Source organism: Nocardia inohanensis NBRC 100128, from assembly GCF_001612945.1.
In the GTDB taxonomy this organism is placed as follows: Bacteria; Actinomycetota; Actinomycetes; order Mycobacteriales; family Mycobacteriaceae; genus Nocardia; species Nocardia inohanensis.
Genome location: NZ_BDBK01000002.1, coordinates 1,036,279 through 1,093,949, shown reverse-complemented (window position 1 = coordinate 1,093,949; position 57,671 = coordinate 1,036,279). Strand labels below are relative to the sequence as shown.

Below are 57,671 nucleotides of genomic sequence, written 5' to 3'. Positions count from 1 at the left end.
GTGAACAACCCGTCCGCTCCCAGCGCCGCCAGCTCGGCCGCCCGCGCGACCACTCGATCCGGCCGCGCGTCCAGCTGGAGATCCACCTTCATGCTCATCCGTCCTCCCGGCGCGTGTCCCGCCCACCCAAACACCACGCCGGCCCGGAAATCCGCCGCCGGTTCCATCCAGTGAAACCAGCCCATCCGCCGCCCGGGTCGCCTCGATACCGTTGCCCAGGGAGGTCTTTCGCCATGCACAGTGCAGTGACAGCGACCCGGTCGTCGATGATCGAACGCATGACGGAGGTGCTCGACGCCTTCGCCACCGGCCCCGACCGCCGCACCCTCCGGCCGCGGCCTGCACCCCCGCCGCATCGCCCCGCTCGTATCAGCGGCCGCCCGCCGCATCGGCACCCGTCTCGACCCCTGAAGCCAAGACTGCGCCCCGGATCACCCCGCCGTCCGAGTGACGACGAAGACCCGGCGGAAGGGGAGCCAGGTGGTGCCGTCCGGCTGCCGGGGATACTCGGCGCGGAGCAGCGGGGCGAGCTCGGCGCGGAATTCGGTCCAGTCGGCATCCTCGAGGACGTCGCGGACGGGGGTGAGGGCGGTGCCGGTTACCCATTCGAGCACGGGGTCGGGGCCGGTCAGGCGCTGGAGATAGGTTGTCTCCCAGGCATCCACGACGCATCCCGCCGCGGTGAGCAGCTGGGCGTATCCGGCCGGGTCGAGGATCGCGCGGGGCTCCAGCAGCTGGGCCGAGGCCAGGTCCGTCCGCCAGCGGTCGGCGGCGGCCAGCGCGCGGATCGCCCGATGGGACGGCGCGTCGAAATTGCCGGGGACCTGGAACGCCAGCCAGGCTCCGGCCGGCAGCTCGCGCACCCATTTCGCCAGCAGCTCTTGATGATCGGGCACCCATTGCAGGACCGCGTTGGCCACCACCACATCGGTGTCCGCCGCCGGCCGCCAATCCCGCACATCCTCGAGCTCGGCGTCGATGCCCCGTTCCCGTGCGGCGGCGACCATCTCGGGTGAGGAGTCGGTGGCCTCGAGCTCGGCCCCGGGCCAGCGGTCGGCGAGCGTCTCGGTGAGATTGCCGGGCCCGCAGCCCAGATCCACCACCCGCCGCGGCCGGTCGGCCCGCACCCGGTCGATCAGGTCGAAGAAGGGCCGCGCCCGGTGATCATCGAAGGCCAGGTATTGCTTCGGATCCCACATGGGTGTCAACGCTAGTCACTCGGGCCGCCCGCCGCCGCGACCAGCAGCGGCTCCAATTCGGCGGCGACCTGGTCGAGGGGTTGCAGGGAACGCTCGACCCGGCACAGCACGATCGCGCCTTCGATCGCCGAAAGCGACAGGGTGGCAAGGCTTTGCGCGCGGGCGGCGGGAACGCCGGACGCGGTGAGCGAGGCGACGAGGGCGGCGCGCCAGCGGGCGATGACGGCGGCGACCCCGGGGTGCAGGGCGCGATCGTCGTCGGTGCCGCCGACCGCGACCGCGACGGCCGGGCAGACCGCCTGGAAGTCCGCGCCTTGCAGCAGTTTTCGCCAGAATTCGACGAGCCGGTGCATGGTCTGGGCGGGAGCGCCCGGCTGTTCGATGATGGCGGCGATGGCATCGGCGGCCAATTCCAGGCTCTCGCTCAGCAATTGCCGGCGGCCACCGGGAAAGTGGTGGTACACCGACCCGCGCGGCGCACCGGTGCGCGCCAGCATCGCATCGATGGTGACGCCCGCCGAACCGCGTTCGCGCAGCAGCTCCACACCGCCGAGCAGCATCTTGCGTTTGGTCGCACCGCGCTCCGCCACGGCTACGCCTCTGCTTCCAGCGCCGCCTTCACGGCAGCGAGATTGGCCCGCATATTGCGTTCCCACTCGACCAGGCGATTGGCGACGATGCGGGCCTCTTTCTCGGGCATGGCGGTGATGGCCGCGTTCAGGCCCGAGGGTCCCGGGCCCATCCGGCCCCACTGCCGCACGATCACCCCGGAGCTGGCCGGATCGAGCTCGAATCCCCAGGTGGCGCTGACGCCTTCGGGCCCCTGCACCGCCCACACCCAGCGCCGCTCCGGCTCCACCTCGATCACCTCGCACACGGTGCTCCAAGCGCCCAGGGCGTCATGCCGATTGGTGCCCCGGAAGCGCGCGCCGACCGCGACCCGGTCCGAGTCGCCGACCCACTCCACCGCGGCCAGTTCCTCGGAGACCCGGGACGGCAGCGTGATGTCGGTGACCAGCGCCCACGCCTGCGCGGCGGTGCAGGCGACGCGTTCGGAGACTTCGACGGTCGGTTGATCGCGATAACGCACGGTGAAACCTTTCGGGGTTCCCAACAACGGTTTCTATGATCTATAACATAGTCCATGGTCGCATCGGATTCCGCACGAAAACCGCTGCAAGTCGGCGTCGCCATCGAACCCCGCCTGCCCGGCGCGGCGGATTTCGCGATGGAGGCCGAGCAACTCGGCGTCGCCTCGCTGTGGGTACCGGAGGTGTGGGGTTACGACGCTCTCACCGGTCTCGCCTACCTGGCCGCCAAGACCACCTCGATCGGCCTGGGCACCTTCGTCGTGCAGCTGGGCTCACGCTCCCCCGCGCTGCTGGCCACCTCGGCATTGAGCTTGCAGGAGCTCTCCGGTGGGCGGTTCCGGCTCGGCATCGGCGTCTCCGGGCCGCGGGTGATGGAGGGCTGGCACGGCGTGCGGTTCCGCAAGCCGGTGGCCACCACTCGCGAAACCATCGAGATCCTGCGATTGATCGGTCGCGGCGAACCGCTCGAATACGACGGCGAGGTCTACACGCTGCCGCTGCCCGACAGTGCCGGACGTGCGTTGCGACCGCTGGTCGCGCCGCGTGAGGTGCCGGTCTACGTAGCCGCGATGGGCCCGGCGAACCTGCGCCTCACCGGTGCGGCCGCGGACGGCTGGCTGGGCAATGCCTTCGTTCCCGAGGCCGCCGGGGTGTTCCTGGACCCGCTGCGCGAGGGCGCGGAATCGGCCGGGCGCAGTCTCGCCGACCTGGATCTGGTCGCACCGGTGGCCGTCGAGTTCGCCGAGGACGAAGCCGATGCGGCGCAACGGGTACGCCGCCACGCCGAGGGCTACGCGTTCACCATCGGGGCGATGGGCGCCGCCGGTCGCAACTTCTACAACGAGGCTTTCACCCGGCTCGGCTACGGACCCGCGGTGGAGCGGGTGGCCGAGCTCTGGGCGTCCGGCAATCGCGAGGAGGCCCGGCGGGCGGTGCCGCTCGAGCTCGGCAGCCACACCAATCTGGTCGGTACGGAAGAGGCCATCGCGAGCCGGATCGAGGGATACCGGGCCGCCGGGATCTCGACTTTGCTGGCGAAGCTGGAGACGCCGTTCGAGGAGCAGTTGATCACGCTGCGCCGGCTGCTCGATCTGATTCACGGCTGAGCGGTTTGCTGGAAATACGAAAATGGCCCCGGAACATTGGTTCCGGGGCCACTTCGTTAGTAGCGGGGACAGGATTTGAACCTGCGACCTCTGGGTTATGAGCCCAGCGAGCTACCGAGCTGCTCCACCCCGCGTCGGTGAACACAACATTACACACGGGTTGGAGAGGGAACCAAATCGGCTGGTCAGACGCTGTTCTCGGCGGTGTGACGAGATGTCCGGCCGCGATCATGGTCGATCCGGCCAGCCGATGAAAATGTGAATCAGAGGCACTTCACGCGCGCGTCGACCAAAAATCCGCGCGAAAACGTGACTGGTGCCACATTTTCACAGTGAGTTGGATCACATCACGGGGGTATAACAGACCGTTCGGATTACGCAATTCCAGCATAGCCAACCTGCATCAACGGCGTTTTTATCATCATTCGCTTCATGCAATTCTGAAGTTATCAAGACGTGATCTGCCGAGATCCAGTCGTTATCGTCTGAAGCGGCCCGGATCAAACCTGTGATGGGCTCCGACTCGAACCGCTGCACGCCGGCAACCCTGCCCCGCGGTCGAGTACCCCGAGTCCTGGGGGCAGGGACCGGCAGCGAATGCCGAGGTCAGCGGGCACAGGGAGGGACATCGCTATGAAACAGAACCGGAAGATCAACACCCGCGTCCTCGGCCTCGCCGCCGTGACCGGCGCCCTTGTTGCCGTCCCGTTCGGCTTCTCCGCAACCGCTTCCGCCGCTCCGGCCCACGACTGGGACGGCGTCGCCCAGTGTGAGAGCGGCGGCAACTGGGGTATCAACACCGGCAACGGCTACTACGGCGGCCTGCAATTCTCGCAGAGCACCTGGGCCGCTAACGGCGGCACCGGCACCGCCAGCACCGCCAGCAAGGCCGAGCAGATCCGCGTGGCCGAGAACGTGCTCGCCACCCAGGGCGTCGGAGCCTGGCCGGTCTGCGGCCAGTACCTGCGCGCGGGCGCCTCCGAGCCCGAGCCGCAGCCCGAACCCGTCGCTCCCGCCCCGGTCGAGGTGACCGACCGGCAGGCCATGATCGAGCAGGCCAAGAACGTCGCCGGCGATCTCGCCGGCCAGCTCGGCGTCCAGGACCAGTACCAGTCCGTTCTCACCCAGAACGCGGCGCTCATCGAGTCCTGGGGTCGCTGACCCGAAAACTCCTTCCCCATACCGGAAGTAGCGAAAGGCGCTGCCGTCAATGTCGACGGCAGCGCCTTTGGTTCATCCGAACCCGCTCAGGCCGCGGCGAACTCGGTGCGATGCGCCCGCACCCAGTCCCGGAAGTCGCGCGCCGGGCGTCCGGTGATCAGCTCCACCTCCGGATGCACGACCGAGGTGAAGGACTCCAGCGCGGTGGCGCGCAAAGCCATGATGGCCGCGGCCATTTCGGGTTCCACGCCGTAGGACAGCAGCGACTCGCGGGCCGCCTCCGGGGTGGTCTCGACAAAGCGCAGCGGACGGCCGAGCACCGCCGCCAGGATCTCGGTCTGCTCCCCCGGCGAAAGTGCGCGCGGACCACTCAGCGGATAGATCCGCCCCGCGTGCCCCGGCTCGGTCAGCACTCGCACCGCGACGGCGGCGATATCGTCCGGATCGACCACCGCGATGCGGCCCTGCCCGAACGGCGCGCGCACGGTCCCGTCGCCGCGGATACTGCCGGCCCAGTGCAGAGCATTGGACATGAAACCCAAGGGCCGCAATATCGTCCACGGCACCCCGCAGCCGCGCACCGCCACCTCACCATCGCGATGCCAGCGCGGAATCGGATCCGAGGCGGTGGCGTCACCTGCGCGCCCGGAGGACAACTTCACGATGTGCCGCACGCCCGCGGCCGCCGCCGCTGTCGCGACATTCGCGTCGTACTCGGCGAGGTGAGGTCCGGACGAGAGCAGGAACACCTGCTCCACCCCGTCGAGTGCGGCGGCGACATCGGCGGGCTCGCCGAGATCACCCGGCACGATCTCGACGCCCTCGGGCAGGTTCGCGGGCCGGCGGGCCAGCGCTCGGATCGGCGCACCCTGTTCGAGCAGCCGATCGATCACGGCGCGGCCGACGGTCCCGGTTGCCCCGGTCACGAGAATCATTGGTACTCCTCTGGATCGGTATTCCTACCGACCAGCCTGCGATCAGCGCGCGAACCTGACCATCTTCCGGAGGAAAGCCGCGTCAATCCTCCAACGAGGCGGGTCTTTCCGGAGCTTTCCGACAGAAAAGGGCACGGCGGCAAAGGGTTCCGGAAACGACGAAGGCGCTGCCGCCCCGGGGGACGGCAGCGCCTTCGCGCGATCGGATGCGGTTAGCCGCCGGACTTGCTGTAGGCGTCCACTGCCGCCTGCAACTGTTCGAGAGCCTTGCCCAGTTGACCGAGGTCACCGGACTTCTGAGCGGCGTTCACCGCTTTGAGGGCGTCGTCGAGTTGCTTGACGGCGGCGTCCCGGCCGGTGCTGGCCGGCGGGGTGGTGCCTTGGTTCGGTGGCGCGGTGCCCTGATTGGCCGGGGGCTGGGTTTGCTGACCCGGTTGATTGGTTGCGGCACTACCGGTTCCGGGGAGCACTTTGTTGAGCGCCTCCTCGACCGTCGAGCCGTAGCCGACCTTGTCGCGATAGCTGGCCAGGACCTTCACCAGCTGCGGGAAGGACGGGGCGTTGGTGCCGGCGGTATTGCGCTCCAGATACCAGGGTTCGATATAGAGGATGCCGCCGTCGCCGACCGGCAGCGTCAGCAGGTTGCCGTATTTGATCTTGTTGACATTGCCGCCGGTCAACAGGTTCCGGTCCCTGGACACTTCATCGTTGGTCGTCATCGAGGTCTGGGTCTGGCCCGGGCCCGGCGTCTGTGAATCAGCGGGCAGCTTCAACACCGTCAACTTGCCGTAGTTGTCCGGATCGGAATGCGCCTGGATGTAGGCGGACAGGAAGTTCCGCTTGTAACCGACCATGACGCTGGTCAGGGTGAACGCGGACCTGCCGGACTTGGGATCACCGATCAGCTGGTAGTACGGCGGCTGATGGGCGCCCGCGGCCGCACCCTCCTGGGTCGGATCATTGGGCACCGACCAGAAGGCGTTGTTGGTGAAGAACTCTCGCGGATCGTCCACGTGGTACTTGGCCAGCATCTCGCGCTGCACCTTGAACAGATCCTCGGGGTAGCGGAAGTGCGCCCGCAGATCCGGGCTGATGGCGCTCTCCGGCTGCACCGCGTTCGGGAACACGCCCATCCACGCCTTCAGCACCGGATCGGTCTGATCCACCTGGTACAGCTTGACGGTGCCGTCGTAGGCATCGACGGTCGCCTTCACCGAGTTGCGGATGTAGGAGACCTCCTTGCGCGGCACCAGCCGGCCGGTGGTCTGGTCGATGCTGTCCTCGACCACGCCGTCCAGCGAGGTGCGCTGAGCGTACGGGTAGCTGTCGAGGGTGGTGTAGGCGTCGACGATCCAGACGATCTTCTTGTCCACCACGGCCGGATAGACATCGCCGTCGGCGGTCAGCCAGGGTGCCACCTGCGAGACGCGCTCGCGCGGATTGCGATTGAAGATGATCTTCGAATCCGAGCCGATGGCCCCCGAGAACAGGATGTTGCGCTCGGCGTACTTGGCCGCGAAGGCGAACCGGTTGAACCAATTGCCCAGCGACACACCGCCCGCACCGGTGTAGGTGTACTGCTGGTTGTCCCCGTCCGGCCGGTCGTACTCGCGCGGGGGCTGGCCATTCGCGCCGACGATGGCGTAATCGGACTCGCCCTTGGAGATCAGCTCACCGAAGTAGATGCGCGGATTGTCGACCGGGATGGCCTGCTTGTCCTTGGGCGTGAACAGGTCACTGACCGTGGACAGATCGCCGACATTGAACACCGGGTAGCCGTAGCCGCCGCCGGAGTCGCTGCCCGCCGCCGCCTGCGCGGCCTGAGTGTCCTTGGGCGGGGCCACATTCACCCGATTGGCCGGGGAGGCGACGAAACCGTTGCCGTGCGTGTACACGGTGTGCTGGTTGATCCAGTCCTTCTGGTTGTCGGCCAGGTTCTGCGGCTGGAGTTCACGCGCCGCCACCACGTAGTCGCCGATCTCGCCGTTCACCGTGTAGCGGTCGATGTCCAGCGGATCGGGGAAGCCGTAGAAGTTCTGGAGCTGCTGATTGCGCTGAATGAAGGTGGGCGTCAGCAGGTTCGGATCCAGCAGCCGGATGTTCTTGATGGTCTGCTGGTCGGCCGTCACCGTCGACGGATCCTTGGTGGCCACGCCCGGATAGTCCACATAGGTCACCTTGTCGGAGGTGATCCCGTAGGCGTCCCGGGTCGCGGCGATATTGCGCTCGATATAGGTGGTTTCCTTGGTGGCCGCGTTCGGGCGCACCGAGAACTGCTCCACCAGCAGCGGCCAGACCGCGCCGACCAGCACCGAGGACAGCACCAGCAGCACCGCCGCCATGGCCGGAATCCGCAAGTCGCGCAGCACGATCCCGGCGAAGAAGGCGATGGCGCAGATCACCGCGATGGAGAGCAGGATCAGCTTGGCGGGCAGCACCGCGTTGATATCGGTGTAGGAGCCACCGGTGAAGGTCGGCTCCTTACGCGTACTCGACAGCAGCGCGTACCGGTCGAACCAGTACGCGATCGCCTTGAGCAGCACGAACAGTCCCGCCAGCACCGCCAGCTGGATGCGCGCCGAATTGCTCAGCGTGCCCTCGCGCCCGGCCAGCCGCAGCCCGCCGAACACGTAGTGCGTCACCAGGTTCGCGAAGAAGGCGATCACCACGGCGACGAACAGCCAGTTCAGCACCATGCGGTAGAACGGCAGATCGAAGGCGTAGAAGCCGACGTCGATATTGAACTGCGGATCCTTCACGCCGAAAGAGCCGCCGTGCAGGAACATCTGCACCGTGACCCAGCTCGACTGCGCCACCAGCCCCGACAGCACGCCGATCAGCAGCGGGATGCCGAGACCGAACAGGCGCAGCCGGCTCATCACCGTGGTGCGGTAGCGGGCGATCGGATCGCCGGGACCGCTGGCCGGCACGAAGACCGGACGCGAGCGGTACGCCAGCAGCAGCGCCACCCAGATGATGGCCGCCACCACCCCGGTGACGATCACGAACAACAGGATCCGGGTCAGCAGGACCGTGTGGTAGACACCGCGGAAACCCACCTCCCCGAACCAGAGCCAATTCGTATAGGCGTCGGTGAGCCGAGGCCCGACCAGTAACAGAGCCGCCAAGGCCAAGGCCGTCACCAACAGCACACGGCTGCGTCGCGACAACGAAGGTAAGCCGGTCGGGGGGCGCATGCCCACGATGCCACTCTCCCAGGGTCCGGCGACGCCCGCGCCGGGAAGAGACCGGCCGGTGCGCCGCAGTCCGATGATGAGTTCGGTCCCACGGGACCGTTCGCGCCCCACTCTACGTAAAACGCCCGGAATTAGAGCCCAGGGAGGGGGAACTCTCCGGCCGCGGCCCTCCGCGCAGGGCCGCGGCAAGCGGGACTGGGCACGATGCGAGGATTGTCGGGTGAACCCTGAGCAGTGGGCGGCGTCGGCCCTGTACCGGTGTATCCGCGAAGTCGCGGAGTATGTGGACGGTGAAGGCTGGGAACGAGCGCCGCAGATGTTTGCGCTGGTACCGACGGCCGACCTGGTCGCGGCCGAGCCTTCGCTGCTGGATCAGCTCGACGCCGAGAACGCCCTGACTCCCATTGCGCAGGAACCGTTCCCGGACGATGTCGCGGTGGACCGGCACGCCATGGAGGAGTACCTGGCGACCACCAGCTGGCCGCCTTCGGTCGAGGGTTGTGTTCTCGTACAGCAGATCGTGGTGCTGCCGCCGACCGCCGAACAATCGCTCGACGATGCCATCGCGCCGCTGCTCGCCGATGACGACGCGGCGGACCGCGCCGGGCGTCAAGCCGCGGCCGAGCACCCGGAACGCCGGGACGCGCGCCTGTTCGCGGGCGTGCTGCGGGACGGGACTTCGCTGTCGCTGCTTCAGGTTCGGCCGACCGAGGACGAGGAAGATCCCTTCGGCGATCTCGAACTGCGCACCGCCCCGAACCTGGCGCCCAATCTCGTCGAGGCCCTCAAGCAGACCCTGGAGAACGATCCGGACGAGTTCGCCTGAGCCGAGGGGAGGGTTATCCGCAGCTGGGAGTGTCTTTTCCGGCGTTGATGTCCTCCAGCGATTGCACTGCGCCCGCGAGGTTTTCGACCTTGACCAGGCGCAGCCCGTCGGGAGTGCGCTGCACGGCCTCGTTGCAGTTGGCGGCCGGGACCATGAAGGTCTCGGCGCCGGCTTCGCGCGCGGCGATCATCTTGTACTGGATGCCGCCGATCGGGCCGACCTTGCCCTCCGGGTCGATGGTCCCGGTGCCCGCCACGAACTTGCCGCCCGACAGCTCACCGGGGGTCAGCTTGTCGATCAGGGCCAGGGTGAACATGAGTCCGGCTGACGGACCGCCGATTTCGGCCAGGTTGAAATCCACCTGGATGGGCCCGCTGGCGAACTCGCCCGGCGCGATGCCCAGGTAGCCCTTGTTCGCGTCCTCCGGCTTGGGCGCGAGGGTGAGCTCCGCGGTCTGCTCCGCTCCGTCGCGCTTGAACACCACCGGGATGGTGGTGCCCGGCTTCACGGTCGACACCGCCGCCACCACATCCTTGGCCGTCGCGATCGGCTTGCCGTCCACGCTCACCAATTCGTCGCCCTTGCGCAGCACATCCTTGGCGGGTCCGTCGTCGAGCACCGCGCGCACCTTCACCACGGTCGGCATTTTCAGATAGCGCAGGGCCGCGAGTTCGGCATTGTCTTCGGAATCCTTGAACTCCTGCTGATTGTTCTTGTCGATCTGGTCACGCGACACACCGGTCGGATACACCTCGGCGCGCGGCACCAGTCCGTGATCGCCATCCAGCCACAGTCCGAATGCCTCGAAGATATTCAGCCCGTCGCGAACGGAGACGGTCGTCATATTCAGATTTCCGGTGGTCGGATCGACCGCCGCATTCTGCACTTCGACGACCTGTTTTCCCTCTACCGACCCCAGCGTATTGAACGTCGGCCCAGGTCCGAGCGCCACGAACGGGATGGTGACGACGCTGCCCGCGATACCGAGCGCGAGAATCGGGATCAGGGCGGCGAGCAGGGTGAATATCCGACGGTTCACGCGGCCAAGGGTACTGGTGCGGCGGCCGAATGCCGCGTTCCGCTCGGCGGTTCGCCCACTTCCGGGCTCCAGTACCGTGGTGGGTATGAGTGACTTTCCGTTCGGATTCTCGAATCGCGACGACGACCCGGAGCGCAAGCCCGGTGATGGGTCGGGCGGTTCCGGTGCGAACAACCCGTTCGGATTCGGGGTCGGCGGTCCGGGCGGGGCGGGCGGATTCGATCCGTCGCAACTCGGTCAAATGCTCAGCCAGCTCGGCGCCATGTTCAGCACCATGGGGCAACCGGGTGCCGCCGCGAGCGGCCCGGTCAATTACGACATCGCGAAGCGGCTGGCGCGCCAGCAGCTCGGCGCGAGCGTCACTCCCCTGACCTCCGGTTCGCGCAGCGCCGTCACCGATGCCGCGCACCTGGCGGAATTGTGGCTGGATCCGGCGACCACCTTCCCGGCGGGCGCCACCAAGACCACCGCGTGGACCGCCAACGACTGGATCGAGGAGACGCTGCCGACTTGGAAGCGGCTCTGTGATCCGGTGGCCGAACAGGTTTCGGGCATGTGGACCGCCACGCTTCCCGCCGAGGCCAAGGAGTTCGCGGCCCCGATGTTCGGAATGCTGGGCCAGATGGGCGGACTCGCCTTCGGCTCGCAGCTCGGCTCGGCGCTGGGACAGCTCGCCAAGGAGGTGCTGACCTCCACCGATATCGGCCTGCCGCTCGGCCCGGCCGGTACCGCGGCGCTGCTGCCCACGGCCATCGCGGAATTCAGCGAGGGACTGGAGCAGCCGGAGAGCGAGATCCTGGTGTACCTGGCCGCGCGGGAGGCCGCGCATCAGCGGTTGTTCGCGCATGTGCCGTGGCTGCGCCAGCAGGTGCTGGGCGCGGTCGAGGATTACGCGCGCGGCATCAAGATGGACTTCTCGGCGATCGAGCAGGCCGCGGCCGGGCTGGATCCGATGCAGCTGGCGGCGGATCCGTCCAAGCTGGAGGAGCTGCTCGCGCAGGGCACCTTCGAGCCGCAGACCACGCCCGAGCAGAAGGCGGCGCTGGAACGGCTGGAGACCCTGCTCGCGCTGATCGAGGGCTGGGTCGAGACCGTGGTCACCGACGCGGTCTCCGATCGGCTGCCCGGAGCGGGCGCGCTGGCCGAGACGCTGCGCCGCCGGCGTGCCACCGGCGGTCCGGCCGAGCAGACCTTCGCGACGCTGGTCGGTCTGGAACTGCGGCCGCGCAAGGTGCGCGAGGCCGCGGCGCTGTGGCGGCGGCTCACCACCGATGCCGGGGTGGAGAAGCGGGACGGCGTCTGGGCGCACCCCGACCTGCTGCCCGATTCGGCGGATCTGGATTCGCCGGCCGGGTTCATCGATTCGGTACTGGGCGGCGGGACAGCGGCTTTCGACGATCCGATGGCGCAGTTGGCCGAGACGCTCGAGAAGGAGCGGCTCGCCAAGGAGGGCGGGGCGGGGTCCAAGAGCGACGCCAAGCCCGAGAGCGAGGCGCGGGCCAAGGAAGAGACGAAGCCCGAAGGCGAGGCGCGGTCCAAGGACGACGCGAAGTCCGAAGGCGGGGCGAAGTCCGAAGGCGGGGCGAAGTCCGAAGACGACGCGAAAGCTGAGGACGACACCGACAAGCCCGGCGAAGCGGGCGGTTCAGCTTCCTGAACTTGTGGATAACCCGCGAAAGCGCTGATGAACAAGCGTTTTCGCGGGTTTTTCCGTATTCGGGGCGGTCCATGCTTTCGGTATGACCAAGCTGGCCGGAACCCGCGGACCGATACTGCATCCTCGAATCACCGTGCTGCGGCGGCCCGATGGGGCCGTCCAGCTGGGCTGGGGTCCGGGGGCGGCCGTAATCCTGCGCCCGCCGGGACCGCCGGACGCCGGGCACGCCTTCGTGCGGCTGCTCGACGGGATGCACACCGCGCCGGAAATCCTCTGGCAGGCACACACATTGGGGCTCGAGGTCGAGGCCGCCCGGACCCTGCTGGACGGGTTGGACGCGGCGGGACTGCTGGCGCACGAGCAACCGCGGGCCCGGCTGCGGCGGGTGAGCGTGTACGGGCGCGGGCCACTCGCGGACCGGATGCTCGACGGTCTGCGGCGAATGGGGCTGCGGCCCCGCCATATTCGCGAATACCCGCTCGACTGCCCGGAACCGGACCGGCCCGATCTGGCGGTGCTGACCGATGCGCTGATGCCGGAACCCGGACTGGTCCGGGATCTGATGCGCGAGCGGGTCCCGCACTTGCAACTCCGCATTCGCGACGGCCACGGCGTGATCGGACCGCTCGTGCTGCCGGGCGAGACGAGTTGCCTGCGCTGCGCGGACCTGCACCGCTGCGATCGCGATGCCGACTGGCCGCATCTGGCCGCGCAACTGCTGGGCCGCGTCGGCTACGCCTCGCTCGCGGACCTGGCCGCCACGACCGCCGTGGCGCTCAAGGAGATCGAGACGATCGCTTACAGCGAAGGCGACTACGCACCGGCGACGCTGAATACCACTCTGGAACTGGATCTCGAATCTCATCGTCTCGAGCACCGGCCCTGGAGCCCGCACCCGCGCTGCGACTACTGCGCGCAGGGCGATTCGCGGTCCGCCCCGGTCCCGGAATCGCGCAATGATAGCCACGGAGCGGGAATGTGACGGATACCACTAGGGTCGATGACCCGCGAGAACGCCCAATTACCATGGCACTCCGTCTGAGACATCGGCATGATGGGGACGTGTCAGAGATTGTGAGCCGGCGCTCCACCCGCAATGCCAAGTTGGCCAAGATTCCACTCGGCATCGCCGGACGAGCGGCCGTGGGATTCGGTCGCAAACTGGCCGGGGGCGACAAAAAAGAGATCAATGCCGAACTCAACCAGAAGGCCGCCGAGCAGTTGTTCGCGGTGCTCGGTGAGCTCAAGGGCGGGGCCATGAAGTTCGGTCAGGCGCTCTCGGTGATGGAGGCCGCCGTACCGGAGGAGTTCGGCGAGCACTACCGCGAGGCGCTGACCAAATTGCAGGCCGCCGCACCGCCCATGCCCGCCGCCGCGGTGCACCGGCAGCTCGATCAGCAGCTGGGAACCGGCTGGCGGCAACGCTTCCGGCACTTCGACGACGCCCCGACCGCTTCGGCGAGTATCGGGCAGGTGCACAAGGCCGAATGGTCCGATGGACGCATCGTCGCGGTGAAGGTGCAGTACCCGGGTGCGGACGAAGCCCTGCGCGCGGATCTGAAGACCTTGAACCGCATGGCCTCGGTGATCAGTTCGGTGATTCCGGGCCAGGATGTGAAGCCGGTGCTCGCCGAGATCAGCGAGCGCACCGAGGAGGAACTCGACTACCGCATCGAGGCCGGGCATCAGCGGCAGTTCGCCAAGGCCTTCGACGGGCATCCGCGTTTCCTGGTGCCGAAGGTGGTGGCCAGCGCGCCCAAGGTGATCGTCACCGAATGGCTGGACAGCGTCGGCTCGGTGGCCTCGGTCATCAAGCAGGGCCAGGAGGATCCGGAAGGCACCCTGGAACTGCGCAACCGCGTCGCCACGCTGATGGGTGAATTCCATTTCAGCTCACCGGCTATCGCGGGCCTGCTGCACGCCGACCCGCACCCCGGCAACTTCATGGTCCTCGCGGACGGCCGCCTCGCCGTCATCGACTACGGCGCCTGCGCCCCGCTGCCGAACGGTTTCCCGCCCATCCTCGGCCAGATGGTGGCGCTGGAGGTCGAGCAGCGCTACGACGAACTGGTCGAGCTCATGTACGCCAACGGTTGGGTCATCCCCGGCAAGAAGGTGACGCACGAGGAGATCCAGAACTACCTGCGCCCCTTCACCGATCCCATCAAGGACGAGACCTTCCACTTCACCCGCAAGTGGATGCAGCGCGTCGCCGGCAAGGCCACCGACATCTCCAACACCGACATGATGAAAACCGCTCGCGCCCTGCAACTTCCGGCCGAACACATCATGATCTTCCGCGTCCTCGGCGGTTCCGTCGGCATCTGCGCCCAGCTCGACGCCGAAGTCCCCTTCATGAAACTCATGGAGGACTGGGTCCCCGGCTACAAGGAATACCGCACCGCTAGCTAACCGACGAGCAACCCGCAGCCCGCCAGGGTTCGGGGAACGAGTCCCCGGGAAACCACGAGAGTTCCCCCGCCCCAAGGGGTTCGGGGGTGAATCCCTGAGAGCCACGAGAGTCCCCCCGCCCCAGGGGGTTCGGGGGCGAAGCCCCTGAGAGCCACGAGAGTTCCCCCATCTCAGGGGGTTCGGGGGCGCAGCCCCTGAGAGCTACGCGAGTTGTCTTACAACGCAAAACGACCCGCTTACCGAGTGGTAAGCGGGTCGTATGCGTGCTATGCCCCCCGATGCGGGGCGGCTCATGCCACCGCGATCTTGCGCGGGCGGCCACGCGGGCGCTTGCGGGCGATCACGACACCCTGGTCGAAGATCTCACCGCCCCAAACACCCCACGGCTCGGCACGATCCAACGCGGCGGACAGGCAGCCCTTCTGGATCGGGCAGCTGGCGCACAGCGCCTTCGCCTCTTCCAACTGGGCGGGGGCCTCGGCGAACCACAGGTCCGGGTTGCCGGCTCGGCAAGGCAGGGTCATGGTGACTCCCCGGCGAACGCGGGTAGTGGGGGCCACGGTGTTGCGGCATGTCACGCGGTCACGGATAACCGTGGTAGACACGTCGTTCTCCTTCAGCTCGTGCAGCGGTCTTTTTCTTGTGGGAGACGCTGTGGTTGTCTTCCGCGAAACCGGTGCCGGTGGCTGAGGTGCCGATAAAACTATGGCCACGGTTTCGCTTCGAGGCGATCCGTGGCCAGGAGGTCTGGGAGGTTGTCCCTACCTGAGTCGACTTCGGTGTCGGCTCTTGATCACGGTCGCTGAGTTGGTACGGGGGCGGGCTGCCAGCAGATGGGCCGGCTCGAAGGCTCCGGCTTCTTCTGCTACGACGGCACCGGTGCTCGCATACGCGAACGCCGGCTGCCAGCCACCCATGGGCTTGTCCTGCTTGGTAATGACAATCGCCTGGTCGGCTTGGACTTTGCTTGCAAAGTTCTGAAGACCAAGATCGCCACTCACGCGGGACAGACGGATCCCCTGAAGGGAGAGGATGCGTCCGGAGGCGGAATCGACGGACGTGGCGAATGCCGAATTGACATCGCAGACGCGAGCGCCGTTCAACCCGAAGTTCACGGTGCTGTTCATCGTTCTGCCTCCTTCCTGTCTCAATGCCGATGTGATGCCTGTGCGCGCCCGGGGAGACCCCGGGTGCATGTGAACCACCCTAGGTAGTCGTACGGATGCGCACAACCTATTTTTGACCAGCGGTTTTATGGTCTTGCGCACGAGCCGCCGTACCCGCATGCTCGCCTGCGGCCACTAGGACGAATCGCGCAGGCGCGATTTGACGATGGCCAGCACGTCCGCGCCGTAGGTCTGTAGCTTCTTCGCGCCGATGCCGGGAATGGCGACCAGTGCGCGGTCGTCGGTGGGTCGCTGTTCGGCGATGGCCGTCAAAGTGGTGTCGCTGAAGACCACGAAATGCGGCAGCGAGAGTTCGTCGGCCTTGTCCTTGCGCCATTCCTGGAGCGCGCCGAGCAGTTCCTGATCGACATCGGAGGGGCAGCGCGAGCAGCGGCCGAGCATGGTCGCGGCGGTGGTGAGCAGCGGACGGCCGCAGACCCGGCAGCCGGGCAGCACGCGTTTGGGACCGCGCCGCTCGGTGGTGTGCGGGGCGATGCGCGAGGCGGGTGAATCGTCGGGGACCAGGCCGATCAGGAAGCGGGAGCGACGGCGCACCTTGCGGCCGCCGGCGGAACGCGCCAGCGCCCAGGACAAATGGAGGTGTTCGCGGGCGCGGGTGACGCCGACGTAGAGCAGGCGGCGTTCCTCTTCCAGGGCCGCCTCGTCGGAAACCGTTGCGTCCGGGCCGAGTACGTGCTGAATCGGCATGGTGCCGTCGGCGAGGCCGACCAGGTACACCGCATCCCATTCCAGACCCTTGGCGGCGTGCAGCGAGGCCAGGGTGACGCCCTGCACGGTCGGTGGATGCCGGGATTCGGCGCGCCCCGCCAGCTCGCGCAGCAGGCCGGTCAGGTCCATTTCCGGATCCTGTTCGGACACTTCCTCGGTCAGCTCCACCAGCGCCACCAGGGCGTTCCAGCGTTCGCGGGCCTGGACGCCGACGGGCTCCTCCTTGGTGAGGCCGAGGCCGGCCAGCGCCGCGCGCACCAGGGTGACCAGGTTCGCGCCGCGGGCGTCGGGCAGGTCGTCGCGGGCGGCGGTCTTGCGCAACGCCTGGATCGCCTGCCGCACGTCGGGGCGGTTGAAGAAGCCTTCGCCGCCGCGCACCTGGTACGGGATGCCGGCCTCGGTGAGGGCCTGCTCGTACACCTCGGATTGCGCGTTGATGCGGTAGAGCACCGCGATTTCGGCTGCGGGAACGCCCTTTTCGAGCAGTTTCGAGATCGACTTGGCGACGGCGGCGGCTTCGGCGGGTTCGTCGTCGTACTCGGCGAACACCGGTTCCGGGCCGTCTGGGCGCTGGCCGATCAATTGCAGCCGGGTGCCCGCGATGCGGCCGCGCGCCGCGCCGATCACCCGGTTGGCGAGGGAGACCACCTGCGGGGTGGAGCGGTAGTCGCGTTCCAGCCGGACCACCGTGGCTTCGGGGAAGCGGCGCGAAAAGTCCAGCAGATAGGTCGGACTCGCGCCCGTGAACGAGTAGATGGTCTGGTTGGCGTCACCGACCACGGTCAGATCGTCGCGATCGCCGAGCCAGGCGTCGAGCACCCGCTGCTGGAGCGGCGTGACGTCCTGGTACTCGTCCACCACGAAACACCGGTAGCGGCCGCGGAACTCCTCGGACACCGAGGTGTAGTCCTCGAGCGCGGCCGCGGTGTGCAGCAGCAGGTCGTCGAAGTCGAGCAGCAGTCCGTCGGGTGTGTTCTTCAGCGATTCGTATCCGGAGTACACCGCGGCCACCTTGGCCGCGTCGTACGGTGCGTCGCGATGCAGCCGCGCCACCGCCGCGGCGTAGTCCTCGGGCGCGATGAGCGAGCCCTTGGCCCATTCGATCTCGCTGGTCAGATCCCGCAGGCTGTCGGTATCGGTCGACAACCCCACACCGCGCGCGGCCTGCGCCACGATCGGGAACTTGCCGTCGATCAACCGCCATGGCACCTCGCCGATGATCTGCGGCCAGAAGTACCGCAGCTGCCGCAGCGCCGCCGCGTGAAAGGTGCGCGCCTGCACCTGTCCCGCGTCGCCGCTCAACCCCAGCCCCCGCAACCGATTCCGCAGCTCTCCCGCCGCCCGCGCGGTGAAGGTCACCGCCAGCACCTGATCGGCCCGCACATGCCCGGCCGACACCAGATGCCCGATGCGATGGGTGATCGTCCGCGTCTTGCCCGTCCCCGCCCCGGCCAGCACGCATACCGGTCCCCGCGGCGCACGCACCGCCGCGGCCTGCTCGGCATCGAGCTCGTCGAGCCGAAGCGTGGAGGTCGTCGCGGCAGTCACGCGCACCATCATGACAGCCCGGTCCGACAGGCAGGACCGCCTCCCCGCAACTTCGGTGGGCAAGCCGCGAGCCGTCGACCGCCACGCATCCGCCCCGCGGGAAGGCCGGGGAACGATTCTGCGACCTGCGACTCGGGTCTGTCACCCGGCGAACAGCCGGGGGCCGGGTTAGCGTGCCCGTCGTGACGAACGAGACGGCCGAGGGCAGCGCTACGCACGAGCGGCATGCGAGCTGGATCGAGTTGTTCTTCGATCTGGTCGCGGTGGCGGGGATCGGGCAGTTGACGCATCTGCTGCATCGGGGCCCGAGGCTGAGCGACTTCGGCTTGTATGTGGTGCTCTACCTTGCCTTTTGGATGGTGTGGGCGTGTATCACGCTGTACGGGAACATCAGCCGGGGGCAGGCGCGGGTGGGGTTGATGCTGGCGGCCATGCTCGGGTTCGGGGTGATGGCGGCGGCGGTGGCCGGGATCCCCGATCGGCATGCCACCACGTTCGCGGCGGTCTATGTGATCGTGCGGATCGGGTCGGCGCAGGCGTTCGGGCGCGGGCGGTTCGTGGTGGATTGGCCGACTGTGCAGGTCACGGCCGGCATCTTCCCGTGGATCGCTTCGCTGTGGGTGGGTGAGCCCGGCAAGTACTGGCTGTGGGTGGCCGGGCTGGCGCTGGATCTGTGGATCATGTTCGCGGTCAGCGGTGAACGAATGCTGGCCGGGGCGCGCGATCAGTTCGACCGGCGGCTCGCGAAGCTGCGCGAGTCGCCGCGCTTCGACGAGGGCCGGGTGCCGGAATTCCAAGCGCTGCATGCCGATCCGGCGCATCTCGGGGAACGCCTGGGCTTGTACGTGATCATCGTGCTGGGCGAGGGCGTGATCGCGGTCATCGGCGCGGTGGGCGGGGTGCGCTGGAATGCCACCGTGCTCGGACTGGGTTTCGCGGCCTTCGTGATCCTGGCCGGACTGTGGGCGCTGACCCTGCTCTACGGGTTCATCCCGCGTCTGATGACCGAACACGTCGTGCCGGGCGCCGTGCCGTGGCAGCGCATCATGCTCACGCACTGCGCCATCACCGGCGCGCTGGCCACCCTGGCGGCCGGACTCGGGCTGGCCATCGACCATGCCCAAGGGCATTTGACCACCGGCATCGCCTGGTCGCTGTGCGGTGGCGCGGCAGCCTATTTCGCGATCTCGGCGGTGAGCGCGCTGCGCAGCGGCGTGAGCTGGCGCTGGGCCCTGGCTTGGCCGGTCCCGTGCGCGTTGCTGGCCTTGGGCTTGGGCGCGATCGGTCCGCATCTCACCGCATTGCCCCTGGTCTGCGGTGTCGCGGTGCTGGTGCTCTGGCCGCTGCTCTGGGAGACCTGGGCCGCGCGCAAGTGGGGCCGGGACTCAGGCGCGGTCGCGAAGCCGGCGTAGGTCGGCGGTGAAGCGCGGCGTCCCGGCCGCCAGCGGTGCGAAGAATTCGCGATCACAGGCTTCGACGACCTTGATCGCCCGATTGACCAGCGCCGCACCGGTTTCGGTGGGCACCAGCGACTTGGCGCGCCGATCGGTGGGGTGATCGCGCCGCTCGATCAGCCCCTTCTGCTCCAGTGCGCGCAGCACCTGCGAGGTCATCATCGGATCGGTGGCGGCGTGCTCGGCCAGTTCGCGCTGCATGACCGGTTCGCCGCCGGAGCGCCCGGTATGCCAGGTCAGCGAGGCGAGCAGCACGAACTGCACATGGGTGAGATCGAAGGGTGCGAGCGCCGCCCGCTGCGCGGCCTGCCAGCGATTGGTCACCTGCCAGAGCAACAGCCCGGGGCTCTCGTCGGCGTGCTCGAAATCGGTGTGCAGTCCCTGCTTCTCATCGCGCGCCGTCACCGCCCGACCATAGCGCGGGAGATGACCTCGAAATCGTGGGCGGTGAGCTCGACCAGACCGCGCCGCAGCACGATGCCCCAGTTCGGGACGGCGGTGAGATCGAGTTCGTCCCGCAGCTCGTCGATGCGGACCTGACGTGCCGTCCGGTCGTAGGTGACCGCGCGCCGCCAGGGGCGGAAACAACCGCCCTGCTCCTCGGCCTGCCAGGCGGGCCGGTCGTCGACGGTGGCGATGGCGGTGAAGGCGCGCACCGGATCGCCGGCGCGCATGCCCGTCCGGGGCGAGTAGTAGACCAGTCCGTCGCCGGGTCGCATGCGCTCGACGGCGGCGCGTTTGCCGTGATTGGCCTGGGCGATACCGAGTTCCGTGCCGCGCCGCACGTGGTCGCGGGAGACCACGGCCAGCCAGTAGCCGGTCATGCCCGCACCCCCTCGGCGACCTTGATCAGCCCGGCGAGGTCGGGGGCGACGGACTTGGCGATATCGCCGCCCATGACCTGGTTCCAGAACCAGCGCAGCGGGCCCTCGATACTCACGCGAACGGTGACCGTGGTGAGTTCGCCCACGGTCACCTGGTGGGCGAAGACCAGGCGGGCGCCGATGAGCTTGGAGACGTCCACGAATTCGGTGTCGGTGAGCTTCTCCACGATGAACGGGACCTTCGGGCCGCCCTTGGGCTTGAGGGTGCCGGTCGCGCCCTGTACGAAGGGGCCGTCGAGCCGGACCCATTCGGTGTCCTGATTCCACTCCGGCCAGGCGGCCATATCGCCCCAGATTTCGAAGAAGGTCTCGGGGGCGGCGGTCGAGGTAGCGGTGGCTTCGGCGATGATCGTCATGGATTTAGTATGCGCGCTTACTATTCATCGCGTCAACCCCGGCCGGGGAACATGATCGGAGGGGAGTATGTTGCACGATTCGTGACTGCAACCGACTTGACCATGTACTCGACCACCTGGTGCGGCTACTGCCGCCGGCTCAAGAAGCAGCTGGACGAGGCCGGGATCACCTACGAGGTGATCGACATCGAAGATCACCCGGAGGCCGCCGAATTCGTCGGCAGCGTCAACAACGGCAATCACGTGGTGCCGACGGTCAAGTACCGCGACGGTTCCACCGCCACCAATCCGACCCTGGTACAGGTCAAAGAGGCGCTCGCGGCGATCAGCTGAGTCAGCCCTCTGGGCTTCGCCCCGAACCCCCGGGGAGCAGACAAGCCGCACGCCATCGGCGTGCGGCTTGCCATATCGAGCCGTGAATCAGCTTGCGGCGGCCCAGGATTCGACGATGGTCCGGGCGATCGAGATGGACCCCGGGAGCAGCAGGCGGACATCGGCTTTCGTGCCCCACGCGCCCGCTTCCAGGGCGGCGCGCACCTCGGCGCGGGTGAACCAGTGCGCCTCCACGATCTCCCCGTCGTGGAAATCCAACGCCTGCTCCGGATCCGCCACGGCGGTGAACCCGAGCATGAGCGAGCGCGGGAACGGCCACGGCTGGCTGCCCAGATAGCGCACCTCGCGGACGTCGACCCCGACCTCTTCCTTGATCTCGCGCTCGACGCAGCGTTCCAGGGACTCCCCCGCCTCCACGAAACCGGCCAGCAGCGAGAACAATCCCTCCGGCCACGAGTGCTGACGCCCCAGCAGCACGCGGTCGCCGCCATCGTGGATGAGGCAGATGACGGCCGGGTCGATGCGCGGGAACTCTTCGTGGCCGGACTCGTTGGTGCGTGACCAGCCGCCGTTGGCGACCCGGGTCGCGGTGCCGTCGACCGCGCTGAAGCGGGCCTTGTCGTGCCAGTTCAGCAGCGCGATGGCGGTGGAGAGCAGCCCGGTACCGAAATCGTCGAGCTCCAGGGTGGTGCCGAAGGCGCGCAGATCGGTCAGCTCGCCCTCGATCTCGTTGTCGCGCACCGCCCACAGGTGGATGCCGTCGTCGATGCCCAGGAACACCGCCTCGGGGGCCGGTTCGGCGGTCAGCGACACCGCGGCGTCCAGCACCACGGTCCCCTCGACCACGCGCACCTGCCCGCGCTTGTTCATGCGCAGCAGTTTGGCTTGCGCCCAGCCCTCTTTCAGGGCCTGCTCATCCGAGCGGAGATCCTCCGCTCGATCGAGGGCGGAACGGGAAAGCACCGGAACGGCATTCAACTCGAACGAAGACACGGTTCGAGACTAGCCCGGCGGGGTGAGCCGGCGTCGAACGAGCGGGCTCAGGCGTGCACGCGGCGCAGATACAGCAGTTTGTCGCCGGTCTCCAGCGCGTCGACCTCGGGATCGCCGACCCGGATGAGCTCGCCCGCGCGGACCACGCCCATCACGATGTCGCGCAGGTGCCGCGGTGAGCCGCCGATCTCCTCGGGCTCCACGTCCCGCTCGGAGATGGCGAATCCGGCTTCGGGCGTGAGCAGATCCTCGATCATGTCGACGACGGTCGGGGTGGTGGTGGAGATGCCGAGCAGGCGGCCCGCGGTCTCGGAGGAGACCACCACCGAATCCGCGCCGGACTGGCGCAGCAGGTGGGTGTTCTCGGCCTCGCGGACGGCGGCGGAGATGCGGGCCTTGGAGTTGATCTCGCGGGCGGTGAGGGTGACCAGGACGGCGGTGTCGTCGCGATTGGCGGCGACCACGACCGCCGACGCGTGCTGGACGCCGGCCAAGCGCAGCACATCCGAGCGGGTGGCCGAACCGTGCACGGTCACCAGGCCGGCGTTGGCGGCGGCCTCGAGCACGCCCGGATCGGTGTCCACCACCACGATGTCGGCCGGTTTCACGCCGTCACCGAGCATGGCGTCGATCGCGGTGCGGCCCTTGGTGCCGTAACCGACGACCACGGTGTGATTGCGCACGGTGTGCCTCCATCGCTGAATCTTGAACGCCTGCCGGGATCGTTCGGTCAGCACCGACAGGGTGGTGCCGACCAGGACGATGAGGAAGAGGATGCGCAGCGGCGTCACCACCAGGATATTGATCAGCCGCGCCGACGGGGTGACCGGAGTGATGTCGCCGTAGCCGGTGGTCGAGAGGGACACCGTCGCGTAATAGGCGGCGTCCAGCATGGACATCTCTTCGCGGGCATTGTCGTGGTAGCCGTCGCGGCCGAAGAACACCACCAGGGTGGCGAGCACGAGCAGCAGCAGCGCCAGGCCGAGCCGTTTGGCCAGCGAGGTCCATGGGCTGGCCTGTTCGGTGGGCACGCGCAGAATGCCGACCAGTGCGAAATCCGGGCGATCGGTGAGCCGGCCGAGACCGCGTGACGAATCACCGAACACGGGAATCACCGGCCATTTCGGGGACGTCTAGGTGCGGCACAGGACCGGAGCGTACCGGGCCGCGCCGGATATCGCGGCCTCGACCGGGGCGCGTCGCGGCTATCGGATCCGGTCGGGCGGGAGCGATTCCGGATCCGGCGGGGGTTCGAAGTCGTCGGGTGGGGTCCACTCCGGCGGGTCCGGGTGGGTCGGGGCGCGCAGGGAATCGACCTCGAGGACCGGGGATTCCGGGGCCGGGTCGCGGCGCGGCGTCTCCGGGGACGGCTCGGCGCGCTCCGGGGCGTTGGTGCGGATGAGGTGTTCGAGTTCGGCCGGGCCGGGCAGATATTCGGGGGCGATGGTCAGGCCGGTGCGCACGTAGTGGAAGGCGGCGTCGACGCGCTCCAGGATGGTTGCCTCGGGCAGGCCGGAGCGGGCGGCTTCCAGACGGGCCCACGCCAGGCGGTAGACGGCGAGCTGCACCGCCACCGAATCCGCTTCGGCCGCAGCGGGTTCCGCACCGGTCTTCCAGTCGACCACGGTCCAGCCGCCGTCCGGGCGCGGGAAGACGGCATCCATGCGGCCACGAATCACGGTGCCCGCCAAGGTGGTTTCGAAGGAGACCTCGACCTCGACGGGATTGCGGTCGGCCCACTGCGAGGCCAGGAAGGACTCCTGCAAGCGCATGAGTTCGGCATCCCTGTCGCTGCTGTCGGCCGCGCCGGGAAGTTCGTCGAAGGCCAGCAGGCGGCCCGCCCCGAACCAGCGTTGCAGCCAGGCGTGGAAGGCGGTGCCGCGGCGGGTGAACGGGCTCGGCGGGTACGGGAGCGGACGGCGCAGGCGGGCAGCGAGTTTCGCGGGATCCGAGCGCAGGTCCACCAGGGAGGTGGCGGCGAGCTGACCGGGGAGCTCGACCTCGCGCACACCCCGTTCGGCCGCGAGATGTTCGGCGATGAGGGCGTCCACGTCGGCGGCCCAGCCCTCCGGATCTTCGTCGAGATCGCCGGGGTCGTCGGGATCGACCATCTCGCCGTCGGCGGCAGCGCGACCGGTGCCCACTGATCCGTCGGCGGCAGCGCGAGCTTCGCCCATCGACTCGTCGGCGGCGGGCGTGCCGTCATCCGGGGCCGCGGCATCGAAAGTCGCTGCGGTGGTTGCCCCTCGGACGGATTTCTGTCCTCTCCTGCTGGAAGATTTTGCGGGGGCGTCGAAACCGGGTCCGAAATCGAACTCCGCCTGCTGCGGGCGGGCGGCCTCGCGTAGTGCGGCGAGGGCGGCTTTCACCAATTCCGCTCCCTCCTCGACGAATTCGCGGCGGGAGCCGAGCGGGTCGCGGGGCCATTCGGCGGTGGGCGGGTTGTCGGTGAAGGGGTTGGTGGTGTCGGGCAGGGGCGGGTCGTCCCAGCGGTCGATGCGGACGGCGCGGGACAGCGGGGTGCCCGGGGTTTCGGTGGCCTGTTTCAGGTCGAGCAGGAAGTCGGAGGGGCCCTTGGGTTTCGAGCCGGTTTCGGCCCAGTGGTGGGCCGAGACGAACAGGGCGCGTTCGGTGCGGGTGAGTGCTACGTAGAAGAGGCGGCGGTCCTCGTCCAGGCGGCGGCGGGCCAGCGCTTTCTTGTGCTCGTCCAGGGCGTGTTCCAGGTCGGCGCGGTCGTAGATGTCGGCCAGGTCCAGCACCGGAACGCCTTCGCCCGCACCGTCTTCCTGCTGGCGGTCGCCGCGCAGGGCGGTGGGGAGTTCGGCCAGCGCGCCCATCCAGGTGGTGGTGCCGGTGCCGGAGGGGAAGGTGCCCTCGACCACGTGCGGGACCGCGACCACCTCCCATTCCAGGCCCTTGGCGGCGTGCACGGTCAGCACCTGCACGCGATCGTGCGCGACCTCGACCTCGCCGGGCTCCAGTCCGCCTTCGACTTCCTCCGCGGCGGTGAAGAAGTCGAGCAGGCCGGTGAGTGAGGAGCGGTGGTCGGCGGCGTATCCGGCGACTACATCGGCGAACGCGTCCAGGTGCTCACGCCCGGCGGCGGCGTGCGCGCGGCGCGCCTGCGTCTCCACGCCGACGCCGATCGTGCGCTCGACATCGGCGACCAGCTCCGACAGCGGCTGTCCACTGCGTTCCCGCAGCGCCGTCAACTCCTGCCCCAGCGCCACGATCCGCGCATACCCCTCCGCCGAATACTGGTCCACCGGACCGGGATCGGCGATGGCGTCGCCCAGCCCGGCCCGCTCGGACGGTTCCGGCGCGACTTCCCGCAATGCCTCGTCCAGCGTCGACGTATCGGTGATCTCCTGCGCGGCTCCGCCCGGCCGCCGGATGGACAGCTCCCGGGCGCGCCGCGACAGCGCCGCGATATCGGCCACGCCGATCCGCCACCGCGCCCCGGTGAGAATCCGCATCGCCGCACTCCCCGCCGCCGGATCCGCGATCAACCGCAGCGTGGCGACGATATCGGCGACCTCCGGGGTGTGCAGCAGCCCGCCCAGCCCCACGATTTCGACCGGTAATCCGCGCTCCCGCAAGGCTTCCGCGAGCGGCGCGGCATCGGCGTTCCGGCGCACCAGTACCGCTGAAGTCGGCGCGGCCTCCCCCGCGTCCGCCGCCGCCTCCCATTCGGCCGCGATCCTTTCGGCTACCCAATCACGTTCTTCGGCAACGGTTTCCGTCAACGCCAGGGCCACCACACCCGCCGTCGCATCCGGCCGCGGCCGCAGCGCATCGACGGTCACCCCGCCGGTCTCGATCGCCCTGCGCCGCAAGGGATCCGCCACCAGGTTCGCCAGATCGAGCGCCTCCGGCGGATTCCGCCAACTGGTCAGCAGCGGCAGGATCGGCGCGGGCACACCCGGGGCCACCGGGAAGTCGGTGGCGAACCTGGGCAAGTTCGCGGCGGAAGCACCGCGCCACCCGTAGATCGACTGCATCGGGTCACCGACCGCGGTCACCGCCAGCGGCTGCTCGGCGTTCGCACCGCCGGGCGTGTGGGACGCCGACCGGCTCTCCCTCCGGTTCGCACGCTCGTTGTGGCCGGCGTCCGGCTGCACACGCTCCCCGTAGCCCACATCCGGCTGCACACCCTCCTCGTAGCCCGCGTCCGGCTGCACACCCTCCTCGTAGCCCGCGTCCGGCTGCACACCCTCCTCGTAGCCCGCGTCCGGCTGCACACCCTCCTCGTAGCCCGCGTCCGGCTGCACGCCGGGCCGGGTCGCATTACGCCCGCCGTCGCCGGAATCACGCTGTCCCGCAGCGATATCCGGCTCTTCGAGGCCCCGTTCGGGTTGCGCGGTCGCACCGAACAGGGAGGAGAGCAGGATGCGTTGGGAGTGGCCGGTGTCCTGGTATTCGTCGAGCAGGACCAGGCGAAAGCGGGTGCGTTCGGCGGCCCCGACTTCGGGGTGCAGGGCGGCGAGGCGGGCGGAGAGGGACATCTGCGCGCCGAAGTCGAGCGCGCCGCGGCGGCGCAGTTCGTCGGCGAGGCGCTGCACCAGCGGGAGCAGGGATACGCGTTCGTTCTGCACCTCGAGCAGGTCGAGCAGGGCCTTTTTGGGGCCGCCCTTTTGACGCGGGCCCGCGGGCAGGGTGTGGACCAGACGGTCGAGTTCGCGGTGGGCCGTGGTCAATTGGTGGGGTTCGACGAGGTGTTCGGCGAGCTGGCCGGAGAGCGCCAGCACGGCTTCGGTCACCGAGACCGGGCTGCGGTCGGTGTCCAGATCACCGTCCCAGGTGGAGACGACGCGGTAGGCGAGCTGCCAGAGCTGGGTCTGGGTGAGCAGGGTGGCGGTGGGTTCGACCGGGAGCAGCAGGCCGTATTCGGTGAGCAGGCGGCCCGCGTAGGAGTGGTAGGTGCTGATCTCCGGCTCGGATCCGGTGAGCAGGGCGCGCAGGCGGCCGGTGGGGTCGATATCGCGCAGCAACGGCGCACCCGCCAGCCGCGCCAGGCGCGTACGGATACGAGTCGTCAACTGCTGGGCGGCTTTTCGAGTGAAGGTGAGCCCCAGCACCTGCTCCGGTTCGACCAAGCCGTTGGCAACCATCCACACCACGCGCGCGGCCATGGTCTCGGTCTTGCCCGCCCCCGCGCCCGCGACCACCAGCGTCGGGCCGGGCTCGGCGGCGATGACGGCGGCCTGCTCGTCGGTCGGCGGCGGCAGACCCAGCGCCGCGGCGAGCTGTTGCGGGGTGATGCGCGCCGTCATCGCAACCGACCCGGTTCGCCGCCGGTCCGCACGGCGCGATCAGCCGTCACCTCGGCGTGCTCGTGGCTGCGATCCACAGGTGGGCAATGGATTCCGGCTACAAGCATGCCGGAATGACGAGGACCGACCGTGCCGCGATGGCCGGGCGGGAGTACGCCGGAACAACTGTCGGCGGCACCGGCGAGGACGTCGGGGACATCGGCGGAAATGTCCAAGACGCCGGCGCGAACGTCCGGGACGCCAGCGGGAACGTCCGGGACGCCAGCGGGAACGTCCGGCACGCCAGCGGGAACGTCCGGCACGCCAGCGGGAACGTCCGGCACGCCAGCGGGAACGTCCGGGGCGCCGGCGGTCAGGTAGGTGGGCGGGTGGGGTGGGGACGAAATCACTCGTCCGTCACCTGCCGTCCGGTGTCCTGGACGGGGCAGCTGCCGGCGACCTTGCAGTGGCGGCAGCCGTCGTTGCGCATGGCGAGGTAGCTGGGGCCTTTGGAGGAGTCGGCGGCGTCGTGGATGACGGTGCGCCAGTCGTCTATTCCGTCGCCGTCGAGTGGGGGTTGCAGGCGCTGGGTGGCGCCTTCCTTGGTGCTGGGTTTGGCCACGTAGACCAGGCGAGCGCCGCCGGGGTCGCCTTCGCCGAGGGCGCCCGAGGCCGCTGCTACCTGGTAGGTGGCGAGCTGAGCGTGGTCTTCGGCGGCCTGTTTGGAGATGGGGGTCTTGCCGGTTTTGACGTCGATGATGACGAAGCGGCCCATGGCGTCTCGTTCGACGCGGTCGACGCGGCCGGAGATGCGGACCGGGTGGCCGTCCGGTGTGCGGGGCGCGAGGGTGAGGTCGACGGGGACCTCGACGCCGATGGCGGTGAGTTCGTCGCGGGTATTGCGCAGCCAGGCCAGGAAGGTGTCGACCATGGTCTCGGTGCGGCGCAATTCGGCTCGGGAGTACCAGTTCTCGCCGTCGCGGGCGGTGGGGTCGATCTTCTTCCAGGCTTTGGCGAGGGCCTGTTTGACCTGGGCTTCGTCGACCTGGCCGGCGAGGGCCTGGACGAGGGTGTGCACCAGGTTGCCTTTGAGGGCGTGCGGGTTCTCGCCGTCACTGCCGCCGTGACGTTCCAGGGCCCAGCGCAGCGGGCAGGTCTTGAGCTGCTCGACGGTGGACGGGGACAGGGCGATGGTGCCGTCGGCGCTGTCCCACAACGGGTTCGTGGAGGAGAGTTCGGCGGTGCCGTACCAGTCGCCGGGGTGTGCACCGCGCACTCCGGCATCGGCCAGCCTGGCCAGCTGGTGCGCCGCGCGGGTGCGCCGTTCCGGTGTGGTCTCGGGATCGCAGGCGACGGAACGCAATTCGGCGATGAGGGCGTGCATGGCGAGGGCTCGCCCGGGATCGACCGGCGGTGGGATCTTGCCCGGCTGCCCGTCGATGGCATCGGCGTCGAGTTCGGCGAGGAATCGCGAAGGCACCAGATCCTGGTCGCCCGTGACCGATTCGACCGCGGTGACCAGCAGCGAGCGTTGCGCGCGACCGCACGCCACCAGCAGCAGCCGCCGTTCCTCGGCCAGCAGCGGTGCGGCGCGGCTGACCCGCTCCCCGGTATCCCCCACTCCGGCAAGCAGATCCACCAGGTCCTCGACTCCCAGCAGGCTGCCGCGCGGGCGCAGATTCGGCCAGATCCCCTCCTGTACGGCGGCAACCGCCACCGTGTCCCATTCCCGCCCGGCGGCGGCATGCGCGCTGCAAATCGTCACCGCCGCACCGGGATCGGTGTGCGGCGCATTGTCCTGCGGGATCTCCTGCTGCTCCAGGTACTCCACGAATCCTTCGATGGTGGCGCGCGGCAACCGGTCCACGTACGCGGCCGCCGCCTCGAACAATCCGACGACGGCGTCGAGATCCCGGTCGGCCTGCATCCCGACCGCTCCCCCGCGCTCGGACTGCCCCACCCACCGCCGTTCCAGGGTGGACCCGGTCCAGATCCCCCACATCACATCCTCGAGCCCACCGCCTTCCCGCCGCTTCTTGCGTGCCCTTCCCAGTGCCTTCAGCACCCGATTCAACGGAGCGGCCTCGACCTGGGTGAGCCGGTCGAGAATCACCCAATTCCCCTTGCCCACCAGCAGATCCCGCAGAATCTCGGCGGACGAGCGATCCAGATCCGCATACCGATCCGCCGTCCCGCCTTCCGCGTCCCGTGCACCCGGAGTCGGGTCGGCGCGCACCGCGACCACGGTATTGCGTTCCGCCGCAACCGAACCCGGCTGCGGCTCGTCACCGTCGGCCTCGGTGCTCTCGCGCTCGGGATAGCCGAGTTCGAGCACGGTACGCCGAATACCGCGCCGCAAACGCCGCAGGCTGATCTGATCCGCCCCGCCGAGCGGCCCGGCCAGCAGGTCGAGTGCGTCATCCGCACTGAACTCGATCGGCCGCGGATGCCGCACCGCTGTCGGATCCCCCGCCGTAACCGCCCGCAGCGCCAGCAACATCCACGCCGCCCCACGCCGCCGCGCCAACGGCACGTCGGCCGGCGGCTGCCGCACCGGTACCCCCGCGGCGAGCAGCGCACGCCGCAGCGGAGCCAAGGACAGCGGCACGGAGCGGACGATGACGGCCATTCGAGACCACGGCACCCCGTGCGAAAGATGCGCCCGCCGTAGATGATCGGCGATCAGCGCGGCTTCCTTGGCGGGCGTGGTCAACACCTGCACCCGCACCTCACCACCGAAAGGCGAAGCCTCCCAGTCGATCCGATCCGCCGAGTCCTCGGCTTCGCGTCGTTCGGCGACCTGGTGCGGCGGCATCTCGTCCGTCCCGCTTCGGTCGCCCGGCGAGGAGTGGCCGTCGCGATGCGGTGCGACCTCGGACAGGAAGTCCGTCGCGGTAGCGGGCGTACGGAGGTCGGTGGGCGGGTTGCGGTGGCGGGCGGAGCCGGGGAGGCGGGTGGTGATGCGGGCGACGACCTCTCGAATTGCGGGGGCGCTACGGTGATTGTGGCGCAGGATGATTCGGTGATCGGCGGAAGTGTCGAGGTCGGCGGCGAAGCGGGCGTCCGCGCCACGGAAGGTGAAAACGGATTGGTCGGGGTCGGCGGCGATGACCGTGGTCGCCCCGCCGCTGCCCAGCGCCTCGATGAGCCGCGCCGCGTGCGGGTCGAGATGCTGGGCGTCATCCACCAGGATGGTGTGCAGCCGCTCCCGTTCGGCGGCCAGGAGTTCCGGGTCCGCGTGCAGCGCCTCGAGGGCGGCGGTGACCAGTTCGGCGGCGTCGAGGGCGGGAGCGCTGGCTTCCGGCACGTCCATGCCGACGGACCAGCGCAGCAGCATGATCTGTTCGTAGCGTTCGAAGAAGCGCCCGGCCGCGATCCACTCCTCATGGCCGTGGCTGCGCCCGAGTTCGACCAGGTCCTCGGGCCCGAGCCCGCGTTCGGTGGCGCGCAGCATGAGATCGCGTAATTGTTCGGCGAAGCCGGCTGCGGGCAGCGCGGGGTGCAGCCGTTCGGGCCAGTCGGTCGCGCCGTCCAGCAGATCGCCGCGCAGCATTTCCCGGATCACGATGTCTTGTTCGGAGCCGGTGAGCAGCCGGGGTGGCGGATTGCCGCGGGCGGTGGCGAATCCGCGCAGCAGACCGAAGGCGTAGGAGTGCAGCGTGCGGACCAGCGGCCCGCGGGTCGCGCCGGGCACCCCGCCGAGTTCGGGATCGGCGGTGGCGATGCGCGCCGTGATCGCATTGCGGACGGCCGTGGCGGCGCGCTTGGTGTAGGTGAGCACCAGGATCGATTCCGGGTCGGCCCCGGCCAGAATGCGCGCGGCCGCCAGGTCCACCAGCAGCGCGGTCTTGCCGGTTCCGGGTCCGCCGAGCACCTGCCAGGGCCGCCAGCCCGGATCGGGCAGGGTGTCGTCGAACAGCGGCGCGATAGCGGCGTCCCACTCCCGGGGGCGGGAGATCGCCTCGGCCCGGCGCACCAATTGCACCGAGCTATCCGATCGCATCACGTCGGCTATTTCAACAGATCGCCCCGACAGGTTTCGTTTGCCATGAGTTGTCCGTGCCGCCGGTCACAGGGCAGCGGGTGTTCATGTCGGTGGAAGGCAGCAGAATGGGCCGCGTGTCCGATCTTCATATTCATCGCTTCGGTCCTTCGACCGGTCCGGTGGTGCTGGCATTGCACGGGCTGACCGGCCACGGCCAACGCTGGCGGGCGCTGGCCGACGAGTATTTGTCGGATCTGCGGATTATCGCTCCGGATCTGCGGGGGCACGGGAGGTCGCCCGGCGTGCCGCCGTGGGATTTCGAAACCCTCGCCGATGATCTCGCCGAGCTGGTGAAGTCCGAGACGAGCGAACCCGTGGTGGTGCTCGGGCATTCGTTCGGCGCGGCCACCGGGGTGCATCTGGCGCATCGCCACCCGGAACTGGTGCGCGCGCTGGCGCTACTGGATCCGGCGATCGGCCTGGAGCCGGAGTTCATGCTGCACATCGCGAATTCGATGCTGGAGCACCCCGATTACGCCGATGTCGAGCAGGCCCGCTTCGACAAACTGGAGACCGCCTGGGCGGATGTGGCCCCCGAACTGCTGGACGCCGAACTGGCCGAACACCTGGTGCCCACCCCGGGCGGCCGGGTGGGCTGGCGGCTGAGCCTGCCCGCGATCACCGCCTACTGGGGCCAGCTGGCCCGCGAGTTCGTCCTACCTCCGCGACACCTCCCGACGCTGCTGGTGCAGGCCATGAAGGTGGATCCGCCGTTCGTGACGCCGGCGTTCCGGTCCGCGCTCACCGCCCACCTCGGCGACAATCTGACCGTGCGCGAATTCGATTGCGATCACATGGTCGCCCAATCCCGCCCCGCCGACACCGCGGCCGTGTTCCGCGAACTGCTCACCCGCTGATGCCCACCTCCGACGCCGATATCGAACGCGTCCGCGAACTGGTGGCCGCCATTCCACCCGGCCGGGTCGCCACCTACGGCGATATCGCGGCCGCCGCGGGCCTGTCCACGCCGCGTACGGTCGGCTGGATCATGCGCACCGACTCGGCCGATCTGCCCTGGCATCGGGTGCTGCGCGCCAACGGCACTCCGGCCCCGCATCTGGCGCACCGGCAATTGCGGCAGCTGGCCGAGGAGGGTTGCCCGCTGACCGGCGACCGCGTCGATTTGCGTAGGGCGCGTTTTACTTTCGATTGAGCCCTCCGGCGGGGATGCCGAGAAAGATTTTGATGTGGTCGGCATGTTCGACCGAATCCACCCGGAACATCTGGGCGACCACGCTGCGGGTGCGACCGGTGCCCGGATCACGCAGCCGCATCAGCATGCGATCGCGACCGTAGGCGACAATCCCTTCGTCCCAGAACCGGCAGAACTGTTCGTATTGACCGAGTTCGGCGAGAAACGCGACCGATGACCCGGTATCACCGGAACTCGCGATGAGTCCGCGCAGCCAATGCACCGCGAGCCGGACCTCCTGTTCCCATTCCGGCATGGTGGCGCGAGCCGATTCGTTTCCCAGCAGCCAGTGCAGCACATTGCCGTCCTGGATCTGGCCGGGGAACGCACGGGCATAACTCTCGTTGTAGGCCAGCAGATTCCAGCGGGTGTCGAGATACGCGGCGAGATTCGGTTCGTGCAACGTGAGCGCGTGCCGCATTTCGTCGGTGATCTCACCGCGTAGCTGTTCGACGCTGGGATAGTCGGGGGCGCCCAATCCGGCGAGGTCGTTCAGGTGACGGTGTTCCACCGGCGACAGCGGGCCGACCGCGTTGAGGTATCGGACCAGGGCGCGCAGGACTTCACGGGTGGGGCGTTCCCGGTTTCCGTTCTCCAGATGCGTTATGTAACTGGCGCTTACGCCCGCGTTGAAGGCCAGCTTCTCGCGGGATATCCGGCGGGCGTCGCGTAGCCGGCGCAAGAGCCGGCCCAAGGTGGGCGGCTGTAGATTTCTCGGTTTTTGGATGCACTCCGCACTCAGTGCCATCGGCGCTCCTCGTTGTCCTGGTTCAGGTACTGGATTCAGGACAAGGTAAATCATCTCGAGCCCGTCCATCCTATTGCGGTGATCACTCGGCAACCGGCAATCACTTCGAACTTCACACGGGTACAACGGATTACATCGCTTGCGACAGGTTTGCCGATCCGGCTCTCGACTATGGTCCGGCGATGACAATGGATAGCATCCTGTCTTCGAGTTCGGTTGCGGCAGTGCGATATCGAGCGGCCGATGTCGAATCACCAAGGGCGGCTGCGATATCGGAGAGAACCCGGTCCACCGGACCGAAGCAGGCCGTTGCGGTCGCCAGCCCCGCGACCACGCCGGCGAACGGGCGCAGCCGGTGGAGTACCGCGCGCAGTTCCGTGGGGTCGGCGCGGGCCAGGGCGGCGTGCGCCCGGAAGACCAGGCGGCTGAGATCATCCGGTGGGCCGCCGGCGATTTCGCCGAGGGTCTCCAGCGCGCCGGACAGCTCGCCGCGGGCCCACTCGACAGCCGCGCGCCCGGCGAGCCGGATCTCGTCGCGATTCGCCGTGCCGAGTTCGGCCGCGCGGTCATCGCAGTCCCGGTAGATCTGTGCGGCGGTGGCCGGGTCCCCACCCAGCAGGGCCGTCACCGCCGCGAAGTAGTCCAGGGCCGGGGTGAGCACCCCCGATCCGGCGGCGTCGGCGAGCTCGGCGGCGAGCCGCTGCTGCCGCATGGCCGCGGCCAGATCCGTACTCGCACAAGCGATCCGCATCCGCAGATAGTGCGTCAGCGCCCGGTAGTCGAGCCGTCCCGCGGCCTCGGCGGCTCGTTCCAGTCGCGCGACCACGTCCGGGAGGCCGTCCCACGCTTCGCGCCCGAGCAGCACCACCGCCAGCGCATTGAGCGCGGCGCAGCACAACACCGGATCCCCGGCCGCCGCCACCGCCTCGCGCGCCCATTTCTCGGCCGGTAGCGCCCCGGCCGGTTCGGTTTCGAAAACCCTTGCGGTGAGCAGCGATACCCGCTCGGCGGGCGACTCGGCGTGCTCGAGCAGCGCGACGATCACACCTTCGACCCGCGCTCCGCTCCGGCGGCGATCCCGGATGGGCCAGCCGACCGGCACCCGCCAACTGGTGACCGCTCGGACCATGAATTCTCTTTCGCCCAGCTCCTCAGCGAGGTCGAGCGCGTCCTCCCGCGCGCGCCGGGCGGCTTCGACCCGGCCCGCATTCGCCAGCGCGGCAACCAGTTCACAACGCGTCTCCAACAGCTCCGCCCGCCGCGCGGGTTCGGCATCACGCGCGCCATGCCCCGCGAGTTCGTGCAGGTCGATCGCGGTTTGCCAGAGCCGGGCCGGGTCGATGGCCGCGCCCTCGCCGATCCCGGTCCGCGCCGCCGCGGTCACATATTCGGCGGCCCGCGCCACCGTCTCCGCCGCGGGCGGCGCGAACTTCGTCGCCGCTGTCTGCGGCCGGGCCCCCTGCCCCTGCCAATCCCCCTGCGGCCCAGCCACCGTCCCCCGCGAACTTCCCAGCGGCCCAGCCGCCGTCCCCCGTGAACCTTCCTGCGGCCCAGCCACCCTCCCCCGCGAACCTTCCTCCGGGCCCGCCCCCGGCCCACGCGAACCTTCCTCCGGGCCCGTCCCCGGCCCACGCGAACCTCCCTGCGGCCCAGCCACCCTCCCCCGCGAACCTTCCTCCGGGCCCGCCCCCGGCCCACGCGAACCTTCCAGCGGCCCAGCCACCCTCCCCCGCGAACTCCCCTGCGGCCCAACTCCCGGCACTCGCGAACTCCCCCGCGGCCCAGCACCCGGCACTCGCGCGCTCCCCCAGGGATCGGTCCCCGGCACTCGTAAGTCAGCTTCCGGCCGACCTGTCGCTCCCGTCGAATTCGCCTGCGGCACAGACCGCTCCGAAGGCGCGGGCCCGGATCTTCGGCGGCCCGCAGTATCGAGGTACTCCGGCTCCGGGCGCGTCCGTTCGGGCGTCCCGGCGGACGGCCGCGGCTCCGGCCACGCGGGGCTCGGCTGCTGTCCACCGGTGCCGGTGTTCGGGGAATCCCATTGTGGGCGTGCGATATTCGATTCGTTCCAGCGAGCCGGGGTGAGGGCGGGATCCTGGGTGAGGATCGCCGTTTCGAGGGCTTGCAGGCGGGGGCCGGGATCGACCGCCAGGTCACGGCGCAGGAATTCGCGGGTGCGGCGGAGGGTGGCGAGGGCCTCGGCCTGCTGACCGAGCCGGTATTGGGCGATGGCGAGCAGGCGCGCGGTCTCCTCGCGCTCGGGGTGTTCGGCGGCGGTGCGGCGCAGACCGGTCAGCACCTCCGCGGGACGGTCCAGGTCGAGGGCGGCGTCGGCGCGGAGTTCGGCGGCGAGCAGGCGCAGATCGGCGAGGCGGGCGACTTCCGCGGCCGCCCAGGGCGCGTCGTCGAAGGCGGCGTAGGGGCGACCGTGCCAGCAGGACAGGGCGGCGTCGAGCAGTCGGCAGCGGGTCGCGGGATCCGGGGAGTTCAGGGTGTCGCGCACGGCTTGTTCGTAATCGTGCAGCAGCGCTTCGAATTGCCAGGCGTCGACGGCGGCGGCGGGCAGGCGCAGGGCATAACCACCGGAGGTGGAGATGACGACGCCGGCCGGGGTGCGGGGCGGGCGGTCCGGTTCCAGCACCCGGCGCAGATTGTGGACCTGCACCTGGAGCACCGCGGCGGCCGTGGCGGGTGGCGTGCCCGCCCAGATATCGTCCACCAGCCGCCCGGCCGTCACCGGCTGGCCGTGCGCGAGCACGAGCCGGCCCAGCAGCGTGCGCCGGATCCGGCCGCCGATGCTCACGGCCCGGCCGTCGACGACTATCCGCAGGGGGCCGAGTACTCGAATCTGCCGCTCGTTCATCACAACTCCGGTCCCGCACAGATGTTTTCGAGATAGTCGCGGGTCTCCCATCCCACCAGACGCTGAATGTTAGCCACCTGGGCGATATTTCGGTGATACGCGTCTATTGCGTGTCGTCGCTGCTTTACCGATTCCGATACTCGGGTATGAGGCGCATCACACTCGCAAAGGCGATTCGGAAACTCGAATTGACAGCTTTCAAATCCGGTTCGGGCAGAGATAGCAGCCGCGCATAATGGCAAACCGCGTCATTGCGCGGCGTCACGGAATGTGCATCGAAACCAGGGGAATCCCCCGCCCGGTCCACACGGAAGCGAATCGAAAGTCGGCGGGAAGTCCGATTGCGGATGCTACTGGCACCAACCGAGGAAGGCAGGGCTCGAATGCAGTGCGCGACTTGGTCCGATACCGAACGGAACGCCCCTCCCCGCATCCGCGTGACAGCCGTGGATCCGGTTGTACTTCCGGAGTATTCGACGACCGGATTGCGATTCGACGAGCATGAATTGTATTCGGCCGCCGCCGGGATGCGCGGGCCTGCGGCCCGTCGGCGGAACGACGCGTGTGCGCACCGGTGGAGATCGATGAAAGGGAGCACCTATGCGGGAAACCGGTCTGTTGCGGCTCGTCATCGGCTGTCTGTACCGGCCGGCGCGAGCGCTGGCCCGGGCGTTCGATCGGCTGGCCGCCGCGCGCCCGCGCGATCCGATCGCCTGGTTCGAACCGGATCGGCTCATGGTTCCGCCCGGTCTGTACCGAGATCGCTGCGGGCATCTGTGGGAACGCACCACCTGCGACTGGCGTATGTGGCTGCGGTCCGGCGCCACCATCGACTCGGTGACGCTGTGGAATTGGAGCCATTACAGCGTCCGCGATCATGCGCCGTTCGTGGCGATGATGATCGGCCGCACCAGTACCGGCGCGTAGCCCGCCGGCCACCGCGGCGCCGGCGTCCAGCCGCCCGGGAAATGGTCCAGTCGCAATCCGTGCCGGGCCAGCGCCGCGTCCGGCCAGCTGTCGGCAGCGCCCGGATCGAAGCCGTCCAGATAGAGGCGGCCTCCCGAAACAGCCAGCCGCACCGTGTAATCGGCGATGATGCCGAGCAGCGCCGCACTGCACGCGGTGCCGTCGCACAGCCGCAGCACCACATCCGGACCACCGGTCGCGGCCGGTTCGGGCAGCCGGGAGGCGACGGTGTGCGCACCGCCGTAGCGCACGCTGCCCCGGATCTCGAGCACCACCGGCACCCCTTCCGGTAACCGGCCGGGCGTTTCGAGCCGGGCCACCGATGCCGAGATCGACTCGCGCGCCGTGGATTCCGGCACCACGACCAGCGTGCGAACCCGGGCATCGAGACCGGCGCGGTCGAATCGCGACAGCACCGATTGCCCGACCGCCACGGCCACCGCCCACGCCAGCGGCAATACCAGGGTCGCGGCCAGCGTCGTGATCAGCACGATGCGCGGGCCCGCGCCACCACGCCAGACCTGCCCGGGTTCGGCGACGCGCACCACGCCGGTCGCCACCGCGAACAGGACCGCCGCCAGCGCGGGCACCGTGAGCAGCCCGGCCAGCGGCGCCAGCACCGTGACCAGTACCAGCATCCACAACCCGGAGGACACTATGGCCCAGCGCGTCCGGCCCCCGGCCGAGTTCCGTCCGTCCCGCGCGCTCACCCCGCCGACTGGCACTCCGCCCAGAACTCCCGCCGCCAGATTGCCGATGCCCTCGGCGGCGAGATCGCGATCGGCGTTGCGGCGCAATCCGTTCCGGCCGGGCAGCGACTCCGCCGCCCCGAGGCCCTGCACCAGCACGATGACCGCGACCGCCGCCGCACCGGAGAGCAGGTTCCAGCTGGCCCGCGCCGGATCGGGAAGGTGCGGCATCGGCATCCCCCGCGGAATGCCGCCGAGCTCACCGACCCGGTGCACCGCTCCCATCCCGGGCAGCACGGTGAGCAGCGTCGGCACGATGAGGGCCACCGGTGCGGCCGCGCGCGGGAAACCCTTGCGCGCCAATGTCGTCAGCAGCAGCAGGGCGGTGAGGCCGAGCACGATCGACGCGATGTCCAGCCTGCGCTCGTGCGCGGGCAGCGTTATCGCGTGCGCGATCGGTGTGCCGATGCCGGGCAAGGGATTTCCGGTCAATCCGGGCAGTATTCCGAGTGCGATGTTCACCGCGACCCCCAGCAGCACCCCCGAGACCGCGGCGTGCGAGATCCAGGCTCGGCAGCGGCCGAAATGCATCCGGCCCGCCAGTATCAACACTCCGCCGACCAGCACGCTCAGCAATGCCGCGGCCGCGCGGCGATCGGCGGCGGGCACGTTCGCCAAGGCCGCTCCCGCCGCGGAAGCCGAAGCGGCCGTGGCGGATACGGCCATCAGGGCGGTGCCGGTGCGCAGACCGCCGAAGAGCGGGCCCGCGACCCCGGCGTACAGCCCCTGCACCGGCCCGACCCCGGCGAGCACACCCGCCGCTAGCCCGTCCGGCACCGCGGCGGCGGCCCGGCCGAACCCGGCCGCCGTCTCGGCGATCCAGCCGCGACCGGCCGGAGCGGAGTTCGAATATTGCTGTGCGAGTGGGTTCTTCACGCGTTCGCGGATCCGCTCCGCCAGGTGGCGACGGCCCAGATCACCACCACGTCGAGCGCGATGATCAGGATCGACCACCATGGATAGTGCGGCAGCCACAGGAAATTCGCGATGATCGACAGCGCCGCGACGCACATGGCCGCGATCCGCCCCCACAGGGTGCCCGCCAGCAGTCCCGCACCGCAGATGCCGAGCAGCACGCCCAGCGCGAGGTGGGTCCAGCCCCAGGCGGTGGTGTCGAAGCTGTAGATGTACTCGGGCCCGACGACGAACAGCTGATCGTCGGCGACCGCGGAGATCCCGGCCAGCGCCGACAGCAGCCCCACGGTGATCAGCAGTATCGCCGCCCCGATGGAGGTGCCCGCCGCAATGCCCTGGCGCACCGGATGTTCGGTCATGGTCTGCCCCTGTTCTCTCGGTGTGGGTGAGACGAACCGACTCTGCGCCGATTCCACCGGCCCGCCCTCACCCGTCACGGATGAGCCGGACGCCGGCCGATCGATCGAGAAGTTCCACGACCACGGGAGGCGTGCAGCATGACCTCGTCGAATCACTCGAACCCGGCAGCCGGGGAACCCGGCCGGACCACCCCGCCGCAAGTGCCGGGCTCGCCCATGACACCCGGAGCGGCGCTGCCGCATCCGCTCGCGGCCGGTGACCTCGAACGGCTGACCGGGTTCCTGGTGCGCCGCGGTATGGCGATGGTGCTGGACGGCGCCGGCGCCGAACTGTTCGCTCAGCTGGAGCAGGCCCGCCCGGAGCTGGTCACGGATCCGTTCGTCTGGGTGCTGCGCGCGGTGGACGCGGCCGGGCACGGCGATGCCGCCGGCGCGCTGACGTTCGCGGAGCAGGCGGAATCGCAAGCCGGCGTGGCGCATTCGATGCTGCCGGCGGAGTGGCTGACGGCGCTCATCCGGGCCGTACGAGTGGATGCCGCCACCAGTGCTGGCGACCGCACCGGATCCGGGGCCGTCCGCGCCGACGCGCTCGCCGGGCTGCCGGTCACCGGCCATCCGGACATCGATTGCTACCTGGCGGCGCAGACCGCGACCGCCGCCCTGTTACGCGGAGACGGGGCGCGGGCGGAGCGGCAATTGCACCGGGGGCTGGCCTTGGCGGCGGGGGCCGATCGTCCCCAGCTGGCGGTGCGGGCGGTCACCCGGCTGGCGGTGACCGCGGGTTACGAGGGCGCGGTGACGACCATGCGCGAGCGGGCCCGGAAAGCCTTGGCGGTGGCCGAACAGCATGAGCTGAACGGGAATCCCGATGTGCGGCATGCCACGGCGCTGGAGGCGTTCGGCGCCTATCTGCAAGGCGATTCGTGGCCGGTGCCCGGACCGCTGCTGGCCACGCGCGAGCATCCGGACGGGTCGGCGCGGCCGGTGGGCGGCTGGGCGACACAGGTCATCGGCCGGCTGCTGACCTTCCACGGTGGCGGGGATCGCTACGCCGCCGCGGACGCCCTGCGGCACAGCATGCTGTCGCTGCTGGAGTACGGCGGCCCGTTTCCGGTGCGCGGCGGGGACCTGCTCGCACCCGTGGTGTGGGCGCTGCTGGAGGTGGGGGAACCGCGCACCGCCCGGCTGCTCATCGGCCGGGCCCATACCCTGCTGGGCGACACCCCGCGGGTCGAGCTGCCTCGGGTAGCGCTGGCCGTGGCCACCGAAAACCTGCGCGCGGCCCCCGCCGTGGACGAACTGGTGGAGCGTTCGGCCGATCTCGTTCCGGCCGAGCGGATCACCGGCTGGCTGCTGTACAGCGCGGTGCACGCCGACCGCCGCCGCAGCAATCGGCAGCGGGTGCGGGCCGGTCTGGAACAGGCCCTCGACCACGCCGCCGACACCGGGGTGATCCGGCCGTTCCTGGACGTGCCGGGCGCCGTTGCCCTGCTGGACGAGGGAGCCGGCGGATTCGGGCACCACGAAGCCCTGGTCACCCGCATCCGCATGCACCCGCGGGCCCGGCCGCGCGCTCGCGATCATCGGCTCACCATGACCGAACTCACCGTGCTGCAACGTCTTCCGTCGGGCCGCACCGCCCAGGAGATCGCCGCGGACCTGGGGGTGTCGATCAATACCGTGAAAACCCATCTCCGCGCCATCTATGCCAAGTTCGGCGTCGGCTCCCGCACCGCCGCCCTGGTGCGAGCCCGGCACGCGGGGCTGCTGTGATCAAGCCACCGGCACCCCGTCCATGGCCCGGTCGAGCACCAGCGCCGCGTCGATCAGCGACAGATGCGTGAACGCCTGCGGGAAGTTCCCCAATTGTGCTCCGGTGACGTCGATCTCCTCGGCGTAGAGGCCGACGTGATTGGCGTAGGTGAGCATCTTCTCGAAGGTCAGCCGGGCCGATTCGAGCCGCCCGGCGCGCGCCAGGGCATTGACATAGTTGAAGGTGCAGAGCGAGAACGTGCCCTCCGCACCCGCCAGCCCGTCCGGGGAGGCGTGCGGGTGATAGCGATACACCAGGCTGTCGGTGACCAGTTCCGCGCCGATCGCGTCCAGGGTGGTCAGCCAGTTCGGGTCGCGCGGGGCGACGAAACCGACCTGCGCCATGCGCAGCAGCGCGGAGTCCAGCACGTCGGTGTCGTAGTGCTGCACGAAGGCCCGCCGCCCGGAATGCCAGCCGCGTTCCCACAATTGGGCGTGGATGGCATCGCGGGTCTGCCGCCAATGCGCCACCGGACCGGGCAGGCTGCGTTCGGTGGCCAGCCGCACCGCCCGGTCGAAGGCCACCCAGCTCATCAGGCGCCCGTAACTGAAATCCGCTCGGCCGGCCCGGGTTTCCCAGATGCCCTCCTCGGGCTGATCCCAGTTGACCGAGAGCCACTCGAGCAGTTCGACGATCTCCTGCCAGCCCTGATGCCCGATCCGCAGGCCCGCCCGGTCGGCCTGATAGATGCTGTCGAGCATCTCCCCGTAGATGTCGAGCTGCAATTGCCCGGACGCGTCGTTGCCGATGCGCACCGGACTCGAGTTCCGGTAGCCCGCGAAGTTCGCCAGCACGTCTTCGGGCAGATCCCAGGAACCGTCCACCCGATACATGATCTTGAGAGGGCCGCCGTGCGCCCGGAAGCGGTCGCGCAGCCAGCCCGCGAAAGCCATTGCCTCCTCGGTGAATCCGAGCGACAGCAGGGCCGACACCGAGAAGGAGGCGTCCCGTATCCAGGTGTAGCGGTAGTCCCAGTTCCGTTCGCCGCCCAGCTGTTCGGGCAGTCCCGCGGTGGGCGCGGCGACCAGGCCGCCGGACGGCGCGTAGGTCATGAGTTTCAGGGTGATGGCGGAGCGGTGCACCATCTCCCGCCAGCGCCCGCGATAGGTGGAGCGCGCCAGCCAACCGTGCCAGAACGCCACCGTCTCGCGGAACAGCTCCTCGACCTCGGCCGGACGGATCAACCGGGGCGGGCCCGCCGCGCCCGATTCCAGCACCACGCCGCGCACCTGCCCGGCCGCCAGGGTGATCTCGCCGTGCACATGCCCGCCGCCGACCACCTCCAGCCGGGCCAGCCGGGCCTCGTCGGGTTCGCGCACGGCGTGCACGGTGAGCGTCTCGGCGCCGGCGCCGAAGACGGCCCCGTCGGCCGTCACGTGGGTGGCGTGCGGTCGCCGCCCGTAGTCGAAGCGTGGGATCAGGTCCAGCTCGAAGGTCATTCGCCCACGTACGCAACGCAATTGGCGTATCAGCCGATGGCGGTCGGTGGGCGCGCCGCCGGTGACGGGCGGCATGAAGTCGACGATCTCGCCGGTGCCGTGCTCGGTCATGAACCGGGTGATGAGTATCGCCGTGTCCGGGAAGTACATCTGGGTGCTGTGCCAGGACCCGTCACCGGCGGGCCGGATGCGGCAGTGCCCGCCGCGCTCGGAATCCAGCAGCGCGGCGAACACGCTGGGGGAATCGAAGCGCGGCAGGCAGAGCCAGTCGACGGTGCCGTCGGTGGCGACCAGCGCGGCGGTTTGCAGGTCACCGATCAGGCCATGGTCTGCGATCGCGGGGGATTCGGCCACGAGTTGCTCCTTGTCCTCGAATGGGCCGCCACTGTCGCATCATCGGGCGGCCGGGCACCTCATCCGTGGCGGATGAACCGCTTGCGACAGCGCCGAATCCCCTTCCGCGACCGCTCATTCCGGCGGCGCGCCGCCGTCCGTCCCGGCCGCGGTGCGTGGCAGTCGACCGGTGCCGAACAGCGCGACCGCGGCGATCAGCGCGGTCACCGCGAGAGCGGCGCGCAGGGCGGTCAATCGGGCCTCGGTGTTCACCTCGACGATCGCCGCGGCCGTCGGCTCCGGTACGGCCGCGCCCGTGAGCGCTCGACTCAGTTCGGTATTCGAGACGAACGGCACGCCCTCGGCCAGCCGCACCCCGGCCTGCTGACGCACCGACTCCGGCACGTTCGGATCGGCATCGATACCCGACAGGGCCGCGGCCGACAGCATGGTGAACAGGATCGACCCGATCAGCGCCGTGCCCAGGGAAGCACCCAGATTGGTGGCCGTGTTCTGCAATCCGCCCACCTCGTCACTGCGCGAATCCGGCACCGCCGTCACGGTCACCGCGCCGAGCTGCGAGGAGAGCGCGCCGAGACCGAGGCCCAGCAGCAGCATGGGCGCCGTGACGACGCGGGCGTCCGCGCCGGGGTCGAGCCCGGCCACCAGCACCACGATGCCGGCGATCATCGCGAGCAGACCGGCCCGTACCACCCGGCGCGGATCGGCGCGCGGCCGCAGCCAGGGAATGCCGAGCGCAGCCAGCACCAGCGCCGCCGAGAGCGGCAGCACCCGCAGCCCGGTATCCAAGGCGCTCAGTTCCAGCACCACCGACAGATAGAGCGGCACCGCGAAGAAGACGCCCGCCTGAATCATGAACTGCGCGAAGAACATCGACAGTCCGCCGGTCAGCCCGCGGTTGCCGAACAGGGCGAGATCCACCAGTGGCTCCCGGCCGCGACCGCTGAGATGCCGCTCCCAGCACAGGAATACGTAGAGTATCCCGCTGCTGAGGAGCAACAGCCAGATGACCGGCGACAGCCCGAACCAGTGCGGTCCGGCGGGAGACGCTCGCACCCAGCCCCATTCGCTGGATCGCAGCACCGCGAAGACCAGGGTGCCCAAGCCGAGCGCCGACAGCACCGAACCCAGCGGATCCAGGCGCACCGGCGCCGGGGCGACAGCGGTGATGCCGCGCACCAGCGCGAGGATCACCACCACCAGCCCGACTTCCCCGGCGAAGACGTACCGCCACGACCCGTAGGTGGTCACCGTGCCCCCGATCAACGGGCCGGCCGCGACCGCGCTCGCACCGGCCGCCGCGATGAAACCGTAAGCCGCGGCCCGCTTCTCACGGGGGCAGTTGCCCGCCACCAGGGCCACGATGGCGGGCAGGATCAGCACCGCGCCCAGACCCTCCAGCACCGACCAGCCCACCAGCAGCACCGCGAGATTCGGCGCCAGCGCGGTGGTGGCGGAGCCGCAGCCGTAGACGACGAGCCCGGCCGCGAACGCCCGCCGCTGCCCCAGCCGCGCCCCCAGTTTGCCGCCGGTCACCATGAGGGTGGCCATGACCAGCGTGTAGAGCGTGATCGCGGTCTGGATCCCGGTGATCGGGGTATCGAGGTCGGCGGCCACGCTCGCCATCGACACGTTCATGACCGAGCTGTCGAGAATCATCAGGAATTGCCCGGCCGCCAGGGTGAGCAGCACTCTCATGGCGTTTTCCAGTAGGTCATCGCCGAATTCCTTTGCGCTTCCGCGGTTTCCGGCTCAGTGATCACCGAAGATGTCGCGTAGCAGGGCTTCCTGTTCGGCGGAGAGGTTGGTGGCGATCAGTTCGGCCTGCTGACCGGGGAAGCGGCCCGCCACCCGGTCCGCCACCGCACCGGAGGTCAGCACGAACAGCGCCGAGGTGCCCGGGGTGATCTCCGACTTCAAGCGTTCGATGAAATCGTCGTCTATGCCGACATCGGCCATCGAACCGCTCATGGCGCCGATGCCCGCGCCGACCGCGAGACCCAGCAGCGGGACGAAGAACAGCAGACCGAACAGCAGGCCCCAGAAGGCGCCGCCCAGCGCACCCGCCCCGGTGAGGCTGCGCAATTGTCTGGTCTTGGGTTTCTTCGCCTCGGCCGGCCAGCTGACCACCGCGCCGTCGTGCACGGTGACGAGTTGCTCCCGCTGCAATTCCTCCAGTGCCGCAATGGCTTCGGCGGCTCCGGTAGCCGTCGGGAATTTCCAGACCGTCAGGGTGGCTGCCATCGGATTCCTCCTCGCGAGTAGGTGCCTACCGTTCGGTAGGCCGCCAACCGTAGGAGGGCGGACGGGGCCCGGGCCTCATCCGAAACGTGTGAGGGTAGCTGTCCGCGTGCGGTGCGACCTCGATGGCGGTTCGGCGATCCGGCCCGAAGCCCCCGCCCCGGCGGTTACCGTGGAGGGCATGTCCACGCGCCTGGCTTGTGTGGTATTCGATGCGGTCTCCCCTCGGAGCACCGCCCGCTTCTGGGCCGAGTTGCTGGGCTGGGAGGTGACCGTGGACCGGCCCGGTGGGGTGGAGGTGGCGGCGCCCGACCCGGACGGGCTGGATGTGGCGCTGACGTTCCTACCGGCGCGACTGGGGAAGGCCGCCAAGAATCGGATCCACCTGGATCTGGCCAGCCGGTCGCTGGATCATCAACGGGTGCAGGTGGATCGGGCGCTGTCGCTGGGGGCGCGGCGGCTGGATATCGGGCAGGGCGCGGTGCCGTGGTCGGTGCTGGCCGATCCGGAGGGCAACGAGTTCTGTGTGCTGGAGCCGCGCGAGCACTATGTGGATACCGGGGCGGTGGCGGCGATCGTGGTGGATACCGAGAATCCGATTCGGCTGGCGGAGTTCTGGTCGACGGCGGCGGGGTGGCCGGTCGCGCACGACAGCGCGCGCTATGCCGGGCTCCGGTCGGCTACCGGGCTGGGTCCGTGGCTGGAGTTCCTGCGCACGCCCGCGGCGCTGGACGAACGCAGCCGCCTGCATCTGGATCTGGTCGCCTTCCCCAGCGATGATCCAGCCGTGGAAGCCGCGCGACTACGTGCCGCGGGCGCGCGCCCCGTGGGTCCCGCGGACGAGCCGGTGGTGGTGCTGGCCGATCCCGAGACCAATGAATTCTGTTTACTGCGATCGTCTTTCGAATGACTTCACGCACCCGGCATTGTGCGAACTTCTGGTTATAACCATTCCCGCCGGTCGCGGATCAGGCCGCGCCGCGGTCGTAGCGCCGCCGTTCGCGCGGGGAGAGCCCGCCCCAGATACCGAACCGCTGATCGTGACTCAGCGCGTAGTCCAGGCATTCCTTGCGCACCTCGCAGGAGCCGCAAATCCGTTTGGCCTCGCGGGTGGAGCCGCCCTTGTCGGGGAAGAATGCCTCGGGATCGGTCTGCGTGCACAGCGCCTGCTGATGCCAGGACTGCGACTCGAAGGAGTCGTCCCGCCGCGCCAGGGTTTCGAACATGGCATCGAAATTCGTGAACAGCAGCTTCATTTCGTCATCCCTTCATCGGTGCATAATCCGCGCGGTGACACCCCGTTGCGCACCGCGCGACTGTTTCGTATTACGCGAGAAACAATTACGCGCGACCGCAATCGCCGACCGCCGCCAGCCGCTGCTGCTCCGCCCCGCCGGCGAAGATCCGCCGCGCATGCACGGCGGCCGGAGTCGTGGACCACGGCGCGAGCGCGGTGGTGAACATCAACTCGCACCACGACAATGCCGGTACCTCACCGATGGAAAGCGTGTTCAGCAGCGACATTTCGGTATCGGAGCTATTCCAGGCGGCGAACAGCCAAGCGGCGTCGAGGCGGCCGAGGAATTCTTCGGCGTCCTCCGGAAGTCCGAGCGGAGCATCGACGGCGAGATGCACAACCGCGGAAATCGCGTGCCGCATTCGCGCATCGAGACCGACACCGTCGTGCAGCAGCAAACCCTCCAGCGACTCGCGCAATCCGGCACCGGGATCAACATGGAAGTCACGGCGGCCGGTGGTGATGTCGAACATTGTTTCCTCCTGACGATTTGCGCTTGTCCCAAAAGCGCTACGGCCTGATTAGAAATGGCGCGAAGGCGAGTTGTCCAGTTTTGAGCACATTTAGGGCAAACCCCTAGCAGTACTGACACTGGCCAGTGTGGGTACCCGTCGGGAACAGCACCGAAGGGTGTCCGGCACAACCCCGGCAACCTGCACAGATCGGACAGTTCGGGCGATTACGGTCTGTGCATGCCTTACGTTCGATCAGGTTCCGCCACCGTTCATTACGTCGCCGGAAACCAGCCGGGGCCGACGCTGCTCCTGGCGCACGGATTCTTCATGGACGAATCGATGTTCGATCCGATGCGCGAACCGCTGGCAATGGCCGGTATCAATCTCGTCACGGTAGACGCGCGTGGCCACGGACGCACTCAGTCACCCGATGGCGAACCCTTCAGCTATTGGGATAACGCCGCCGACGCTTTGGCCGTGCTGGATGAACTCGGAATCGAGAAAGCCGTTATCGGCGGAATGAGCCAGGGCGGTTACGCCGCGCTGCGCATGGCGTTGATGGCCCCGGAGCGGGTGCTGGGCCTGGCGTTGATGAGCACCGAATCCGATGCCTGCACACCCGGTGAGCTGGCCTTCTACCGTAGCTTCTTCGAACGCTGGTGCGGCGCCGAACCATTGGCGCCCCTGGTCGCGGAATTGGCGCCGCAATTGATCGGCGGCACCGATCCGCGGCAGTGGCGCACCTGGACCAGCCGCTGGTACGCCTCGGACCGGCAGGGCGTGATGCCGGCCGCGCACTGCCTGATGGATCGCGGTTCGCTGGTGCACCGACTACCGGAGATCACCGCCCCCGCGCTGATTCTGCGCGGCAGCCACGACGGCACCTCCACGGCGCAGAAATCGGATCTGATGGCGGCCGAACTGCCGGGCGCCGACGGTGTGGTCACCATTCCCGGCGCCGGCCACGGGGCCGCGTGGACGCACCCCGAGGTGGTCGCGCCGCTGCTGGCGCAATTGGTGCACAAATGCACGCTGCGCACCCCCGCGCCGAGCCGCGATCAGTCGATCGGGGCCTGATTCCCACCGCGCAGTTCGCAGCTGTCCGGGCATTCGTCGGCCATCCCCAGAAAGATCTGGATCTGATCGGGATAGTTGGCGCAGAACACCCGGAACATCTGCACGATGACATTGCGGCAGCGCCCGGTCGCGGTGTCGCGCAGGTGCATGCCGGGGCGGTCACCGCCATAGGTGACCGCGCCTTCGTCCCAGAGCCGCCGGAACAGCTCGTGCTGTCCGAGTTCGGCGAGAAATTCGGCGGACCAGGCGGTATCGCCGGAACCGGCGATCAATCCGCGTAGCCATTCGACGGTGAGCCGGACCTCGGTGTCCCAGTCCACCATGACTTTTCGCGAAGCCTCGTTGGCGAAGAACCAGCGCAGGATATTGACATCCTGTTCCAATCCCGGAAACGCGGCGGCATAGCTGCGGTTGCAGGCCAGCACATTCCAGCGGGTGTCGACGTACGCGGCCATATTGGGCTCGTGCAGTTCCAGCGCGCGCAGCATGTCGGCGGTGATTTCCCCGCGCAGTTGCTCGATGGTGGGGAATTCGGTGACGCCCAGCCCCGCCAGATCGAGCAGATGCCGGCGTTCGACCGCCGTCAAGGGGTCGATGCGATCGAGGTAGCGCACCAGGGCGTCGACGACTTCGCGGGTGGGGCGGTCGCGATCGCCTTTCTCCAAATGACTGATATAGCTGGCGCTGACACCGGCATTGAAGGCCAGGCGCTCGCGTGAGACGCCGCGCGCATCACGCAATCGGCGCAGCAGTAAGCCGAATGTCGGGGGTCGCAGTTCCTCGAAGTCATTCGGCTTCACGCGCTGTACCACGACGTATCCCTCTCCACAAACACTCAGCAACCATCCTTCATCGGTCGCGGGCCGCCGCTGCCCCGGCGGCGAGATCCGCCTGACGCTGACTGCGCGGTGTAGCGAATCGCCGCGTACGCCGCCAGTTCCTGTTTCGGATACTGCCATATACGATTCCGACAGAGTCCGAAACATCATCATTCCGGTCATGTGTCGCTGCCCACCCTCCGACACTCGATCTATGAGCAATTGATTGGCAAGCCAGGGATTTCGGGGGCGGAACCGGGGCGCGCGGACGCGAGCGCCCGGCATCGGCGATCGGCTGCCACCGAAGCACTACGATCGGCAGACATGATCAGCCCCGCGCCGGATTGCGCTTCGTGACCACCGTCGACGCGATCGTGCTGGCCGGTGGCCGCGCCAGTCGCATGGGCGGCGTGGACAAACCGGCCATCGTGGTCGGCGGGCAATCCATGCTCGATGCCGCGCTCACCGCGGTCGCCGGCTGCGACCGCACCGTGGTGGTCGGACCGCACCGGCCGGAGCTGCCGCCGGAAATCCTCCAGGCGCAGGAGATCCCGGCCGGCGCCGGACCGGTGGCGGCCATCGCGGCCGGGCTCGGAGCGCTGGACGGCTGCGAATTCCCGGCCGGGTTGATTGTGGTGCTCGCCGCCGACATGCCGTTCCTGACCGCGGCGGCCATCGGCGAATTGCTCTCGCACGCGCGCGAATCCGGTAGCGACGCGGTATTCGCCGCCGACGCCTCCGGGCGGCCGCAGTATCTGGTGGGAGTGTGGCGGCGCGGGGCGCTCACCGCGGCGCTGAAGCATCTCGATTCGCTGGTGAACCGGCCGATGAAGGCATTGGTGCCGGTCGATACCGCCATGGTGGCGCTACCCGGCGTGGACGACTGCGACACCCCCGAGGACATTCGGCACGCCCGGGTCAGCGCCGGGCGCACCGCCGCACCGGCCAGCCTGGACGAGGCCCGGGAGACCCTGCGCCGGAACATTTCCCAGCTGCCCGCGCGGCGGTCGCCGGTACGGTCGGCCCGGGGCGCGGCGCTGGCCGAACCGTTGCTCGCGGTGGAGGCGCTACCGCGTTTCGACGTCTCGGCCATGGACGGCTATGCCGTAAGCGGCGACGGCCCTTGGCAATTGCGCCGGGATATCGGGTTCGCGGGCGGGCAACGCCCGGTGGGTCTGCTCGACGGCGAAGCGGTGCGCATCGCCACCGGCGCCCACGTCCCCGACGGGACCGGCACCGTGGTGCGCGACGAATTCGTCACCGTCGGCGCGGACGGACTGCTGCATCGCCTGCCGGACAGCCCGATTCGCGATGATGTGCGCCGCCGCGGCGAGGATTGGCAGCCCGGGTTCGAGCTCGCGCCCGCCGGCGCCCCGGTGACCGCCGCGCTGATCTCGGTGGCCGCCAGCGCCGAGGTGAGCACGGTCGCGGTGCGCGGTCCGGTGCGGGCGCGCATCGTCATGACCGGTGACGAGATCCGCAGCGAGGGCCCGCTGCACACCGGACAGACCCGCGATTCGCTCGGCCCGATCCTGCCCGACCTGCTGTCCTGGTTCGGGGTGACGACGGTGGACCGGGTGCACCTGCGCGACACCGCGAATGCCTTCGACGAGGTGCTGACGGCCGCCACCGACTGCGATCTGCTGATCATCGTCGGCGCGACCGGCGGCGGCGCGGCCGATCAGCTGCGGGCCACCCTGGATCGCGCCGAGGCCCGAATCCTGCTGCGCCGCCTGCACCTACGCCCCGGCGGGTCCACGGTCGCGGCCCAATTGGCCTCCGGCCCGGTCGTTCTCGGCCTCCCCGGCAATCCGTTCGCGGCGACCGCGACCCTGCTGGCGCTCATCCACGCCACCCTGGAGGGTCTGACCGGGGCCACCCCCACCCGGCCGGTGCGCGGCCCACTGCACAACGCCGCCGAAATCGCGGGTCCCGCACCGCGAATCGTCCCGGCCCGCTGCCACCACGACGGCGGCTGGACCGGTGACGGTCACCTCCGTACCGCTCACCTCGCGGGTCTGCTCGATCGCGACGGCTTGGTCATCGTTCCCCCGCATGCGGCGGACGGCGACACCGTCGAGTTCATCCCGCTCCGGGGCTGACTCCCCTCGGATGCGGGTTCACAGGGCTTCGAGGATCATGGCGTTGGCTTGCCCGCCGGATTCGCACATGGTTTGCAGACCGTAGCGGCTGCCGCGCTCACGCAGGGCGTGCACCAGGGTGGCGGTGAGGCGGACTCCGCTGGCGCCCAGCGGATGTCCGAGCGAGATGGCTCCGCCGCGCACGTTCACCCGGGACAGGTCGGCTCCGGTTTCCTGAGCCCAGGCCAGCACGACGCTGGAGTACGCCTCGTTGACCTCGAACAGGTCCACATCGGATAGGCGCAGGCCGGTCTGGCGGAGCACCTTGGCGGTCGCGGGGACCACCGCGGTCAGCATCAGGTGCGGGTCGTCGCCGACCGCGACGTGCCCGAGTATGCGAGCCAGCGGGGTCAGGCCCAGGCGGCGGGCGGTGGCGCTGGTGGTCACCATGACCGCCGCGCTGCCGTCACCGAGCTGACTGGAGTTGCCCGCGGTGACCCGCCAGCCGATCTGCGGGAACCGATGCGCCAGCACCCGGTCCTTGTCGAGTTTGCGGAAGGCGGAGGGCAATTCGGCCAAGCCTTCGGCGGTGGCGTGATACCGGATGCATTCGTCGGTGTTCAATCCGAAGATCGGCGGGGTGAGTTCGGCGTCGAAGAGCCCGTTCTTGGCGGCGTCGGCGGCCCGGTGATGACTGCCCAGCGCGTAATCGTCGAGTTGGGCCCGGCTGAAACCCCAACGGGCGGTTATCAGTTCGGCGCTGATGCCCTGCCACGGCACGCCGTCGGGATAGCGCTCCAAGAAGGCGTCACCGGTGAGATCGGCGTGCTCGAGCCGATTCAAGCTGGTGCCCATGGGAATTCGGCTCACCGATTCCACACCGGTGGCGATCACCACCTCGCAGTCGCCCGCGATGACCGAGTGCGCGGCGAAGCGCAGCGCCTGCTGACTGGCACTGCACTGCCGGTCGATGGTGGTGGCCGGCACCGATTCCGGCAGCCCGGCGGCCAGGGTGGCGCGCCGGGTCACATTGGTGGCCTGTTCCCCGACCTGGCTGACCACGCCGCCGATCACCTCGTCGATGAGCACCGGATCGATCCCGGTCCGCTGCACCACGGCCCGCAGGCTGTGCGCCATCATGTCCACCGGGTGCACCGCCTCGAGCGCCCCGCCGTTCTTGCCCTTACCGATCGGTGTGCGCACCGCCGCGACGATTACCGCGTCCCGCATTGTCCGAACATTTCTGTAAACACTTACCTGACTGAGTAATTCGGCGCGGGCAGCGCGTGCACGGCGCGCCGGCGCTCTTTGGCGTCGATGAGTTCGCGGTCGTACACCCCGCGCTCGAACCGATGCACGGAGGTGATCCGGCCGGCCTGTTCGAGCACGATGGTGAAGGCGAAGCGGTAATCCCCGCGTGTGCCGGGTTCGGCCGATTTCAGGGTGAGCCGCAGGGTGGCCGGGACCGGGTAGAGGAAATTGTGGAATTCGGTCTCCAGCCGGTCGATGGTGGCAAGCCACTTGTCCGGCAGCAGATTTCCGAAATACCGGGCCGCGACGGCGAAGAACAGGTGATCGCAGGCTTCGATCGCGAGCAGTCCGGGCACATGCATGACATCCCGGTCCCGGGTCAGCAGCGCGAGATCGGCGGACAGGCGCAGATCCGCGGCGAATTCGGTATCGGATTCCCGGCGCAATCCGGAAATCAGGATATCCCTGGAGTTCTCGACGAGCAGGTCGTCGCAGGAGGGCAGCGAACGCTCCGGGCTCGGTCCGACCTCGATGGAATCGAATCGGTAGCGGCGCACCGTGGCGGCGATGCGCTCGGCATCGGTACGCCCCACCCCCTGACCGGGCTGCAATATCACCCGGCCCTCCGGAACCGTTCCGGTCTCCAGCGCCGAGATGGCCTCGGCGACCGTCCACGCGCCCGTCGCCTCGGCGAAGGCCGCGAAACGATCTCCGACGACGTGCACTATCTTTGGGTCGAACACTTGGCGCTCCACTATCTCTTCTCGCCCCGCCCCCGCGTTGTGCCTCACGGCGTGATTCCCAATACGCGTCGCATGGACGCGAGTTTCGCCGAGGTCTCGGCGAATTCGGTCGCCAGGCGACTGCCCGCGACCACTCCCCCGCCGGCCCGCAGCGTGAGATGCCGTTCACGGGAATCGAATTCGAGTCCGCGCAACGCCATATAGAACTCGCAATCACCGGCCCGGTCGAACCAGCCGACCAGCCCGCCGTAATAGCGGCGCGCCGATTCGTGCGCGGTGATCAGGCGCAGCGCTTCGGCCTGCGGCACCCCGCAGACCGCCGGGGACGGATGCAGGGCCGAAACCAGTTCGGCGATGGGCATATCCGGATCGGTGAGCCGCCCGGTGATGGGCGTGCCCAGATGCCAGACGCCCGGCGCGGCGACGAGCTCGGGCTCGTCCGGATACTCCAGCGCGGTACAGAGCGCGGCCAATCCCTTGATCATGAACTCGGCCAGATGACCGTGTTCTTCCAGGTATTTGTGGGTGTACAGCTCGGCGCGCGCCTGGGCGCGATCCGCGTCCTCGGATAGCTGGGCATCGCGCGGCACCGTTCCGGCCAGCGGCGTCATGGTCACCACGTCACCGGTCTTGCGCAGGAACAACTCCGGGCTGGCGCCCATGGTGTAGACGCCGGGCGCGTCCAGATGCTCGACGAAATAGCTGTGGACCTGCGGATACAGCTGGGCGATGCGCTGATACATGCCGGCTGGATCGACGGCGTCGTGGTAGGAGAAGCGTTCCGAACGCGCGATGACGATCTTCTCCAGCCCCGAGCCGGGGGTGCGCAGCAGCGGCAGTACCCGGTGGAACAGCTCGATGTACTCCGCGATGGCGTTGTCGTTGAACACCACCTCGGGACGGAAGCCGCCCCAGGTGGATTCGACCGCGCCACCACTGTTCTCGACGATTCGGTGGCCGAGGTACAGCGACGGCGTATCGCTCGCCGGATCGAAGGGGATGGCGCCGGCGACGAGGTCACCGTGGCGCCCGGTGCGCACGGCGGCCTCGGCCTCGCTCAGGTTGGTGAATCCGATCGGGTTCCCGAGCGCGAGCGCGCCGCCGGGACCACACAATCGGAATCGAATCGGGTCGGACTCCACGGGCTTTCAGTCCTTCCCCGGGCCGGTGAGCAGGCGCTCGCGCACGGCTCGGCGATCGATCTTCGAATTCGGCAGCAGCGGCAGGTCGTCCAGGACGACGATGCGCTTGGGTACGGCGGCTCGGCCGAGCCGTTCGCGAATCAGCGCGCGCAGGGGTTCCGGGTCCGCGGCCTGGCCGCCCGCGCGTGGCACCAGACAGGCGCTGACCAGTTCGCCCCACTCCGGATCGGGCACACCCATCACGATGGCGGTGTCCACCCAATCCAGTTCGGCGAGTATGGCTTCGATCGCGGTGGCCGAGACCTTGACGCCGCCGGTATTGATGAGATCGTCGACCCGGCCGGTGGGGACCAGCAACCCGCCGGTGAAATGACCGCGATCCGCCGTGGCGTACCAGCGCACGCCGTCGGCGGCGTAGAAGCGCCCGGCTTCCTCGGGAGCGGCCCCGAGATATCCGTCGGCGACGCACGCCCCACCGAGGTGGATCATGCCGTCGACGATTCGGACCCGCACACCGTCCAGCGGCACACCGTCGTAGACGCAGCCGCCGCACGTCTCGGTCATACCGTAGGTGGTGACCACCTCGGTGATTTCCCGCAGCCGATCCCCCGTGGCCCGGTCCAGCGCCGCACCGCCGACCAGCACGCGATCCATGCGCGCCAAGGCTTTCCGGCCGTCCGGATCAGCGAGCAGCCGCTTGACCTGGGTCGGCACCAGCGAGGTGTAGCGCCGCCCCGAGCCCATACCGTCCACCGCCGCCGCGAACCCGGCGGGATCGAATCTCCCGCCGTCCAGCGCCGACACCGTGGTCCCGCCCAGGACCGCCCGGGCGATCACCTGAAACCCGGCGACAAAACCGGCGGGCAGGCACAACAGCCAGTCCCCGTCCCCACCCAGCCTGCGCGAGGTCGCGGCGCACGACGCCCGCAACGCCGACGCCGAGAGCAACGTCCGCTTCGGCACCCCGCTGGAGCCGGAGGTGGACAGCACGACCGCGGTCGTCGCGGGCACCACCTCCGGAAGTCCCTGTGCTGCCGCCGGATCGGTCACCGGCGCAATCGCCTCCCCACCGTCCAGCGCACGCTGGATCTCTCCCGCCAGCACTTCGGTGGCGGCACCCGGATCGAGGGGCAGGTAGACCACGCGCAGCGGAACACCGGCGACACTCGGCGCGGCAGCGACACTCGGCGCGGCAGCGAGATTCGGTGAGGTCACCGCACACCTCCGGAAGTGGTCGCCGGAATCAGGGCGGCTGCACCAGAATCCAGTGCATCGTCCACGCCACGTCTTGCGATCGCGTGCAGGTCACGTAGACCGGTGCGGGCGACAGGAACTTCTAGAACTGTCGTGGCGCCGGCGGTTCGGGAGTCCGCCACGGCGGCGCTCAGACTGCTGACTCCGGTCACCCGGTGCGCGACGCCGTAGGCCGCGCAGAGGTGAGCGATATCGACGTCTTGCGGTGTGCCGTAGATCCTTTCGAAGGTGTCGCCGTAGGGGGCGTCCTTGTATTTGGGGTGGCCTTGCTCGAGTAGTTCGAAGATCCCGCCGCCGGCGTCGTTGGAGACCACGATGATCAGGTTGTCGGGGCGGCGTTCCAGGCGGCCGGACTGGAGTCCGGAGGCGTCGTAGGCGAAGGTCAGGTCGCCGAGCAGGGCGATGACGGTGCGGTCGGGGGCGGCCAGGGCGGCGCCGACGGCGGCGCTGACATTGCCGTCGATGCCGGCCACGCCGCGGTTGGAGAGCACCCGGACTCCGGTGGGCAGCACCCCTGTCAGCGAGACATCGCGGATCGGGTTGGAGGCTCCGAGCCACAGCAGGTCGCCGGGGCGTAGCGCGCCGAGCAGGGTGTCGGCGACGCCCAGGCCGGTGGCGCGGTGGGGGGCCGCGTCGAGCACGCTCGCCCACTGCCGCCGCACGGTGGCGTCCAGAACACGCAGCTCATCGCTCCAGGAAGTGGAGGGCAGTCCGCGGTAGATCGGTTGTGCGGCAAGGATTTCGATATCGGGTGCGGCATAGATCCAGTCGCCGCCGGCATCGGCCAGCACGGTGGTCACCTCGGGGCGGGCCAGCAGCCTGCCAACATTGCGGTGCAGGGTGGGGCGGCCGTAGACGACTACCTGGTGCGGGCGAACGTAATCCAGCACCCAGGGGTGCAGCCGGGTCCGCGCGCCGACGTCGACGGTGGGTTCCGCCATGCAGGGCACCGGTACCGGAACCCCGGACAGGTCCGCGCCGTCACCGGCGATCACCAGCGTGGACAGCGCCAGGTCGATCTCGCAGGTCGCGGCCGGCGCGTCGCGGCGGCCGGTCATCCGGATCCACGGTGCGCCGTCCGCACGCCCGGCGGGGACGACGGCACCGGGTGCGGCCGGGGGTTGCCCGGAGGCCAGCGGTACATCGATCTGCACCGGTCCGGGCCGACCGAGCCGGCCCGCGCCGAGCCCCACGGCCCGGCAGACCTGTGCTCGGACAATGCCATTGGTGTCGGGCCGCAGCACGTCACCCGACCACAGCCGCTGCACGTGGCGGACCTGCGAGGTGAGCAGTTCGCCCTGTTCCACGGTCTGTGAAGCGCCGGTACCGAGCACCTCGGGCGGGCGGTTGGCGGTGACCAGCAGCAGGGGCACGCCCGCGTAATTGGCCTCGGTGACGGCCGGCAGCAGGTTGGCGACGGCGGTTCCGGAGGTGGTCACCACGGCCGCGGGACGACCGGTGGACTTGGCGATACCGAGCGCCACGAAGGCCGCCGCTCGCTCGTCCAGCCTGACCTGCAAACGGATTTCGCCGCCGGCGGCGCGCCGGGCGAGTTCGAAGCCGAGAGGTCCGTTGCGGGAGCCCGGGCAGTAGATGAACCATTCGACACCGCACCGGATGAGCTCGTCCACGACGATCGCCGCTACGACGGACGGCACCGATGCCGAGGTACTCCGGTGGCTCGGGTCTGATGACACGCTCATTGCACTCCACTACCTGGGGACGAACATCCCCTTCGGAGAGCACACGACACTGCGCTTGCGATCGGGGAAGACGGCGTGGCCATGTGAGCCGACATGGCCGGCGCCGCTGCGATAGATCGGATCGAAACTGCTGGTCACTCGACCGGCATCCGACTGGCAACAGGCTATCGCCGGTCTCCGAAGGCTGTCAATTCCTATGAGATCAACGAAACATCAAGACACAAAGCACATTTCGTGACAGTATCCAGTGGTGGCACTGCTCGGTGGTGACACTGGCTGGGGTGCATTGCCCAGTTGAGACACACTCGGCATTGTGCTAGCGAACTTTCCGGAAACTCCGGGCCGGACAACTCGTGGCGAACGAGCGGCCCCCGGGCTCAGACGACCGGCAGACCCAGGATCGCGAGTATGTGCCCGGGGAAGACAGCGCCGTCGAGACGACCGCTCTGCGCGTACAACTTCCGCCGCAACCCGGTCACCGGGTTGCGCAGTTGCAGGCTCCAGACGTGCGGCGCGAACTCCACCCCGCCCTCGGCCCACACCTGCCGGAATTTCGGATATTCGCCGAGTTCGTGCAGCAGTTCGGTGAATCCCTCGGTATTGCCGGAGCGCCCGATCAATCCGCGCATCCAGCGCACCACCTGGCGGACATCGGAATCCCAATTCACCAGTACGCGGGTCGCCAGCTCATTGCTGAAGAACCAGCGCAGCATATTCCCGTCCTCGCGCACTCCGGGGAAGGCATCGTCCCAATTCTCGTTGCTGGCCAGCAGATTCGCGCGGGTGTCGAGGTAGGCGGCGAGATTGGGACGATGGAGTTCGAGCATG

48 protein-coding genes and 1 tRNA gene (2 of these 49 only partly in view) are annotated in these 57,671 nt (G+C 69.1%); 15 read left to right on the top strand and 34 right to left on the bottom strand.

Annotated elements, in window-relative coordinates:
* The 4 genes from NI1_RS11240 to NI1_RS11225 form a co-directional block, all read right to left on the bottom strand.
* Positions 1 to 92 carry the 5' end (the start) of a TIGR03617 family F420-dependent LLM class oxidoreductase gene (locus NI1_RS11240; protein WP_067818260.1) on the bottom strand. Its footprint begins 931 nt before the window's first position, so 92 of the gene's 1,023 nt are visible here — the first part of the coding sequence; the start codon lies at positions 90 to 92; the stop codon falls past the left edge of the window.
* Positions 93 to 431: 339 nt separating this feature from the next.
* Positions 432 to 1,199 (bottom strand): trans-aconitate 2-methyltransferase, encoded by a 768-nt coding sequence (locus NI1_RS11235; RefSeq protein ID WP_067818258.1) that lies wholly within the window; start codon positions 1,197 to 1,199, stop codon positions 432 to 434.
* An 11-nt stretch (positions 1,200 to 1,210) separates the two neighbouring features.
* Complete coding sequence (locus tag NI1_RS11230; protein WP_245663160.1) at positions 1,211 to 1,789, bottom strand: TetR/AcrR family transcriptional regulator; 579 nt, start codon at positions 1,787 to 1,789, stop codon at positions 1,211 to 1,213.
* A 2-nt stretch (positions 1,790 to 1,791) separates the two neighbouring features.
* Complete coding sequence (locus NI1_RS11225; RefSeq protein WP_067818252.1) at positions 1,792 to 2,289, bottom strand: SRPBCC family protein; 498 nt, start codon at positions 2,287 to 2,289, stop codon at positions 1,792 to 1,794.
* A gap of 54 nt (positions 2,290 to 2,343) precedes the next feature.
* Here NI1_RS11225 and NI1_RS11220 point away from each other — a divergent pair, with 54 nt between their 5' ends.
* Positions 2,344 to 3,396, top strand: coding sequence for an LLM class flavin-dependent oxidoreductase (locus NI1_RS11220; RefSeq protein ID WP_084522922.1), 1,053 nt, complete (start codon positions 2,344 to 2,346; stop codon positions 3,394 to 3,396).
* A gap of 60 nt (positions 3,397 to 3,456) precedes the next feature.
* Here the strand turns inward: NI1_RS11220 and NI1_RS11215 are convergent.
* Positions 3,457 to 3,530, bottom strand: a tRNA-Met gene (locus tag NI1_RS11215).
* Between the two features lie 499 nt (positions 3,531 to 4,029).
* Between NI1_RS11215 and NI1_RS11210 the strand changes: the two genes are divergently transcribed.
* Positions 4,030 to 4,557 (top strand): transglycosylase family protein, encoded by a 528-nt coding sequence (locus tag NI1_RS11210; protein WP_067817722.1) that lies wholly within the window; start codon positions 4,030 to 4,032, stop codon positions 4,555 to 4,557.
* An 86-nt stretch (positions 4,558 to 4,643) separates the two neighbouring features.
* Here the strand turns inward: NI1_RS11210 and NI1_RS11205 are convergent, their stop codons facing one another.
* Both NI1_RS11205 and NI1_RS11200 read right to left on the bottom strand, forming a co-directional pair.
* Positions 4,644 to 5,492: an SDR family oxidoreductase gene (locus NI1_RS11205; RefSeq protein WP_067817719.1), complete on the bottom strand. Its 849-nt coding sequence runs from the start codon at positions 5,490 to 5,492 to the stop codon at positions 4,644 to 4,646.
* A gap of 212 nt (positions 5,493 to 5,704) precedes the next feature.
* Complete coding sequence (locus NI1_RS11200) at positions 5,705 to 8,695, bottom strand: UPF0182 family protein (protein WP_067818248.1); 2,991 nt, start codon at positions 8,693 to 8,695, stop codon at positions 5,705 to 5,707.
* 214 nt (positions 8,696 to 8,909) lie between these two features.
* On the opposite strand from NI1_RS11200, the gene NI1_RS11195 reads away from it, so the two are divergent.
* Entirely contained in the window at positions 8,910 to 9,515 is a 606-nt protein-coding gene (locus NI1_RS11195) for a PPA1309 family protein (protein WP_067817716.1), read from the top strand.
* A 13-nt stretch (positions 9,516 to 9,528) separates the two neighbouring features.
* Here NI1_RS11195 and NI1_RS11190 read toward each other — a convergent pair whose 3' ends face one another.
* Positions 9,529 to 10,554: a YlbL family protein gene (locus NI1_RS11190; RefSeq protein WP_067817713.1), complete on the bottom strand. Its 1,026-nt coding sequence runs from the start codon at positions 10,552 to 10,554 to the stop codon at positions 9,529 to 9,531.
* 85 nt (positions 10,555 to 10,639) lie between these two features.
* On the opposite strand from NI1_RS11190, the gene NI1_RS11185 reads away from it, so the two are divergent.
* The 3 genes from NI1_RS11185 (at position 10,640) to NI1_RS11175 (ending at position 14,623) form a co-directional block, all read left to right on the top strand.
* Positions 10,640 to 12,211, top strand: a complete 1,572-nt coding sequence (locus tag NI1_RS11185; protein ID WP_084522921.1) for a zinc-dependent metalloprotease — start codon at positions 10,640 to 10,642, stop codon at positions 12,209 to 12,211.
* 82 nt (positions 12,212 to 12,293) lie between these two features.
* Positions 12,294 to 13,193, top strand: coding sequence for a TOMM precursor leader peptide-binding protein (locus tag NI1_RS11180; protein WP_067817710.1), 900 nt, complete (start codon positions 12,294 to 12,296; stop codon positions 13,191 to 13,193).
* A gap of 44 nt (positions 13,194 to 13,237) precedes the next feature.
* Positions 13,238 to 14,623: an ABC1 kinase family protein gene (locus NI1_RS11175; protein WP_067817707.1), complete on the top strand. Its 1,386-nt coding sequence runs from the start codon at positions 13,238 to 13,240 to the stop codon at positions 14,621 to 14,623.
* A 290-nt stretch (positions 14,624 to 14,913) separates the two neighbouring features.
* On the opposite strand, the gene NI1_RS11170 is transcribed toward NI1_RS11175, so the two are convergent.
* The 3 genes from NI1_RS11170 to NI1_RS11160 form a co-directional block, all read right to left on the bottom strand.
* Complete coding sequence (locus NI1_RS11170) at positions 14,914 to 15,147, bottom strand: WhiB family transcriptional regulator (RefSeq protein ID WP_084522917.1); 234 nt, start codon at positions 15,145 to 15,147, stop codon at positions 14,914 to 14,916.
* Positions 15,148 to 15,384: 237 nt separating this feature from the next.
* Entirely contained in the window at positions 15,385 to 15,750 is a 366-nt protein-coding gene (locus NI1_RS11165; protein WP_067817701.1) for a hypothetical protein, read from the bottom strand.
* A 174-nt stretch (positions 15,751 to 15,924) separates the two neighbouring features.
* Positions 15,925 to 18,075, bottom strand: a complete 2,151-nt coding sequence (locus NI1_RS11160; protein ID WP_245663159.1) for an ATP-dependent DNA helicase UvrD2 — start codon at positions 18,073 to 18,075, stop codon at positions 15,925 to 15,927.
* A gap of 173 nt (positions 18,076 to 18,248) precedes the next feature.
* Here NI1_RS11160 and NI1_RS11155 point away from each other — a divergent pair, with 173 nt between their 5' ends.
* Positions 18,249 to 19,478: a low temperature requirement protein A gene (locus tag NI1_RS11155; protein ID WP_084523010.1), complete on the top strand. Its 1,230-nt coding sequence runs from the start codon at positions 18,249 to 18,251 to the stop codon at positions 19,476 to 19,478.
* Here NI1_RS11155 and NI1_RS11150 read toward each other — a convergent pair.
* From NI1_RS11150 to NI1_RS11140, 3 genes are read right to left on the bottom strand one after another with little or no spacing between them, the layout of a single operon-like run.
* On the bottom strand, positions 19,452 to 19,925 hold the full coding sequence (locus NI1_RS11150; protein ID WP_067817692.1) for a MarR family winged helix-turn-helix transcriptional regulator: 474 nt from the start codon (positions 19,923 to 19,925) through the stop codon (positions 19,452 to 19,454). The genes NI1_RS11155 and NI1_RS11150 overlap by 27 nt on opposite strands.
* Positions 19,922 to 20,344, bottom strand: a complete 423-nt coding sequence (locus tag NI1_RS11145; RefSeq protein WP_067817689.1) for an EVE domain-containing protein — start codon at positions 20,342 to 20,344, stop codon at positions 19,922 to 19,924. The genes NI1_RS11150 and NI1_RS11145 overlap by 4 nt, the downstream gene beginning before the upstream one ends.
* Positions 20,341 to 20,760 (bottom strand): SRPBCC family protein, encoded by a 420-nt coding sequence (locus NI1_RS11140; protein ID WP_067817686.1) that lies wholly within the window; start codon positions 20,758 to 20,760, stop codon positions 20,341 to 20,343. Before NI1_RS11140 ends, NI1_RS11145 begins: the two co-directional genes overlap by 4 nt.
* Before the next feature lie 81 nt (positions 20,761 to 20,841).
* Here NI1_RS11140 and NI1_RS11135 point away from each other — a divergent pair, with 81 nt between their 5' ends.
* Positions 20,842 to 21,093: a mycoredoxin gene (locus tag NI1_RS11135; RefSeq protein WP_269821640.1), complete on the top strand. Its 252-nt coding sequence runs from the start codon at positions 20,842 to 20,844 to the stop codon at positions 21,091 to 21,093.
* 87 nt (positions 21,094 to 21,180) lie between these two features.
* Here the strand turns inward: NI1_RS11135 and nudC are convergent, their stop codons facing one another.
* From nudC to NI1_RS11115, 4 genes are all read right to left on the bottom strand, one after another.
* The gene (nudC, locus tag NI1_RS11130; protein WP_067817678.1) at positions 21,181 to 22,086 is read right to left on the bottom strand and encodes an NAD(+) diphosphatase; all 906 of its coding nucleotides are present in this window, start codon (positions 22,084 to 22,086) and stop codon (positions 21,181 to 21,183) included.
* 47 nt (positions 22,087 to 22,133) lie between these two features.
* Positions 22,134 to 23,192: a potassium channel family protein gene (locus NI1_RS11125; RefSeq protein ID WP_439957240.1), complete on the bottom strand. Its 1,059-nt coding sequence runs from the start codon at positions 23,190 to 23,192 to the stop codon at positions 22,134 to 22,136.
* A 99-nt stretch (positions 23,193 to 23,291) separates the two neighbouring features.
* Positions 23,292 to 27,359 carry an ATP-dependent helicase gene (locus NI1_RS11120; RefSeq protein ID WP_157535045.1) on the bottom strand — a complete coding sequence of 1,356 codons (4,068 nt, stop codon included), beginning with the start codon at positions 27,357 to 27,359 and terminating at the stop codon, positions 23,292 to 23,294.
* A gap of 385 nt (positions 27,360 to 27,744) precedes the next feature.
* Entirely contained in the window at positions 27,745 to 31,341 is a 3,597-nt protein-coding gene (locus NI1_RS11115; protein ID WP_067817675.1) for an ATP-dependent helicase, read from the bottom strand.
* A 107-nt stretch (positions 31,342 to 31,448) separates the two neighbouring features.
* Between NI1_RS11115 and NI1_RS11110 the strand changes: the two genes are divergently transcribed.
* Both NI1_RS11110 and NI1_RS11105 read left to right on the top strand, forming a co-directional pair.
* Entirely contained in the window at positions 31,449 to 32,240 is a 792-nt protein-coding gene (locus tag NI1_RS11110; protein WP_067817672.1) for an alpha/beta fold hydrolase, read from the top strand.
* Positions 32,240 to 32,536 carry an MGMT family protein gene (locus NI1_RS11105; protein WP_067817669.1) on the top strand — a complete coding sequence of 99 codons (297 nt, stop codon included), beginning with the start codon at positions 32,240 to 32,242 and terminating at the stop codon, positions 32,534 to 32,536. Before NI1_RS11110 ends, NI1_RS11105 begins: the two co-directional genes overlap by 1 nt.
* Here NI1_RS11105 and NI1_RS11100 read toward each other — a convergent pair.
* Positions 32,523 to 33,323, bottom strand: coding sequence for an MmyB family transcriptional regulator (locus tag NI1_RS11100; RefSeq protein ID WP_067817666.1), 801 nt, complete (start codon positions 33,321 to 33,323; stop codon positions 32,523 to 32,525). The two genes, NI1_RS11105 and NI1_RS11100, sit on opposite strands and share 14 nt — an antisense overlap.
* Positions 33,324 to 33,492: 169 nt before the next feature.
* Positions 33,493 to 36,186 (bottom strand): AfsR/SARP family transcriptional regulator, encoded by a 2,694-nt coding sequence (locus NI1_RS37100; protein ID WP_169815563.1) that lies wholly within the window; start codon positions 36,184 to 36,186, stop codon positions 33,493 to 33,495.
* A gap of 600 nt (positions 36,187 to 36,786) precedes the next feature.
* On the opposite strand from NI1_RS37100, the gene NI1_RS11085 reads away from it, so the two are divergent.
* Complete coding sequence (locus NI1_RS11085) at positions 36,787 to 37,113, top strand: hypothetical protein (protein ID WP_067817658.1); 327 nt, start codon at positions 36,787 to 36,789, stop codon at positions 37,111 to 37,113.
* Here the strand turns inward: NI1_RS11085 and NI1_RS11080 are convergent.
* Together NI1_RS11080 and NI1_RS11075 are read right to left on the bottom strand one after the other, a co-directional pair.
* Complete coding sequence (locus NI1_RS11080; RefSeq protein WP_067817655.1) at positions 37,062 to 38,777, bottom strand: SulP family inorganic anion transporter; 1,716 nt, start codon at positions 38,775 to 38,777, stop codon at positions 37,062 to 37,064. The two genes, NI1_RS11085 and NI1_RS11080, sit on opposite strands and share 52 nt — an antisense overlap.
* Positions 38,774 to 39,175 carry a DUF7144 family membrane protein gene (locus NI1_RS11075; RefSeq protein ID WP_067817652.1) on the bottom strand — a complete coding sequence of 134 codons (402 nt, stop codon included), beginning with the start codon at positions 39,173 to 39,175 and terminating at the stop codon, positions 38,774 to 38,776. The genes NI1_RS11080 and NI1_RS11075 overlap by 4 nt, the downstream gene beginning before the upstream one ends.
* A 138-nt stretch (positions 39,176 to 39,313) precedes the next feature.
* Between NI1_RS11075 and NI1_RS39825 the strand changes: the two genes are divergently transcribed.
* The gene (locus NI1_RS39825; RefSeq protein WP_067817649.1) at positions 39,314 to 40,948 is read left to right on the top strand and encodes a helix-turn-helix domain-containing protein; all 1,635 of its coding nucleotides are present in this window, start codon (positions 39,314 to 39,316) and stop codon (positions 40,946 to 40,948) included.
* Here NI1_RS39825 and NI1_RS11065 read toward each other — a convergent pair whose 3' ends face one another.
* From NI1_RS11065 to NI1_RS11055, 3 genes are all read right to left on the bottom strand, one after another.
* A complete protein-coding gene (locus NI1_RS11065; RefSeq protein ID WP_067817647.1) occupies positions 40,949 to 42,781 on the bottom strand; it encodes a glycoside hydrolase family 15 protein in 1,833 nt (610 codons plus the stop codon).
* Positions 42,782 to 42,895: 114 nt separating this feature from the next.
* Positions 42,896 to 44,479 (bottom strand): MFS transporter, encoded by a 1,584-nt coding sequence (locus NI1_RS11060; RefSeq protein WP_067817643.1) that lies wholly within the window; start codon positions 44,477 to 44,479, stop codon positions 42,896 to 42,898.
* Between the two features lie 54 nt (positions 44,480 to 44,533).
* Positions 44,534 to 45,025, bottom strand: a complete 492-nt coding sequence (locus NI1_RS11055) for a DUF1269 domain-containing protein (RefSeq protein WP_067817638.1) — start codon at positions 45,023 to 45,025, stop codon at positions 44,534 to 44,536.
* A 178-nt stretch (positions 45,026 to 45,203) separates the two neighbouring features.
* On the opposite strand from NI1_RS11055, the gene NI1_RS11050 reads away from it, so the two are divergent.
* The gene (locus NI1_RS11050; RefSeq protein WP_067818242.1) at positions 45,204 to 45,932 is read left to right on the top strand and encodes a VOC family protein; all 729 of its coding nucleotides are present in this window, start codon (positions 45,204 to 45,206) and stop codon (positions 45,930 to 45,932) included.
* 58 nt (positions 45,933 to 45,990) lie between these two features.
* Here NI1_RS11050 and NI1_RS11045 read toward each other — a convergent pair whose 3' ends face one another.
* Both NI1_RS11045 and NI1_RS11040 read right to left on the bottom strand, forming a co-directional pair.
* Positions 45,991 to 46,278 (bottom strand): WhiB family transcriptional regulator, encoded by a 288-nt coding sequence (locus NI1_RS11045; protein WP_084522910.1) that lies wholly within the window; start codon positions 46,276 to 46,278, stop codon positions 45,991 to 45,993.
* An 85-nt stretch (positions 46,279 to 46,363) separates the two neighbouring features.
* On the bottom strand, positions 46,364 to 46,792 hold the full coding sequence (locus NI1_RS11040; RefSeq protein ID WP_067817635.1) for a hypothetical protein: 429 nt from the start codon (positions 46,790 to 46,792) through the stop codon (positions 46,364 to 46,366).
* A 219-nt stretch (positions 46,793 to 47,011) separates the two neighbouring features.
* On the opposite strand from NI1_RS11040, the gene NI1_RS11035 reads away from it, so the two are divergent.
* A complete protein-coding gene (locus NI1_RS11035) occupies positions 47,012 to 47,851 on the top strand; it encodes an alpha/beta fold hydrolase (protein WP_067817632.1) in 840 nt (279 codons plus the stop codon).
* Here the strand turns inward: NI1_RS11035 and NI1_RS11030 are convergent.
* Positions 47,833 to 48,651, bottom strand: coding sequence for a helix-turn-helix transcriptional regulator (locus NI1_RS11030; protein WP_245663158.1), 819 nt, complete (start codon positions 48,649 to 48,651; stop codon positions 47,833 to 47,835). The two genes, NI1_RS11035 and NI1_RS11030, sit on opposite strands and share 19 nt — an antisense overlap.
* Positions 48,652 to 49,022: 371 nt before the next feature.
* Between NI1_RS11030 and NI1_RS11025 the strand changes: the two genes are divergently transcribed.
* Complete coding sequence (locus tag NI1_RS11025; RefSeq protein ID WP_084523009.1) at positions 49,023 to 50,771, top strand: NTP transferase domain-containing protein; 1,749 nt, start codon at positions 49,023 to 49,025, stop codon at positions 50,769 to 50,771.
* A gap of 18 nt (positions 50,772 to 50,789) precedes the next feature.
* Here the strand turns inward: NI1_RS11025 and NI1_RS11020 are convergent, their stop codons facing one another.
* The 6 genes from NI1_RS11020 to NI1_RS10995 form a co-directional block, all read right to left on the bottom strand.
* On the bottom strand, positions 50,790 to 51,980 hold the full coding sequence (locus tag NI1_RS11020; protein WP_067817629.1) for a thiolase family protein: 1,191 nt from the start codon (positions 51,978 to 51,980) through the stop codon (positions 50,790 to 50,792).
* Positions 51,981 to 52,003: 23 nt separating this feature from the next.
* Positions 52,004 to 52,744, bottom strand: coding sequence for an AfsA-related hotdog domain-containing protein (locus tag NI1_RS11015; RefSeq protein ID WP_169815562.1), 741 nt, complete (start codon positions 52,742 to 52,744; stop codon positions 52,004 to 52,006).
* A 44-nt stretch (positions 52,745 to 52,788) separates the two neighbouring features.
* Entirely contained in the window at positions 52,789 to 53,886 is a 1,098-nt protein-coding gene (locus NI1_RS11010) for an isochorismate synthase (RefSeq protein ID WP_084522906.1), read from the bottom strand.
* A gap of 6 nt (positions 53,887 to 53,892) precedes the next feature.
* Complete coding sequence (locus NI1_RS11005) at positions 53,893 to 55,101, bottom strand: AMP-binding protein (protein WP_218026723.1); 1,209 nt, start codon at positions 55,099 to 55,101, stop codon at positions 53,893 to 53,895.
* On the bottom strand, positions 55,098 to 56,798 hold the full coding sequence (menD, locus tag NI1_RS11000; RefSeq protein WP_245663157.1) for a 2-succinyl-5-enolpyruvyl-6-hydroxy-3-cyclohexene-1-carboxylic-acid synthase: 1,701 nt from the start codon (positions 56,796 to 56,798) through the stop codon (positions 55,098 to 55,100). Before menD ends, NI1_RS11005 begins: the two co-directional genes overlap by 4 nt.
* A gap of 422 nt (positions 56,799 to 57,220) precedes the next feature.
* Positions 57,221 to 57,671, bottom strand: partial view of a helix-turn-helix domain-containing protein gene (locus tag NI1_RS10995; RefSeq protein WP_169815561.1) — the 3' portion only. Its footprint extends 335 nt past the window's final position; only the last 451 of its 786 coding nucleotides appear in the window; the start codon falls outside the window, past its right edge; its stop codon occupies positions 57,221 to 57,223.

Coding starts and splice junctions, on each gene's coding strand:
- NI1_RS11055 (WP_067817638.1), bottom strand. CDS start 45,025: ATGGCAGCCACCCTGACGGTCTGGAAATTCCCGACGGCTACCGGAGCC.
- NI1_RS11220 (WP_084522922.1), top strand. CDS start 2,344: ATGGTCGCATCGGATTCCGCACGAAAACCGCTGCAAGTCGGCGTCGCC.
- NI1_RS11170 (WP_084522917.1), bottom strand. CDS start 15,147: ATGACCCTGCCTTGCCGAGCCGGCAACCCGGACCTGTGGTTCGCCGAG.
- NI1_RS11085 (WP_067817658.1), top strand. CDS start 36,787: ATGCGGGAAACCGGTCTGTTGCGGCTCGTCATCGGCTGTCTGTACCGG.
- NI1_RS11175 (WP_067817707.1), top strand. CDS start 13,238: ATGGCACTCCGTCTGAGACATCGGCATGATGGGGACGTGTCAGAGATT.
- NI1_RS11160 (WP_245663159.1), bottom strand. CDS start 18,075: ATGGTGCGCGTGACTGCCGCGACGACCTCCACGCTTCGGCTCGACGAG.
- NI1_RS11060 (WP_067817643.1), bottom strand. CDS start 44,479: ATGAGAGTGCTGCTCACCCTGGCGGCCGGGCAATTCCTGATGATTCTC.
- NI1_RS11075 (WP_067817652.1), bottom strand. CDS start 39,175: ATGACCGAACATCCGGTGCGCCAGGGCATTGCGGCGGGCACCTCCATC.
- NI1_RS11050 (WP_067818242.1), top strand. CDS start 45,204: ATGTCCACGCGCCTGGCTTGTGTGGTATTCGATGCGGTCTCCCCTCGG.
- NI1_RS11145 (WP_067817689.1), bottom strand. CDS start 20,344: ATGACCGGCTACTGGCTGGCCGTGGTCTCCCGCGACCACGTGCGGCGC.
- NI1_RS11165 (WP_067817701.1), bottom strand. CDS start 15,750: ATGAACAGCACCGTGAACTTCGGGTTGAACGGCGCTCGCGTCTGCGAT.
- NI1_RS11035 (WP_067817632.1), top strand. CDS start 47,012: ATGCCTTACGTTCGATCAGGTTCCGCCACCGTTCATTACGTCGCCGGA.
- NI1_RS11140 (WP_067817686.1), bottom strand. CDS start 20,760: ATGACGATCATCGCCGAAGCCACCGCTACCTCGACCGCCGCCCCCGAG.
- NI1_RS11205 (WP_067817719.1), bottom strand. CDS start 5,492: ATGATTCTCGTGACCGGGGCAACCGGGACCGTCGGCCGCGCCGTGATC.
- NI1_RS11185 (WP_084522921.1), top strand. CDS start 10,640: ATGAGTGACTTTCCGTTCGGATTCTCGAATCGCGACGACGACCCGGAG.
- NI1_RS11100 (WP_067817666.1), bottom strand. CDS start 33,323: ATGGCACTGAGTGCGGAGTGCATCCAAAAACCGAGAAATCTACAGCCG.
- NI1_RS37100 (WP_169815563.1), bottom strand. CDS start 36,186: ATGAACGAGCGGCAGATTCGAGTACTCGGCCCCCTGCGGATAGTCGTC.
- NI1_RS11180 (WP_067817710.1), top strand. CDS start 12,294: ATGACCAAGCTGGCCGGAACCCGCGGACCGATACTGCATCCTCGAATC.
- NI1_RS11105 (WP_067817669.1), top strand. CDS start 32,240: ATGCCCACCTCCGACGCCGATATCGAACGCGTCCGCGAACTGGTGGCC.
- NI1_RS11045 (WP_084522910.1), bottom strand. CDS start 46,278: ATGAAGCTGCTGTTCACGAATTTCGATGCCATGTTCGAAACCCTGGCG.
- NI1_RS11235 (WP_067818258.1), bottom strand. CDS start 1,199: ATGTGGGATCCGAAGCAATACCTGGCCTTCGATGATCACCGGGCGCGG.
- NI1_RS39825 (WP_067817649.1), top strand. CDS start 39,314: ATGACCTCGTCGAATCACTCGAACCCGGCAGCCGGGGAACCCGGCCGG.
- NI1_RS11110 (WP_067817672.1), top strand. CDS start 31,449: ATGGGCCGCGTGTCCGATCTTCATATTCATCGCTTCGGTCCTTCGACC.
- NI1_RS11210 (WP_067817722.1), top strand. CDS start 4,030: ATGAAACAGAACCGGAAGATCAACACCCGCGTCCTCGGCCTCGCCGCC.
- NI1_RS11120 (WP_157535045.1), bottom strand. CDS start 27,359: ATGACGGCGCGCATCACCCCGCAACAGCTCGCCGCGGCGCTGGGTCTG.
- NI1_RS11040 (WP_067817635.1), bottom strand. CDS start 46,792: ATGTTCGACATCACCACCGGCCGCCGTGACTTCCATGTTGATCCCGGT.
- NI1_RS11115 (WP_067817675.1), bottom strand. CDS start 31,341: ATGCGATCGGATAGCTCGGTGCAATTGGTGCGCCGGGCCGAGGCGATC.
- NI1_RS11020 (WP_067817629.1), bottom strand. CDS start 51,980: ATGCGGGACGCGGTAATCGTCGCGGCGGTGCGCACACCGATCGGTAAG.